A 55,471-nucleotide genomic window follows, 5' to 3' on the forward strand; every position below is an offset into this window, starting at 1 on the left:
GCCAATGGCGACCATCGCCAGAATATGGTCCGCGCCGGAAAGCGGGTGTTCCATACCGGCCAAAACAGTGCCTGCCTCATGGCCCGGATGCGCCATAGCAACGCTGGGCAGAAGGGCGGCTGCGGCGATGGTTTTCTTGAGATGTTTCATGGGATGTCCTTGGTATCAGCGAATGGGGTGGTGGACGGTCACGAGTTTCGTGCCATCGGGGAAAGTGGCCTCGACCTGAATGGAATGGATCATCTCGGGGATGCCCTCCATACATTGTTCGCGGGTGATCACCTCGGCGCCGGTCTCCATCAGCTCTGCCACCGACCGGCCCGCACGCGCGCCCTCGACCACGAAATCGGAGATGATCGCAATCGCCTCGGGGTGGTTGAGCTTCACACCGCGCTCCAGCCGCCCGCGCGCCACCATGGCGGCAAGGCTGACCATCAGCTTTTCCTTTTCCCTCGGGGTCAGGTTCATCTTATCCCTCTTCTTCAGATCTGCCAGACACGCGGCGCGGGCCTATTGCCCCGCAGGACCGCCATCGCCCGCAATAATTGTTTCCGCAGCGGCCAGCCGTCCTTGGCGATGCACCGCATAATCACCTTACCGTCAAAGCCCGAAGCTGCCGCCTCGACCCCCTCTTCGTCAAGCACATCGCGCAGGCGGCCAAGCGCGTCCTCCGCCCCCTGACAGCACATCACCACGGTGGCAAAGGCACGGGCATCGCCCAAGATCGCGCCCCTCTGCCCCAGTGCCGCCGAGCCCATGGCAAAGGGTTCGATCATCACGGGCCGCCCCGCGCGGCGGATCTCGCGGCGGTCGCGCAGCGCGAGCGTTTCCACCGTCTCACCCATCGCCTGCCGCCCCAGCACCACGGCCTCCAGCATCAGACAGCCCCCATCAGGGGCCAGATCGATCACCGTGTGACGGTCGATATTAGACCGATCAAACAGGATCGTCTCCTGCGGCAGCCAATCCAGCCAGCCGCCCGCGCCCACCTGATGGCTTACCCGCACAAGCGCTGCGCCCTGATCGGCGCGATAGGCGCGCTCGGCGGCCTGCGTGGTCGCCACGACCCGCCCGCCCTCGACCTCCAGCGCATAAGACAGCGTATCGCCCGAGGTCAGCCCGCCCGAGGTATTCAGAAACACCACCTCCGGCACATCACCCACCCGCGGCAGTTGCGCCTTGGCCGAGCCACGCTGACGCAACCCTTTCAGCCGCCCCGCATGAAAGCGCACGGCAGCCTCGCCATGACTGCGCTGCATCTGCGGCAGGCCCTTCTGGTCAAACATACGCTCTCCTCTTTCCGCATAGATCCCCGCAAATATCGCGAAGGTCCATGCTGCCCCGAAGCCAAGGGCCTGATTTCACCTAGCATTACCAAGGATAGCCCAAAAAGTAACCAAAAGGCGTATATTTGACCATCACCCAAGCGGCCCAAGCCGCCGCTCTTCCGACAGCATCACATTCGCCTCGACATGGCCCACAGCCGGAAGGGTCATGATCCGGCGACGCAGGACGCGCTCGAAATCGGGGATGTCACGGGCCGTCACCTGAAGGCGGTAGTCGAACTGCCCCAGAACGTGCTGGATCACCTGCACCTCGGGGATCGCCCCTGCCGCGCGCTCGAAATCCTCAAGGCTGACACGGCCACGGGTCGCCAGCTTGATCCCCAGAAAGACCGTCACCCCAAAGCCCACCGCCGCGCGGTCGATCACCACCCGCGTGCCCGCCAGCACGCCCGCCTCCTGCAACCGCTTCACTCGCCGCCACGCCGAGGGCTGCGACATCCCCAGCCGCCGCCCCAAAGCACCGGCATTCAGCGTGCCATCCTCGGCCAAGGCCCGCAGGATCTGGCGGTCCGTATCATCCAGCGCGATCATAGCGGCAGCTCCGTACTGTCCTTCACCTTGGAAATCAGCATCAGGGCGTCTGTCTCTTGGATATGCGGCAATGACAGGATCTGGCTGCGGTAGATCTGCTGGTAATGCGCCATATCGCGGGCAATCACATTCAACCGCACATCGGTCTGGCCCAGAAAAGTCTGGATCTCGATCACCTCGGGCACCTGCCGCGCCGCCTCCAGAAACTGGTCGAAGGACCGCGGGTTGGTCTTATCCAGCGTGAAGCGTAAAGACACCTCCACCTCCCAGCCCAAAGCGCGCCAGTTGATAATCGCCTGCCGCCCTTGCAACACCCCTTCGGCCTGCATCTTCTCGATCCGGCGCCAGCAGGTGGCCGTGGTCAGCCCCGCCCGCTCGGCCAGATCGGCATTGCTTTGCGAGGGATCGGCCATCAGATGGCGCAAAATCCTCCGGTCCACATCATCAATTTGCATGACCATTACACCATATGCATTATTTCCGAATTGGAATTTCATTATTATACATAATTCATGCAAAACGTCATGGGAATTCCGACCACAGCCTGTAAACTGCGCACCAAACGCAAGTGGAGGAAAGAACATGCGTGTATTCTATGATCGCGACTGCGATGTGAACCTGATCAAGGACCTCAAGGTTGCCATCCTCGGCTATGGCAGCCAAGGCCATGCCCACGCGCTGAACCTGCGCGATTCGGGCGCGAAAAACCTTGCCATCGCGCTGCGCGAAGGCTCGCCCTCGGCCAAGAAAGCCGAAGCCGAAGGCCTGAAAGTCATGGGCATCGCTGAAGCCGCCGCTTGGGCAGATGTCATCATGTTCGCCATGCCCGACGAGCTGCAGGCCGAAACCTACAAGAAATACGTCCATGACAACCTGCGCGAAGGTGCGGCAATCGCATTCGCACACGGCCTGAACGTGCATTTCGGCCTGATCGAGCCGAAAGCCGGCGTCGACGTCATCATGATGGCCCCCAAAGGCCCGGGCCACACCGTGCGTGGCGAATATGTCAAAGGCGGCGGCGTGCCCTGCCTCTTCGCCGTTGAAACCGACGCATCGGGCCGCGCGCAGGATATCGCGCTCTCTTATTGCTCGGCCATCGGTGGCGGCCGCTCGGGCATCATCGAGACCAACTTCCGTCAGGAATGCGAAACCGACCTCTTCGGCGAACAGGCCGTTCTGTGCGGTGGCGTGGTCGAACTGATCCGTTGCGGCTTCGAGACCCTCGTCGAAGCGGGCTACGAGCCGGAAATGGCCTATTTCGAGTGCCTGCACGAAATGAAACTGATCGTGGACCTGATCTATGAAGGCGGCATCGCCACCATGGATTACTCGATCTCGAACACCGCAGAATACGGCCAATACGTGTCCGGCCCGCGCGTTCTTCCCTACGAGGAAACCAAAGCCCGCATGAAAGCCGTCCTGTCGGACATCCAGACCGGCAAATTCGTCCGCGACTTCATGCTGGAAAACTCCGTCGGCCAACCGACGCTCAAAGCCTCGCGCCGTGCCAATGACGAGCACGAGATCGAGCGCGTCGGCGCGAAACTGCGCGAAATGATGCCCTGGATCGGCAAAGGCAAACTGGTCGACAAATCGCGCAACTAAGCGCCCGACCAGATCCAAGGAAAGGCACCCTTCGGGGTGCCTTTTTCATGACCGCCTCCAGCTGCCCCAAATATCCCGGGGTGAATTGGGGCAAAGCCCCAAGAGGGGCAGCGCCCCTGCCTGCCATCTCCTGCAAGCAAGCGCTTGCCCAGACCTGCCTCCCCGCCTATAAGGCCCTCATGACATTGCGTGACCACATCCTGCGAATTACCGGCCCGGCGCTCTGACGCGTCAGGGTAGCCGGGTGATGTGTACCGAATGACGGGCAGGCAAGCCGCCGCCCGACCGATCCCCTTCCAAGGATGTTCCCCCTATGTGTGCCGACACAACCGACAAATCCGTCGATTACCACGATACCGTATTCTTGCCCGAAACCGACTTTCCGATGCGCGCAGGGCTGCCCATGCGCGAGCCCGAATGGCTCGAGCGTTGGGCGAAAATCGGCATCTATGACCGCCTGCGCGACAAGGCCAAAGCGGGCCGCCGCACACCTTTCACGCTGCATGACGGCCCTCCCTATGCCAATGGCCACCTGCATATCGGTCACGCGCTGAACAAGGTCATCAAGGATATCATCACCCGTTCGCATCAGATGATGGGCCATGACGCCCGTTACGTGCCGGGCTGGGATTGCCACGGCCTGCCGATCGAATGGAAGATCGAGGAACAATACCGCAAGGCGGGCAAGGACAAGGACGAGGTGCCTGTCATCGACTTCCGTCAGGAATGCCGCAAGTTTGCCGAAGGCTGGGTGAATATCCAGCGCGAGGAATTCAAGCGCCTCGGCGTCTATGGCAACTGGGACGACCCCTACCTGACCATGAACTTCCACGCCGAGCGCGTCATTGCGGAAGAGTTCATGACATTCCTGATGAATGGCACGCTCTATCAGGGCTCGAAACCCGTGATGTGGTCGCCGGTTGAAAAAACCGCTCTGGCCGAGGCCGAGGTCGAATATCACGACCACACCAGCCATATGATCTGGGTCCGCTTCAAGCCCAAGGCCGATGTGCTGGAAGGGGCTTCGGTCGTAATCTGGACCACCACGCCCTGGACCATCCCGCAAAACCGCGCGGTGGCCTATGGTCCGTCGATGTCCTACGGGCTTTACCGCGTGGATATCCCCGCCGACAAATCGACCGCTGAGGCGGGCGAGTTGATCGTGCTGGCTGACAAGCTGGCCGATGACGTGATGAATTCCGCCAAGGTCGAGGGCTATTCGCGCATCCGCGATGTGGCGACGTCGGAATTTGAAGGCGTTGTTCTGAACCACCCCTATGCGGGTGTCGAAGGTGCCAATGGCGAATGGGATTACGATGTCCCCATGCTGCCGGGCGATCATGTGACCGATGATGCCGGCACGGGCTTTGTCCATACCGCGCCCTCGCACGGCGATGACGACTATCAGCTGGGCCTGAAATTCGGCCTCAAGATGACCTATAACATCGAGGCCGATGGGTCCTATCGCGCCGATCTGCCGATCTTTGCAGGCATGAAGATCGTGGCCGATGATGGCAAGGACGGCCCCGCCAATGTGGAAAACATCAAGCAACTGGCCTATGCCGGTGCGCTTCTGGCCAAAGGCAAACTGAAGCACAGCTATCCGCATAGCTGGCGTTCCAAAGCGCCGCTGATCTATCGCAATACGCCGCAATGGTTTGCCGCGATCGATGTGAAGATGGACGATGGCATGGGCACCTATGGTGACACCATCCGCGAGCGCGCGCTGAAATCCATCGAAGAGCTGGTGGCCTTCACCCCCGAGCGTGGCAAGAACCGCCTGCATTCGATGATCGAGAGCCGCCCCGACTGGGTTCTGTCGCGCCAGCGCGCATGGGGCGTGCCGCTGACCTGTTTCACCAAGCGCGGCGCCAAACCCGATGCCGAGGACTTCCTGCTGCGCAATGCGGAAGTCAACGCCCGCATCACCGCAGCCTTCGAGGAAAAAGGCGCGGATGTCTGGTATGAGGAGGGCTTCAAGGCCCGCGTTCTGGACGGCATCGTGAACCCCGACGACTATGATCAGGTCTTCGACGTGCTCGACGTGTGGTTCGATAGCGGGTCCACCCATGCTTTCGTGCTGCGCGACCGCGCGGACGGCACTAAGGATGGCATCGCGGATGTCTATCTGGAAGGCACCGACCAGCACCGCGGCTGGTTCCATTCCTCGCTCCTGCAGGCTTCGGCCACCAAGGGCCGTGCGCCTTACCGCAATGTGGTGACCCACGGCTTCACGCTGGATGAGAAGGGCATGAAAATGTCCAAATCCATCGGCAATACCGTGGCCCCGCAAGAGGTGATCTCGGAATATGGCGCGGACATTTTGCGTCTGTGGGTGGCGCAATCGGACTACACCGCAGACCAGCGGATCGGCCCGAAGATCCTGAAAGGCGTGGCCGATAGCTACCGCCGGTTGCGCAATACCCTGCGTTATATGCTGGGCGCGCTGAAGAATTTCGACGAGAGCGAGCGTCTGGATGTCGCGCAGATGCCCGAACTCGAGCGCTTCATCCTGCACCGTCTGGCGGAGCTGGACGCGGAAATCCAGGCCGATTACCGGGCCTTCAACTTCCAGTCCGTGTTCCAGAAGCTCTTCACCTTCTGCACGATCGAGCTCTCGGCCTTCCATTTCGACATCCGCAAGGATGCGCTTTACTGTGATCCGGCAGATAGCATCCGCCGCCGCGCCGCGCGTACGGTGATGGATATCCTGTTCCACCGCCTGACCACATGGCTGGCGCCGATCCTGCCCTTCACGATGGAAGACGTCTGGCTGTCGCGCTTTGATGGCGCCGAGGCCTCGGTCCACTTGGAGGACTTCCCCGAAACGCCCAATGCTTGGCGTGACGAGGCTCTGGCCAAGAAGTGGGAAGCGATCCGCCGTGCTCGCCGCGCGGTGACGGCGGCTCTGGAAGTGCAGCGCCGCGACAAGGTGATCGGCGCCTCGCTGGAAGCCGCACCGGTGGTTCATGTGGAAGATGCCGATCTGCTGGAGCTGCTGAAAACGGTGCCCTTCGAGGATCTCTGCATCACCTCCGCCCTGACGCTGACCGCCGATCCGGCCCCCGCCGAAGCCTTCCGCCTGCCCGATGTGACGGGCGTCGCTGTGGTCTTCGAGATGGCCGATGGCGAGAAATGCGAGCGCTGCTGGCGTATCCTGCCGGATGTCGGCACGCATAAGCACCCCCACACCTGCCAACGCTGCAACGATGCGCTTGGCTGACGACAAAGGGCGCCCTTCGGGGCGCCTTACTTTTTCAAGGATTTTCATGAGCTATTTGAAGAATGCAGGCGTCCGGCTGCTATGGGCAATCGGCAGCGTCATAATGTTTGTGTTCGGGGTGGGCATATTCTTCGCCGTCCTGCCAACTACAATCCACGATCATCACAGCTATGCAAAAACCGCCCGCGAGGCACTGTCGCGGCCAGAGCCACGCCTTGATAGCATCACGGCACAGCTTTCCGAAGACACCTCTATTTTTCACGAAATTAATGCCTTAGTCATCATGTCAAGCGCCGCCTACCGCGTTGAAGAACGCAGCAGCAGGGTGACACGCAAGCGCATCATCACACCTGTGTTCGGTACAATCGTCAACGCTGCAGACCGGCAGGTCGCTGCGATTATCGTCTTCAAGAACGAGCGGGAACTTGAGCGATGGAACAGCCTTCCCCACCCCCAACAGATGACCACCCTGCGCGCCTATTGGTCAGTCACGGTACAGGGCGTCCTGTCGCAGAGGCCCGTGGTCCCGAATGCCGCCAGAAGAATGCTCCTGCAACAGGGCTATAAAGTCGAAGGAACAATCCCCGAAATCCATCCCTTCCTGAACACGCGCGAGATCGCCTTAAAACGATATACGCGCCCACGCTACGAGGCAGACGCGTTTATGGCCCTGTTCGGTATCACCGCCCTGTTTGCCAGCTGGTGTATGATTAGACAGACGTTTGAAAAAATTCCGCCTTCACCCGCGCCAGAACCGCGGCAGAAACAGCACAAGCACCGAAAGTAGCTCGAGCCGCCCAAGGAACATCCCGAAGGACATCAGCCATTTCGCGGTTTCGGGGAAGTTGACGATCGACCCATTGGCCGAGACCTCCGGCCCCCAGCAGGGGCCGACATTGGCAATGGCAGTCCATGCCGCCGTGATCGCGGTGCGGGTTTCCAGCCCCGTCAGCGCCAAGGCCACGATCAGCAGGCCGAAGCTGAGAATGAAAAACGAGAAAAACGCCATGACCGAGTTCACCACATCTTCGGCCACCGGATGCCCGTCATAGCGGATCAGCGTCACGCGGTGCGGGCTGTAGAGGCGGCGGACCTGCGCCTTGATCGACTCGATCAGGATCAGGTAGCGGAACACCTTGACCGAACAGCCCGTCGAGGCCGTGCAGCCCCCGATCAGCCCCACCACGATCAGGATCACGAAGGCCATATGCCCCCAAGCCGTAACATCCACCGAGGAATATCCGGTGCCGGTAAAGGTGGAGACCACGTTGAAGATGGTCTCGCGCAGGGTCGGCCAGAACGGATCCTCGCTCCGCATCATGCGATAGAAGACGATGGCAACGATCGCATAAAGATGCCAGCGCAGGAAAGCGCGCACCTGCGGATCGCGCCAGAGCGGCAGGGCATCCCCCTGCACAAGCTGGACGAAGCGGATAAAGGGCATGGCCGCCAGCAGCATGAAGACCGAGGCCACATATTCCGGGGCCCCCAGATAGGCGCCGAAGCTTTTGTCCTCGCTGGAGAAACCGCCGGTGGAGATGGTGGTCAGCGCATGCAGGATCGCGTCATAGAGGTTCATCCCCGACATCATGAAAGCCGCACAGCACAGGATCGAAAGCCCGAGATAGATACGGATCAGGGCGCGCGAGATCTCGCGGGCACGGGGCAGCACCTTTCCAAGCGTATCGAACCCTTCGGACCGGAAAAACTGCATCCCGCCCACTTTCATCACCGGCAGGAAGATCATGGCAACGATGATGATCCCCAGCCCCCCCAGCCATTGCAGGATGGCCCGCCAGAGATTGGCCGAATGCGGCAAGGCATCAAGCTTGGGGATCACGGTGGTGCCGGTGGTTGTCATGCCCGACATCGCCTCGAAATAGGCATCGGTGAACGACAGATGCGGCGCCCCGATGATAAAGGGCAGCGCCCCCATCGCAGGCAGGGCCAGCCAGACGCCGCTGGTCAGCACGAAACTCTGGCGCAGGGTCAGCACCGCGCCCAGACTGTCATGCGCCGCCATTGCCAGAAGTCCGCCGCTTGCCACGCAGATAAACGCGCTTTCGGCAAAGGCATACCAGTTGGGGTCCCCGCGATACAGGTCCAGTGCCGCCGGAATCAGCATGAAAATGCCCAGCGCGGTTATCAGAAGACCAATGATATAGCCCACCGGGCGGAAATCCGTCATGGGCCCTGCTTTGCCCGAAGCGGGGCATCTGTCAATAGCCTGCCGGATCGGTGTGCCACGGCAGGTCGCGAACGCTGCAAAAATCGACGTCGCGGAGCCGTTCGGGCAAAATGCGAAGTTTTGGTAAAAAAAACTTTCCGGTTTTGCATATTTTCAAAGCATGAAGACTTGCGCTGCACTGCGGCATCGCTAGGCTTCGGCCTGGACGAGTAGGAGGAGAATGGCTCGATGTTCGAAAAGATCCTTGTTGCCAACCGAGGCGAGATTGCCATCCGCGTGATGCGCGCCGCCAATGAACTGGGTAAGAAGACCGTTGCGGTCTATGCCGAAGAAGACAAGCTGGGCCTGCACCGGTTCAAGGCCGACGAAGCCTATCAGATCGGCAAGGGGCTCAGCCCCGTCGGCGCCTATCTGGCGATTGACGAGATCATCCGCGTGGCCAAGCTCTCGGGTGCGGATGCGATCCATCCCGGTTACGGTCTGCTGTCGGAGAACCCCGATTTCGTGGAAGCCTGTGCCAAGAACGGCATCACCTTCATCGGCCCCAAGGCCGAAACGATGCGGGCTTTGGGCGACAAGGCCTCGGCGCGGCGTGTGGCGATCAAGGCCGATGTGCCGGTGATCCCCGCGACCGAAGTGCTGGGCGATGATTTCGACGCGATCAAGGCAGAGGCCGCCGAGATCGGCTATCCGCTGATGCTGAAGGCCTCTTGGGGTGGTGGCGGGCGCGGCATGCGTCCGATCAACGGCCCCGAGGAGCTGGTGGAGAAGGTCCGCGAAGGCCGCCGCGAGGCCGAGGCCGCCTTTGGCAATGGCGAGGGCTATCTGGAGAAGATGATCCTGCGTGCCCGCCACGTCGAGGTGCAGCTTCTGGGCGATACGCATGGCCATCTCTATCATCTTTACGAACGCGACTGCACCGTGCAGCGCCGCAACCAGAAGGTCGTCGAGCGCGCCCCTGCCCCCTATCTTTCGCCAGAGCAGCGCGAAGAGGTCTGTGCACTGGCGCTGAAAATCGGTCAGGCTGTGGGCTATCAGAACGCAGGCACCGTTGAATTCCTGATGGATATGGACACCGAGAAGTTCTACTTCATCGAGGTCAATCCGCGCGTGCAGGTGGAACATACCGTCACCGAAGAGGTGACCGGCATCGACATCGTGCAAAGCCAGATCCGCATCGCGGAAGGCGCCACTCTGGCCGAAGCGACCGGTGTCGCCAGTCAGGCGGATGTGCACCTTCTGGGCCATGCGATGCAATGCCGCGTGACCACCGAAGATCCGCAGAACAACTTCATCCCCGATTATGGCCGCATTCAGGCCTATCGCTCGGCCACCGGCAACGGCATCCGTCTGGATGGCGGCACCGCCTATGCTGGCGGCGTGATCACCCGCTATTATGACAGCCTTCTGGTCAAGGTCACCGCCCGTGCGCCGACACCGGAACAGGCGATCTCGCGCATGGATCGTGCGCTGCGCGAATTCCGCGTGCGCGGGGTGTCGACCAATATCGATTTCGTCATCAACCTGCTCAAGCATCCGACCTTCCTGGATATGAGCTATACGACGAAATTCATCGATACCACGCCGGATCTATTCGACTTCAAGACCCGCGCGGACCGCGGCACGAAGATCCTGAACTACATCGCCGATATCACCGTGAACGGGCATCCGGAAACGACAGGTCGTGCCAAGCCTGCGGCCGATGCCAAACCGCCTGTCCTGCCCGATCTCGGCGGCACGGTGAAACCCGGCACGCGCAACCTGCTGGAAGAAAAAGGCCCGCAGGCCGTAGCTGACTGGATGAAGGCGCAGACGAAGCTGCTGCTGACCGACACCACCATGCGCGACGGCCACCAGTCGCTGCTGGCGACGCGGATGCGGTCGATCGATATGATCAAGGCCGCACCGGTCTATGCGGCCAATCTGGGCGATCTCTTCTCGGTCGAGTGCTGGGGCGGTGCGACCTTCGATGTGGCTTACCGCTTCTTGCAGGAATGCCCGTGGCAGCGCTTGCGCGACATTCGCGCGGCGATGCCCAATGTGATGACGCAGATGCTGCTGCGCGCCTCGAATGGTGTGGGCTATACCAACTACCCCGATAATGTGGTGCAGTTCTTCGTGAAACAGGCCGCGACCTCGGGCGTGGATGTGTTCCGCGTCTTCGATAGCCTCAACTGGGTCGAGAATATGCGCGTCGCGATGGATGCGGTGATCGAGGCGAATAAGGTCTGCGAAGGCACGATCTGCTATACCGGCGATCTTCTGGATCCGGCGCGGTCAAAATACGACCTGAAATACTATGTCGGCATGGCGAAAGAGCTTGAGGCCGCAGGCGCCCATGTTCTGGGGCTGAAGGATATGGCGGGGCTTCTGAAACCCACGCAGGCCGGAATGCTGGTGCGCGCCTTGAAGGAAGAGGTCGGCCTGCCGATCCATTTCCACACGCATGACACCTCGGGCGTGGCGGGGGCGACCATTCTAGCAGCCGCCGAAGCCGGTGTGGATGCGGTCGATGCGGCGATGGATGCGTTTTCGGGCGGCACCTCGCAACCCTGCCTTGGCTCGATCGTCGAGGCTCTGCGCCATACCCCGCGCGACACGGGGCTGGATATCGGAACCATCCGCCGCATGTCGAACTATTGGGAAGCCGTGCGCGGCCAGTATGCGGCCTTTGAATCGGGCATGCAGGCCCCTGCATCGGAGGTCTATCTGCATGAGATGCCCGGCGGGCAGTTCACCAACCTCAAGGCTCAGGCCCGCTCGCTTGGGCTGGAAGAGCGTTGGCACGAGGTGGCGCAGGCCTATGCCGATGCCAACCAGATCTTCGGTGATATCGTCAAAGTGACCCCTTCATCCAAGGTTGTGGGCGATATGGCACTGATGATGGTGGCGCAGGGTCTGACCAAGACCGATGTGCTCGACCCCAAACGCGAAATGTCCTTCCCCGATTCGGTGGTGGATATGCTGCGCGGCAATCTGGGCCAACCGCCCGGAGGCTGGCCGGAAGCGATCTCGAAGAAGGTGCTGAAAGACGAGCGCCCCTCGACCGAACGTCCCGGCCTGCACCTGCCTGCCGTTGATCTGGAAGAGACCCGTGCGAAACTTTCGGCGGAACTGGACGGGGCCGAGATCGATAACGAGGATCTCGCCGCCTATCTCATGTATCCGAAGGTCTTCACCGATTATGCCCGCCGCCACGAGACCTATGGTCCGGTGCGTGCGCTGCCCACGCCGGTGTTTTTCTACGGGATGGAACCTGCCGACGAGATTGCGGTGGAAATCGACCCCGGCAAGACGATGGAAATCCGCTACCAGACGGCCAGCGAGACCGACGAGAAGGGCGATGTGAAGGTCTTCTTCGAACTCAACGGCCAGCCGCGCGCCGTGCGCGTGCCCAATCGCAGCGTCAAGGCCGCAACGAAAGCGGCCCCCAAAGCGGATGCGGGCAACCCCAACCATATCGGTGCGCCGATGCCCGGGGTCGTGGCCTCGATCGCGGTCTCCGTCGGACAGACGGTCAGCCAAGGCGACCTGCTTCTGACCATCGAAGCGATGAAAATGGAGACGGGCCTCTCGGCGGATCGCGACGCGGTGGTGAAGGCAATCCACGTCACCCCCGGCGCGCAGATCGATGCGAAAGATCTTCTGATCGAGCTGGAATAACAAAAAAGGCGCCCACCAGATCCGGTGGGCGCCTTTTTCAGAAGCGGAAGGCTCAGAGCTTATCGAAGAAGCGGTTGACCTCGTGCTTGGCCTCGTCTTTCGTCTTGCCATATTTCTGCTGGATCATGCCTTCCAGCTTTTCGCGATTGCCATTGGCTTCGGCGATTTCGTCATCGGTCAGTTTGCCCCATTGCGCCTTGACCGAGCCGGTGAGTTCTTTCCATTTGCCTTCGATCATATCGGTATTCATCGCATTTCCTCCATGCAAAGCGCGTCAAGCGCGGTTCATGGTGCTAACCCGCAAGTTGCGCTTGGGTTCCGTCGCCGGTTTCACACCGGCTTTCCCAGATCCACTATTTTCCGAAACTCATCGGCAGGAATGACTCTGACCGCCCGCTGAACGGCCCCGCCGGGAACCATGCTTCACTATCTCAACCTAAGCGCCTGTAATATAATGTATTATCCTCAATCCGATCATCATACACAGAATTCGGTTTATGCAACAAAATCAAATTGGCCATTATCGGCTGCTCCCTTTCTTCAGACATAAGGCGAAACCAGCCAACCAATCCTACGTGTCGTTTGCGTGCTCTGCGCAGCTTACAGTGCTCGGCTACGGAGTGAATGGGAAAGATTTTTTGCAATTCCGGATTTTTCCCCTTGCAGGTCCGCGCGCCATCCCTTAAATCGCCCCTCACCGAAACGGTGCGGGCGTAGCTCAGGGGTAGAGCATAACCTTGCCAAGGTTAGGGTCGGGCGTTCGAATCGCCTCGCCCGCTCCAATTCGGTAAAACCCAGCCTCGAAAGAGGTTTTGTCGTGAAGTGCGGGCGTAGCTCAGGGGTAGAGCATAACCTTGCCAAGGTTAGGGTCGGGCGTTCGAATCGCCTCGCCCGCTCCACGACAACACATAGCTCGGTGCGGGCGTAGCTCAGGGGTAGAGCATAACCTTGCCAAGGTTAGGGTCGGGCGTTCGAATCGCCTCGCCCGCTCCAATCAAAAGGCCTTCCTCGCGGGAGGCTTTTTGTTTTTCCCCATATCGCCATCTTCACCCCAGATCCGGAATTGCACTTTGACACTGCCGACACCGCGATGTAATGATCGTTTCACATAATGGAATGATCATTACAGGACACCCCATGCCCGTTTTTCACCGCTATCTGCCACAGCCCACATTCAAAGCCATAGCCCTCTCCGGCCTCGGCGGCTTTGCGGCCATTGCCGCACTGGCTCTGGGCAGCAATGAAACCAGCCTTTTGCTGCTGATGGCCCCGTTCGGGGCAAGCTGCGTGCTACTTTTCGCCGCGCCATCGGCCCCGCTCTCGCAGCCGATGAACGTGATCGGCGGCCATCTCGTCGCCAGCCTGACCGGCCTGTGCCTGCGGCTGGCGCTGCCCGAAAGCTGGTGGGCGCTGGCGCTGGCAGTCGGGCTGGCCATCGCGCTTATGGTCGCCTTGCGGGTCACCCACCCGCCAGCAGGGGCCGACCCGCTGATCGTCTTTGCCACCGATCCGGGCTTCATGTTCCTGCTCACGCCAGTGTTGCTGGGGGCGGTCAGCCTTGTGGGGATTGCGATCGTCTTCCACAAACTGCAGGGCGTCGCCTACCCCACCCCCCTCCCGCAACGGAAGAGCTGAGCGATGCCCGACAAGCCAGACCTCATCCGCCAGCTTGCCGAACTGTTCCGGACCTATGGCTACGAGGGGGCCAGCATCGGCATCATTGTAGACAAGACCGGCGCGGGGCGCAGCTCGCTGTACCATTTCTTCCCCGGCGGCAAAGCGGATATGGCCCGTGCGGTTCTGGCCGATATCGACCAGTGGTTCGAGGCACATATCTTCACCCCGCTGCGGCATGACCCGCCGGAGACTGCGATTGCGCATATGTTCCATGCGGTGACGCGCTATTTCCATGACGGCCAGAGGATCTGCCTTGTGGGGGCTTTCGCGCTGGACCAGACCCGCGACCAGTTCGCCGCCCAAGTGCGGGGCTATTTCCGCGACTGGCAGGCAGCCCTTGCGCAATGTCTGGAACGCGGCGGCCTCTCTCCCGAAACAGCGCAGGAGCGCGCCATACAGATGCTGGCGGCGATACAGGGCGGCATCGTTCTGGCCCGCGCCACGGACGACAATGCCGCATTTACCGCCGCAATCGCGCCTTTTACGCCGTGATCGGCGGCGCTCCCCTTGGCAAGGCCCGATCCCCCGCCCTATAAGGCCCTCAAGACAACAAGGGATAGGCCCATGCGCAAGGCGACCATCACCCGCAAGACCCATGAGACCGCGATCGAGGTCACCCTCGATCTGGACGGCACCGGTGTCTATGACAACCAGACCGGCGTTGGCTTCTTTGACCATATGCTGGACCAGCTCTCGCGGCACTCGCTGATCGATATGACGATCCGCGCAGAGGGCGATTACCATATCGACGATCACCACACGGTCGAGGATGTGGGCATTGCGCTGGGTCAGGCGCTGACACAGGCTTTGGGCAACAAGAAGGGCATCAACCGCTACGGCCATTTCGCGCTGGCGATGGATGATACGCAGGTGCGTGCGGCGCTGGATCTTTCGGCGCGGCCCTATCTGGTATGGAACCTGCCCTTCCCGACCGACAAGATCGGCATGTTCGACACCGAGCTGGTGCGCGAGTTCTTCCAAGGCTTCTCGACGCATGGCGGGATCACCCTGCATGTCGATCTGGTGCATGGGATCAACAGCCACCATATTGCCGAGGCCGCCTTCAAAGCGGTGGCCCGCGCCCTGCGTATGGCGGTCGAGACCGATCCGCGCATGGCGACATCGCTGCCCTCGACCAAAGGGGCGCTGTGATGACCTTGACAGCACTTGTCGATTACGACAGCGGCAACCTGCATTCGGCGCAGAAAGCCTTCGAGCGGATGGCCCGCGAGACCAATGCCGGCACGATCGTGGTGACCTCGGACCCTGATGTGGTGGCCAAGGCCGACCGTATCGTGCTGCCGGGCGATGGGGCGTTTCCGTCCTGCCGTGCGGCGCTGGAGAATTTTACCGGGCTATACGAGGCAATCTCTGAGGGGGTCAGCGCTGGCAAGCCCTTCATGGGGATCTGCATCGGCATGCAGATGCTGGCGACCCGCGGGCTGGAATTCACCGAGACCCAAGGCTTTGGCTGGATACCAGGTGAGGTGGTGAAGATCACCCCTGCGGATAGCAGCTTGAAGGTGCCGCATATGGGCTGGAACGATCTGGTGATCGACCATGCGCATCCGGTCTTCGAAGGCGTCAAGACGGGCGATCACGCCTATTTCGTCCATAGCTACCATTTCCGCGTGGCAGATCCCGCGCACCGGCTGGCCCATGTGGATTACGCAGGCGATGTGACCGCCATTGTGGGGCGCGACAATATCATCGGCACCCAGTTCCACCCCGAGAAATCTCAGGCCACTGGCCTGCGCATTATCGCCAATTTCCTCGGCTGGAAGCCGTAAGTACCGGAGACGATCATGATCCTTTATCCCGCCATCGACCTTAAAGACGGCCAATGCGTGCGCCTTCTGCATGGTGACATGGACAAGGCCACCGTCTTTGGTGATGACCCTGCCGCTCAGGCTGCGAAATTCGAGGCCGCTGGCTGCGAGTGGGTGCATCTGGTGGACCTCAACGGGGCCTTCGCGGGCGAGCCGGTGAATGCCGCCGCCGTCGAGGCGATTCTGGCGCGCATCAAGGTGCCTGCCCAGCTGGGCGGAGGTATCCGCGATATGGCCACGATCGAGCGCTGGCTGGATAAGGGGCTGAGCCGTGTGATCCTTGGCACTGTCGCAGTGGAAAACCCAGACCTCGTACGCGAGGCGGCGAAGGCGTTTCCGGGCAAGGTTGCCGTGGGGATTGATGCCCGCAATGGCCGCGTGGCGACCAAGGGCTGGGCGGAAGAGACCGATGTGATGGTCACCGATCTGGCAAAATCCTTCGAGGATGCCGGTGTGGCGGCAATCATCTACACCGATATCATGCGTGATGGTGCGATGGGCGGCCCGAATATCGAGGCGACCGAGGCTTTGGCGCGGGCGGTGTCGATTCCGGTGATTGCTTCGGGTGGAGTGTCGTCTTTGCCCGATCTGGTGGCGTTGCGCGATACCGGCGTGATTGCGGGGGCGATCTCGGGGCGGGCGATCTATGATGGTGCGCTGGATCTGGGCGCGGCGCTGACCGCGCTGAAGGGCTGAGGGGCTCTGCCCCCTCTTGGGCCTTTCGGCCCAATTCACCCCCGGGATATTTCAGGCAGCTGGAAACCCCGGGGAGCGCGAAAGGAGCGCGAGATATGCTGAAGACGCGGATTATTCCCTGTTTGGACGTGGCGGATGGCCGTGTCGTGAAGGGTGTCAATTTCGTCAATCTGGTGGATGCGGGCGACCCTGTGGAGGCGGCCAAGGCCTATGATGCGGCGGGCGCGGACGAGTTATGTTTTCTGGACATCCATGCGACCCATGAGAATCGTGGCACCATGTATGATCTGGTGCGCCGCACCGCCGAGCAGTGCTTTATGCCTTTGACCGTGGGGGGCGGTGTGCGCAGCCATGAGGATGTGCGCAAACTGCTTCTGGCGGGGGCGGATAAGGTGTCGTTCAATTCGGCGGCGGTGAATGACCCCGATGTGATTGCGGCCTCGGCTGATCGTTTCGGCAGCCAATGCATCGTTTGTGCGATTGATGCCAAAACCGTCGAGCCCGGGCGTTGGGAGATTTTCACTCATGGCGGGCGTAAATCGACCGGGATTGATGCGGTGGAATTTGCGCGCACTGTGGCGGCGAAGGGCGCGGGGGAGATTCTGCTGACCTCGATGGATCGCGACGGGACACGGGCCGGTTTCAACCTGCCCCTAACGAAGGCGATTTCCGATGCGGTGGATGTACCGGTGATTGCCTCGGGCGGTGTGGGGAACTTGGACCATCTGGTGGAAGGTGTGACCAAGGGGGGGGCGAGCGCGGTTCTGGCCGCGTCGATCTTCCATTTTGGCGATTATACGATTGGCGAGGCCAAAGAGCATATGGCGCGCGCCGGAATTCCGATGAGGCTGTCATGAATACACTAGAGAAACTTTACGAGACGGTTGCCTCGCGCAAAGGGGCGGACCCTGAAACGTCTTGGACGGCCAAGCTGTTTGCGAAAGGCCCCGAGAAATGCGCCGAGAAATTCGGTGAAGAGGCCGTTGAGGCGATCATCGAGGCGGTGAAAGGCGACCGCGAGCGTCTGACCTCGGAGGCGGCGGATGTGCTTTACCACCTGATGGTGATGCTGGCCGCACGGGATGTCACGCTTGATCAGGTGATGGCCGAGCTGGAACGCCGTGAGGGCATCTCGGGGATTGCCGAAAAAGCCGCACGCCCGAAGTAACACCCGCCAAACGGCGCTGTGATTTGCCCGCGTAGGGAACCGGATTAAGATTGTTACATGTTCAAATCGCTTCTTGCGGCCCTGTCCGCGCCTGACCCTGATCCGCTGAATACCGAAGATTGCGAGCTTGCTCTGGCCGCACTTCTGGTGCGTCTTGCGCGGGCCGATGAAACCTATAGCGAGGCCGAACGCGAGCGTATCCATCGCGTTCTGATCGGGCGCGGCCTTGATGCAAAGGCCGCCCTCGAATTGCGCCACGCGGCCGAAGACCTGGAAGCACAGGCCCCCGATACCGTGCGCTTTACCCGTGCCTTGAAAGACAAGGTGCCCTATGGCGACCGCTCGGCCATTCTGGAGGCATTGTGGGAAGTGGCGCTGGCCGATGGCGCGCGCGATGCCGATGAGGATGCACTGATCCGGCTGACCTCGAAGCTGCTGGGCATCACCGATGTGGATTCCGCCCTTGCCCGCCAGAGGGTCGAGAAACGCCATGACACCGGCTCTGCACCGCAGCGACCTATCGATTAAAAAATAGGCACGAAATCAACTTAGTCGTAAAATTCAACTAAATACCGTATCCGGGATTGCCTCTTATATGCTCTTTGCTGCAATTTGGTGCAAAGAAGCCGACTTAGAGAAGGTTCCCCGTGACAGTTGACCCCCGCTCAGCCCCGACGGATGCTGTTATTGAAATCCGTAATCTTTATAAGAGCTACGGGCAGCTTGAGGTGCTTCGCGGCGTTTCGATCGAGGCGAAGCGCGGTGAGGTCGTCTCGCTGATCGGCTCGTCCGGTTCCGGAAAATCCACCCTTTTACGCTGCTGCAACCTGCTGGAAGACAGTCAGGGCGGCGAGATCCTGTTCAAGGGCGAAAAGGTTCAGTGGCGCGGCGCGGGAATGAGCCGCCGTCCGGCAGATCGCAAGCAGGTCACGCGGCTGCGCACAAATCTGTCCATGGTGTTCCAGCAATTCAATCTATGGTCGCATATGACCATTCTGCAAAATGTCATGGAAGCGCCGGTGACCGTGCTGGGACGTGACCCGAAAGAGGTCGAGCCGCTGGCGCGCAACTATCTGGCGAAGGTGGGGATCGGGGACAAATGCGATGCATGGCCTGCCCAGCTTTCGGGAGGCCAGCAACAGCGGGCGGCCATCGCGCGGGCGCTGTGTATGCAGCCCGAAGCCCTGCTTCTGGACGAGCCGACCTCGGCGCTTGATCCCGAATTGCAGCAGGAGGTGGTCAAGGTCATCAAGGATCTTGCCAAAGAGCACCGCACGATGATCCTTGTGACCCATGACATGCGATTGGCGCGGGATGTCTCGGACCATGTCGTGTTTCTGCATCAGGGGAAACTTCTGGAAGAAGGTCCGCCCGAAGAGGTCTTCGGTGCGCCGAAATCCGAGCGCCTGCAGCAATTCCTGTCAGCCACCGCACCGGCCTGACACACCGTTCTTCATCCATAAAGACCACAAAAACCTACAGGGGAATCCGATGAAAAAACTTCTTTTGGCCGCGAGTGCCCTGACGCTTTGTGCCAGCGCGGCGCTGGCGCAGGATGTCGTGCGTATGGGGACCGAGGGCGCCTACCCTCCCTATAACTACATCGACGATAACGGTCAGGTCGCGGGCTTTGAACGCGAGCTGGGCGACGAGCTTTGCGCCCGTGCCGAACTGACCTGCGAATGGGTCACCAATGATTGGGATTCGATCATCCCGAACCTTCTGTCGGGCAATTACGACACGATCATGGCGGGTATGAATATCACCGAAGAACGTGCCAAGACGATCGACTTCACCGAAAACTACACCCCGCCTGCGGCCTCGAAATATCTGGCCCTTGACGAGACGACCGATCTGAAAGGTGCGATGGTGGCGGCACAGGTCAACACCTTGCAATCGGAATATGTGGCCTCGGCGGGCCAGACCCTGATGGAATTCGCCACGCTGGACGATTCGGTTGCGGCCGTGCGCAATGGCGAGGCAGATGCGGTCTTTGCCGATTATGACGCGCTGAAACCCTTCGCCGAGCAGGGCGATCTGCATTGGGTCGGCAAGGACGTGCAACTGGGCGATGGCGTCGGCATGGGCTTGCGCAAATCGGATACCGCGCTGAAAGCCAAATTCAATACCGCCATCGAGTCGATGAAGAAAGACGGCACCCTGAACGAACTCATCGTCAAGTATTTTGGCGACGACGCACAAACCTATTAAGGACAGGCGGGCGGGCTTGTCCCGCCCCTTATTCCCCAGATGTTCGAAAGCTGCACAGACCTTTCAGCCCTCTCCGGCCTCGGCTGGCTCTTATGCTATCTGACCACCGGCAAGCACCTGCTTTTCTATGCCTCCTTCGGCACGGTTCTGGCGCTTTTGGTGATCACTGCCCCTATCGCTCTGGCTTTCGGCTTCGGCGGGGCCTTGGCGGCGCGTTCGCGGCTGTGGCCCTTGCGGGTTTTCGGCAAAGCCTATACCGCGATGGTTCGCGGCATTCCCGACATCATCTTTTTCCTGTTCGTCCCGATCGCTTTGGATCAGGGGCTGGAATATCTGCGCCACATCACGCTCTGCCCCGATTGGACAGAGCCGGTGCGCCAGAACATGAACTTCCTCGTCTGCCCCGCTGCAAAACTTCCGCCCAATTCCGCCCCCCAGATCGTCCATGAAATCTACGGGTTCATTCTGGCAGTTGTGGCGTTTTCGGTGGTTTTCGGTGCTTTTGCGGCCAATGTGCTGTTCGGAGCGATGAATGCCGTGCCGCGCGCGCAGCTTGAAACCGCCGAAGCTTACGGGCTGACACAGCGCCAGATCACCCGACGCATCCTGATCCCGCAGATGTGGGTCTATGCCATGCCGGGGCTGTCGAATTTGTGGATGATCCTGATCAAGGCCACGCCGCTGCTGTTCCTGCTGGGCGTCGAGGATATCGTCTACTGGGCCCGCGAGCTGGGGGCCACCAAATCCGGCATCTATGATTTCCCGCATCCCGACTGGCGGATCTGGTACTTCCTTGCCCTGCTGGTGTTCTATCTGCTGATGACCAAAGTCTCGGAATGGGTCTTCGACCGGATCAATACGCGGCTCTCGCGCGGGCAGGCCACTCTGGCCGGAGAAAAGATGCGAAAGGCTTCGATATGAGCGATAGCTGCTTCCAGATCATCCATGATTACGGTCTGCGCTCGATCGGGCTTGGCGAAAGAATGCTGCCGCGCACCGATTTAACACTCTGCCACGAATTCACCCTGATCGGCTCGGGGATGCTGTGGAATATCTATTTTGGTGTGCTGGCTCTGGCTCTGGGCTTTCTGTTCGCCACCGCGCTGGCCGTTGGCAAGACCGCCGAACAGGCATGGATCCGCAAACCGGCAGACTGGTTTGTCTTCCTGTTCCGTGGTTCGCCGCTGTTCATCCAGTTCTTTCTGGCCTACGAACTGCTGACCTCGCTGCCCAAAAGCGGCATCGACGTGCTGGGGATCACCATCGAGACCTCGTGGATCACCCGTGCTTGGGCCGGAGCGACCTTGGTGCTGTTTCTCAACACTTCGGCCTATGCCGCCGAGATCTTCTATGGTGCGCTGCGCTCCATTCCCAAGGGAGATCTGGAAGCTGCGGATGCCTATGGGTTCTCGGGGTGGAAGAAATTCCGCAAGATCACATGGCCGACCATGCTGCGTCTGGCGTGGCCGTCCTATACGAACGAAGCGATCTTCCTGTTCCACTCGACGGCGCTGGTCTTCTTTTCCGGCTTCCCCGCCTTCCGGCAACAGGGCGATGCGCTTTATTATGCCAGCTATCTGGCCGACAAGACGTTCAACCCCTTTGTCGCCTACCCGATTGCCGCGTTCTATTTTATCTGCCTGACGCTGACCGTGATCACGATTTTCGGGCTCATCAATCGCCGCCTGAACCGCCATATGCCGGGCGCAGTCGCGAAATTGAAGATTCGGCCCATACTTTTGCGCTAAGGCTCGGAAAAAACCACAATATATAAAACACTGCCGAGCATTGCCCTTCGCGATGTTCGGCAGTTTGCAAAACAAGCCTGCTTAGGGAAAAAACTTAACCTATATTTGCTTAAATTCGCGCCAGTCACCGCCGCGTGATGATTAATATATATGCATCTTTGTAATAAAATTTGTGGCCTCGGCAGAAGTTTGCACGAATATTTCCCCGATACAGTAGATCGTTGTTTAATATATTTGTGTAACAAGGCCGTGCATGTTAGCCAAAACCGGTTATCGGTCCTTTGGACCTACAACAGGGGAAAAAATTAACATGTCGATCAAGACTCTTCTTCGCGCAACCAGCGCAGCCGCTTTCTGTGCGCTTGCCAGCTTCGCGCCCGCCCACGCAAAAGACACGTTCATTCTGGCGCATGCCATGAACACCGAACACGTGTTCCACTCGCTCTCCGAGGAATTCATTGCCGACTTGGGCGATGACATCAATGTCGACTATCATCCCGCCGGTGATCTGGGCGACTGGACCTCGCTGTTCGAGCAAACCATGCAAGGCGTCGTGCCGATGAGCCTGACCTGGGGCGCATCCGAGTTCGATCAGCGCCTCGATCTCAGCTGGCTCGGCTATGTTGTGGACAACTGGGACGACGCGAAGCGCGTCTATGGCCCCGGCTCGGATATGCTTTCGGTCTATAACGACATCCTGCACGATATGGGCCTGCATGCCATCGGCCTAATCCCGACCGATTTCGGGTCTGTGGTCATCCGTAAGGGCGTCAAGGCGCGTCCGGTCAACTTCCCTGCCGATGCGGCAGGCGTGAAGATCCGCGTCCCCGGTGTCGCAATCGCAGTGGACCGCTTCTCCAATCTCGGGTTCTCGGCCGTGCCTATCCCGCTGGCCGAAGTCTACACCGCATTGCAGCTGGGCACCGTTGATGCCCGCGCCTTCTCGACCGCTGTCGAGACCTACAACATGCGCGACGTTCTGGATGCCAACATCCTGACCAACGACTATTTCGAAACCGCCTTCTGGCTAGTGAACGAAGACTGGTGGGATGGCCTGCCCGAAGACGAGCGTAACGAAATTCAGGCGGCTGCCGATAAGGTCATCGACCATGCATGGGTCGAAGCCAAAGCGAAAAGCGACGAATATATCCAGAAATCGGCAGATGCCGGTGTCGAGATTGTTCACCTGAACGACGAACAGATGGCCGCTGCCAAGAAGATCGTTTACGATACCGAATGGCCGGAAATGGAAAAAGTGGTTGGCCCCGAGATCATGGGCAAACTGCGTAAAGCTGCGGGCATCGAGTAATCTCTGCCTGTGTCGTCCCGGCGTTGTCTGACAACGCCGGGTTTCTTTTTCCTGATCCTCCGAAGGCTTTCATGACCCGTTCATCCAAGCAGCATCCGCGCGAACCGGTCGGCGCGGATTCCTATATCTATGTCGCTGAAATCGACCCGACCGAGATCCCCGATCAACTGACAGCCATTCCCGAATGGCAGCCCACAGGCTTCTACAAAGCCGTCCTGTCGGCAGAGAAAGTTCTGGCGGGGATTATCTTTACCGCCTTATTCGTGTTCGGCCTCGCTCTGGCCGGGCTGATGTTCGCGCAGGTTCTTCTGCGCTATGTCTTCCATTCGCCCTTCGTTGGCATTGAAGAGATCGCCCTTCTTTTCGGGGTGTGGACCTATTTTCTGGGCATGGCCTATGTGACCCGCAACGGCGAGCATATCCACGGCGGCATCCTGACGCTGGTGGTCAAGAACCCGCGCGCCATCCAGCTTGTGCGCATCGTGATGACGGTGCTTTCGCTGATCGCTGCGGCGGTTTTCGCCTATTACGCCATCCGCTATGCCATGTTCGAAATCGACAAGAACCGCATGAGCTCCTACATGCGCTGGCCGCGCTGGCTGTGGTCGTCGTCACTGATTTTCGGTTTCGGCGGCATGGTTCTTTATCTGGCCCTGCAATTCGTTAACCAGATCTGCGTCTTCCGCAATCCTGTCCTGTTGGCGGCGAGCCAGTCGAAAGGGTCCGAGCAATGACCATCTTCTTCCTTTCTATGGCGCTTGTCGTCATCCTGCTGCTGGCGGAAATGCCGATTGCGCTGGCCTTCGGGACGGGCGCGCTGATCTTCGGGCTGGCAAGCGGCTCGGATGTGTCCTTCCTGCTGCCTTACGCCTATCAGACCACCTCCAGCTTCGCCCTTCTGGCGCTGCCGCTCTTTGTTCTGGCAGGGACGCTGATGGCCGAAGGCGGAATCTCCGAACGCCTTCTGAACTTCGTGAACTCGCTTGTCGGGCGCGTCAAAGGCGGCCTCGGGGCCGTGACCGTGATCACCTGCGCCTTGTTTGGCGCGATATCGGGGTCGTCTTCGGCAGCCATTGCCGCGATCGGCCAGATCATGATCCCGCGCATGGTGCGCGAAGGCTACCCCGCCGGACATGCGACAGCCCTTGTGGCATGTTCTTCGGTGCTGGCGCTGATGATCCCGCCCTCGATCCCGATGATCGTTTTCGCGATCACCGGCGGCCTGTCGGTCGGGGCAGCCTTCCTGTCGACCCTCGTGCCCGGCCTGCTTCTGGCACTGATCTATGTCATGCTGAACTTCGTCTTCTTGCGGAATGTCGACACGATCAAGGTCGAAGAAAAGCTCGACTTCCAGCAATCGGTGCAGAATATCGGCCGTTCGGGCCTCAAGGCGTTCTGGGCCTTGCTGATGCCGGTTCTGATCCTTGGCGTGATCTATTCGGGGATCGCCACGCCGACCGAAGCTGCCGCCATCACGCTGGTCTACGCCATTCCGGTGGGCTTCTTCATCTATAAGGGGCTGACGGTGCGTAGCTTCGCCACCTCCTTCGTGCGCTCGGCCATCACCACCGGATCCATCATCTCGGTGCTGTTCTTCCTGTTCATGATGAGCCGCGCGATGATCTTGCAGCAGATCCCGAAAGAAGTGGCCGAGGCCATGCTGTCGCTGTCGGACAACAAGATCGTCATCTTGCTGCTGATCAACGTCGTGCTGCTGTTCATCGGGATGATCGTGGATGACATCTCGGGCTCGGTTCTGGCCGCAATCATCTTCCTGCCGGTCATCAACCATCTGGGCGTGCACCCGATCCACTTTGCCGCCATCGTCGGCACCAATCTGGGTCTGGGCAACGTCTCGCCGCCCTGTGCGCCGATGCTCTATATGGCGGGGGGTGTCTCGAAACTGACGCTTGATAAATATATCAAACCGACGATGAAATTCCTGATCTTCGGGCACCTGCCGATGACCATGATCGTCACCTTCTGCCCCGATCTGTCGCTTTGGCTGCCGCGCCTGTTGATGGGCATCCAGTAAAACTGTCGCCGGATCCGACAAATGAAAACGCCCGAGGAATTCCTCGGGCGTTTTTTCATGCAGCAGACAGATCAGAAGGTTGGCGGCGTACAGGCGCTGATCACCACACAACGTTCCGAGCCGATATTGCGGAAACGATGCGGCTTGGTGCTGGCAAATTTATACCCGTCCCCGACCTGCAGCACCTCGACCTCGCCATCGACTTCCAAAAGCAGCTCTCCCTCGACCACGAACCCCGCTTCCTCGCCCTCATGCGTATAGGGCTCGCCCGTATCGGCGCCGGGCTCATAGGTCTCGTAAAGCATCAGCAGGGAGCTGCCCTGACTATAGCCCAATCGCCGCAGCGTGGCCGCACTGGACAGCGGGTTGATCCCCGCCCCGTCCACCTGCTCGGGGGTGATTTTTTCCAACTCGTTGTGGCGGAACACGAACTTGTCCACCACCGCCGCATCGCTCTCGAAGAATTCCGACAATGTCAGATCCAGCGCCTCAAGAATTTTCTTGAGGGACGAGATCGACGGACTGGTCTTATTGCCCTCGATCAACGAGATCATCCCATTGGTAATGCCCGACTTTGTCGCCATTTCCCGCTGTGACATCTTGCGCGCCTTACGAACCGCGCGCAATCTCGCACCCACATCAAATTCCATCGCCTGTCCCGTTTGTCTTTTCACTTCCGGCACATTTTCATAGCAGTGCTTTTGAATTTTGACGAGAAAATCGCGCAATTTCACGCATTTGCAGTGATTTTATTCGGTCAGTGCAAAAATATTAAGCAGCCACTGCAAGATCTATTGGTTTTTACAGGCCAAGTCGCGGCATTTCGATCTTCGGACAGCGATCAGCCACCACGGTTTTGCCCGCCTGTCGTGCCAGAGCTTCGGCCTCCTCGTTGCCGACACCGATCTGCATCCAGACCACCTGCAGATGCGGCAGATGGGCCAAGGCGTCGCGGGTGATGTCCGGCATGGCCTCCGACCGGCGGAAGATATCCACCATATCCACCTCGATCTCCGGCGGGATCGCGGCAAGATCGGCATATACGGTTTCGCCCAAGGCCGTCTGCCCCGCAAGGCCGGGATTGACGGGGATCACCCGATAGCCTTTGGCCTGTAGAAAACGGGCCACCATATGCGACGGCCTGTCGGGATGCGCGGAATAGCCGACCAGGGCGATGGTCTTGGTGGTTGCGAATATCTCGCGTAGCTTGGCATCAGAAACCATCATATCCTCCGGTAACGCCCTGCCCCAGAAAAAAGCGCCCAGACCATAAGGCCGGGCGCGAGTGCGGAACGAGGGACAGTGTTCGAAGCGCAGTGGTTCCGATACTGCGCCTCCTGTCATTCAAGTTAGAAAGCATCCGGGCAATTAAAAGGCCACAATCTTGAAATCGCGCGCATGTGAACGACGGAAGCGCATTTTTCCTCGAATGTGGCGCTTGGGTCACGCCTTGGTGGTGCCGCGATTCTGGGCCGCATAAAGCGCCACGGCGGCCGCGTTCGACACGTTGAGCGACCCGAAATCTGCAGCAAACGGGATTTTCACCAGATGATCGCACAGCTCGCGCGTGCGCTCGCGCAGCCCCGGCCCTTCGGCACCCATCACCAGAGCAATCGGCAGATGGGGCGATTTTGCCAGACCTTCGGCCAAGGTCATCTCGGCCTCGCCCGCCAGACCATAGACAACATAGCCGATCTTCTGCAGCTCTTCGATGGCATCGCCCAGATTCTTCACCCGCAGATAGGGCTGGCGCTCCAGCGCCCCCGAGGCGGTTTTCGCCAGAGCCCCTGTCTCGGGGGCCGAATGGCGATGCGGTGCCACCACGGCACGCGCCCCGAACACCTCGGCAGAGCGCAAGATCGCCCCCACATTATGCGGGTCGGTGACACGGTCCAGCAGGACCACCACCGGCGATGCCTGCCCCGGCTCGCACAAATCCGTCACCTTACCCCAATCAAGCGGCTTCACTTCCAAAGCCGCCCCCTGATGGACCGAATCCTCGGCAATCGGCACATCTTTCGCAAAGCGGCGCACATCGACGATTTCCGGCTCCATACCGGATTGCGCGATCGCCTCGGCCAGTTTGTCAGCCGCATTCTTCGACAGGACAAGGCGCAGACGGGTGCGATCAGGGTTTACAAGCGCATCCCGCACCGCATGCAGGCCGAACAACCAGACGGTTTCGGCTGCCGCTGCGCGTTTGGAGCGTTCTTTATCGATAACCCAAGCCGGCTTTTTCATCGGATTCCCCTTATATACTTGATCTTCTTCCTGCGCATTTGCGCGACGATTGGCAAGCCCGAGAAAGAGTTGCAAGAAAAATGAAAAAAGGCGCTTGACGCTCCCGATCACTGTCCGTAAAAGCCCCCTCACAGCGTCGGGTGACGTGCTGCAAGGTGCGGCAGCGGACTGTAACTCCGCCGGGGAGACCCATGCCTGGTTCGATTCCAGGGTCACCCACCACTACCCTCCAAGGGTTTGGTGAGACGCTGTAAGCTCCTGAAAATCCGCGAAATATTCGAAAGACATTCTGGCATTATCCGTGCTAGTCTGACTCGTATTATAAATATTCCATAATTCCGGAGCGCCTTTGCATGTCGATGCCAAAGACCCAGAAAGACTTCATCGTATTCTGCGTCGCGCAGCAGGGGCGGCTGGAACATGAGGCCGTGATCTTCGTGCGCTCGTTCCGGGCCTGCAATCCCGATTTCAAGGGGCGGCTCATCGTGGCCGAGCCGACAGGCGCGCGCTGGTCGCAGCCAACGGCCATCTCTGCCGAAACCCGCGCCCTGCTGGAGGCCGAAGGCGCCGAGATCATCAGCTTCGAGAACCGGCATTTCGGCGAGAGCTACCCCTATGGCAACAAGATCGAGGCCCTGCTGGCACTCCCCCCAGAGCCCTTTCTTTTTTTCGACACCGATACCGTCTTTACGGGGCCGCTCAGCGATCTGGCGATCGATTTCGACTATCCCACGGCCTCCATGCGCCGCGAAGGCACATGGCCCGAGCCTCCGCTTTACGGGCCGGGCTACCATGACATCTGGAAGTGCCTCTATGACCGCTTCGAGATCCCCTTCGAGCCGACACTCGACCTCGGCCAGCCGGAAGAATACTGGGAGCGGTTCCTCTATTTCAATGCTGGCTGGTTTCTGGGGGCGGATGCGCAGGAATTCGGCACGCGCTTTCTGCGCTATGCCCTGTCGATCCGCGACAATACCCCTGACGAACTGGCCTGCCAGTCGCTTGACCCGTGGCTGGACCAGATTGCGCTGCCGCTTGTGATCGCCTCCTTGGGAGGTGGCCGCCCCGGACCGGAACTGGCGGGCCTCGACAGCCTGACATCCTGCCATTACCGCACGCTGCCTCTGCTCTATGCCCGCGAAAGCGATGCCGCGATCGCGATGGTCGAAGAGGTCTGCACACCGAACAAGGTGAAAAAAATCCTGAAAGCCTATGAACCGATCAAGAAGCTCGTGCTGCAAGGCAAGGGCAAGAAGATCCGCGCGCTCTTCGACCAGAACGACCTGCCCCGCCGCGAAAAAGTGATCCGTAACGCGATCAAGCGCGAGGGCCTGTGGCTGCGCTGAATCCTAGCGGGAAAAGTGCCGCGCGCCCTGCCAGACTTGGCTGCTCCAACCGGCAGCGCCTCGCCGATATGGCGATCAATTTCTTCGTTGTCAGTGGTTCGCCGCTTTTCTTGAAGGCCGTTCTCGGCTACCAGTAACAAAACACCAAAACGGTGCTTACAGGCACCGATGAGACGCACCGAGCTAGACCATGAAACCTCAATTCGCCCTGAATTTCTCGGCAGAGAATGTCAGTCTCCTTGAACGCCATCAATATGGCTGGTCAGAGCATGGTCAGGTATCGATTGGTGACGCCGAAACGCTGGAAAGCGAGATGTCGAAGCTGCGCGCCAAAGCGGTCCAGCTGGGCGGCCAGGGCTTCACCACCAAGCTTGCGATTCCCGCGACGCAGATCCTCTATACGGCGGTGCATGCGCCCGGCCCCACCATTGCCGAGCGCCGCCGCCAGATCGAAGCCGCGCTTATCGACATGACGCCTTATCCGGTCAGCGATCTGGTATTTGACTGGTCCGGCCCCGGAAAGACCGTGCATGTGGCCGTGATCGCCCGCGACACGCTGCGCGAGGCGGAGGATTTTGCCGAAACCCACGGGATGCGCCCCGTGTCTTTCGTAGCGATCCCCAAGGGCGAGGAATTTGTTGGCGAGCCGTGGTTCGGCATAACAACATTCGCACCGGACTATCTGGCACAGGGCGAACATGTGCAGCCCGATACCGATGCGATGGTCATCTGCACCCCCGAAGACGGGGCGGCCGCCTTTGCCGCCGCAGCCGCGCGCGCGGCGCAGAATGACCAGCTTATGGCCGAACAGGCGGCCCGCGAAGCCGAAGAAGCAGCCTATACCCCTGCGGATATCCCCCCCGCACAAGACCCTGCGCCGCAACCGCCAGAGCCGGAACAGCCAGAGCCGGAGCTGCCCGCGCCAGATCTGCCAGAGCCGGACCTGCCCGCGCCCGAGCTTCCTCCGGCAGAGGACCTGCCCGCACCGGACTATCCGCCACAGGAGCTGCCACAGCCCGCGCCACCGGTTCCTCCAGCCGAACCGGAGAGCCCTGCCCCATCCGAATTCACCACGCCCGCCGCGCCGCAATGGCAAGACGCCCCCGAAGACAGCCCTCCTCCACCGTCGCTGGCAGAGGAGCTGGCCGAATATGGTCAGGAGCCGGTAGACGAGCCTTGGCAGGACCGTCAGTGGGACGATAGCGATTTCGGCACCGAACCCGGCCCCTATGCCGAGGACGAGGACGGTTTCGCGCCGACGCCCTCGATGTCCGCACCCGCCGCACCGCAAAACCAGTGGCATCATAACGGCTCGGACCGCATCTCGATTCCGGAAAGCGACCTTGACCGCCTGCGGGCGGAATTCGGTGTGGATCGTCCGGAAGAACTGCCGGGCAGCGAAGCCCCACTTTCCGCGCATATGTCCGAAGGCACGGCGGCAGGTGCATGCCCGACCCGCAAGCTCTCAGGGGCGCGCCGTGATATGCCGGTTTCGGGACAGGCCGCCGGACCCGCCCTTTATGCCGAACGCGAAACGGCAGAGCCCCGCCATAGTGCAGCCGATCTTGTGGCGCAGTCAGAGCATCGCGACAGCCGCGCCGCAGGGCGCAAGGACAAACCGGCCCGCAAAGAGGGCGCGCTGCGCAAGCCCGTGGCCGATCAGGCGTTCGACACGCCCGCAGTGTCGCGCCGACCTCTGGCCGAGGATTCCCCGCCCCTCTCGGGGGCACGCGACGGGCGCGACAGGATCTCGATCACCGCGCGTGTCGGCACCACGCCCCCCTCCGCCGAGGACGAAACCGACGCGCCGACGCGCGATCTGGGTGACACCATCGGCGGCAAGCCCCGCTATCTGGGCCTTATCCTGACGGGTGCGTTGATCCTTGTTCTGGCCATTATCGCCATGCTGATGGGCGGAGAAGACACGACCGACCCCGCGCAGACCGATGTCAGCGCCACCGAACAGCAGGCGCTATCACCGACGGCGCTTGCGCAAGCCGGCTCGGAACAAACCTCCACAGCCGAGAACACGCCCGCACAAGGCGTTCCGGCGGTACAGCCCCAAACGGCCCCGACCGGCACGGGGCAAGAGGCTGCCGCTCAGGCCTTGACGGGGCATGTCGACACGCTCAGCACGCCGCCCAAACGCGACCCCGAGCCAACAGCCCCCGCTGCGCCGCCGCCCTATAACCAGCTTGCCCGCGTGCAGGCAGATGGCACGGTCACGCCGACCCCCGAAGGGGTGCTGATGCCCGGAAAATTCATGCTGGTGGCAGGCAAGCCGGACCGCCTGCCGCGCGCCCGTCCGGAGGATGTCAAATTCGCCTATAGCGAGGCGACCGGCAAACCGATGCCCTATCAGGCACCGGCTCTCAAAGGCAAAACACCGAAAGCCCGTCCCGCTGCGGTCGAGAAAGCCGCGCAAGCGGCGCAGGACAAACCGGCTCCCGCTGCTGCGCCCGAAGCCACCGCGGCGCCGGTTGCGGACACCAAGACTGCCCCCCCGACCCCCACGACCCCCGATGCGAAACCGCTTGCCAAGCCCGAGCAGACAAAGGCCGAGGCATCGCAAGACGCCAAAGCTGCCGAAGAGGCCCCTGTCGAACAGGCGCGCGCAGTGGTCAATGATCCGCGCTTGTCCAGCGCCTCGCCGCTCAGGGCGCGCCCTGCGGCTGTGGCCGATGCCGCCAAGGCCGAGGCCGAGCGTCGCGCCGCCGAAGAAAAAGCCGCGCAGGACGCGCAAGCTGCGATGGCATCGGCCACCGATCAGGCGGTCACCGTCTCGCGCCGACCGATGGGACGCCCGCAGAATTTCTCGAGTGCGGTGCAATCCGCTTTGGCCGCCGCTATGGCCAACCGGCCTGCCGAAGCCGCCCCTGCCCCGAAAGCGCCCGCAGCCCCCAAGGCCGCCCCCAAACCCGCCCCCGTGCAGACCGCGCGCTCGGCCCCGACTGCGCCTGAAGCGGATGACGAGCCCGAGGCGAAAGCCGCGCCCAACATGCCCACGGCCGCCTCTGTCGCCAAAGCGGCAACGGATGATAATGCGATTCGTCTCAATCAGGTGAACCTGATCGGCGTCTATGGCAGCCAGAGCAACCGCCGTGCCCTGTTACGGATGCCCAACGGGCGGTTTGTGAAAGTGCAGATCGGGGATCGCTTCGATGGCGGTCAGGTCACAGCCATTAATGACAAGTCGCTGACCTACCAGAAAGGCTCGAAAGCGTACCGGATCAACCTGATCGACGGCTGATCCTTGCCCATCGCTTGGGCGTGAGCAGGTATTGCGACGCATTACACGGAAAATCCAGTTTTTCCGGACCGCTATCTAGACTAGCCTTGCAAAAACCCTGCGGGACTTGCGCGCCGCACGGTGACGGGCGGTGCGTGGCACCCTGAATTGAAAGACGTGATCGGACTATGGAAGCTTTTCTGCTTCAGGCAACGCTCTATTTGCTGGCAATGATCATCGCCGTGCCGCTGGCCACCCGTGCCAAGCTTGGATCGGTGCTTGGCTATCTGATCGCGGGGCTGATGATCGGCCCCGTTCTCGGGCTCACCGGCTCGGAAATGGATGACCTGCAGCACTTCGCCGAATTCGGTGTGGTGATGATGCTGTTCCTTATCGGACTGGAACTGGAACCGCGCGCTCTTTGGGCCATGCGGGACAAGCTGGTCGGCCTTGGCGGTTTGCAGGTGGTGATCACGCTTGTCGTGGTCACGCTGTTCGCGATGATCTTGGGACAGCCGCTCTCGATTGCGCTCGCGCTGGGGATGATTTTCTCGCTCAGTTCGACGGCGATCGTCTTGCAAACCCTGAACGAGCGCAAGCTGATGCAGACGCAGGGCGGACGATCGACATTTGCGGTGCTGTTGACGCAGGATATCGCGGTCATCCCGATGCTGGCCATCCTGCCCCTGCTGGCACAACCGGGTGCACGGGCGCTTGCCAAGGCCGAGGCGCAAGCCCATAACCCCGTCTCCACCTTCATCGCCACCCTGCCCGGCTGGGGTGTGACGCTGTTGACGCTGGCTGCCGTGGGTTTTGTCGTGCTGGCGGGGCATTATCTTGTCCGCCCGATTTTCCGCTTTGTGCAAAGCACCCGCCTGCCGGAAATGAACACGGCCACTGCGCTTCTGATCGTGGTCGGCATCGCGACGCTGATGAATATGGTGGGGCTTTCCCCCGCTTTGGGGACCTTCCTTGCGGGGGTGGTTCTGGCCGATAGCGAATTCCGCCACGAGCTGGAAGCCTCGATCGAGCCGTTCAAGGGCTTGCTGATGGGGCTGTTCTTCATCACCGTCGGGGCCGGAATCAACTTTGCCGTCTTCCTCAGCGCCCCGCTACAGATTACCGGCATGGTGGTCGGCATTGTCGCCATCAAGATCGCAGTGCTTTACGGGCTGGCCCACCTGTTCAAAATGCAGGGGCGCGACCACTCGCTTTTCACGCTGGGTCTGGCGCAAGCGGGGGAATTCGGCTTTGTGCTGGTGTCCTTCGCTGTCGGACAGCGGATTTTCCCCACGGCGCTGGCCGAAAAAGTGCTGCTGGTCATCGCGCTGTCGATGCTGATCACGCCGCTACTGTTCATCCTGCAGGGCGTCCTTGCCTCGCGCCAGCGCGAAGAGACCCCGAAGCCCGACGAGATCGACGAGCAGCAGCCCATCATCATTGCGGGGATCGGGCGGTTTGGTCAGGTGGTGAACCAGCTTGTCACCATGTCGGGCTTCCGGACCACCATGCTGGATAATGACCTGAAGATGATCCAGCTGATGCGTGCTTTCGGCTACAAAGGCTATTTCGGCGACCCGACCCGCCCCGAGCTTCTGGCCGCTGCAGGGATCATGAAAGCGCAGGTGCTGGTGGCCGCCCTTGATGACAAGGATGCCGTGACCCGTCTGGTGACCTATGCGCGCAAGCTGCGGCCAGATCTGCATATCGTCGCCCGTGCCCGCGACCGTGTCCATGTCTACGAACTTTACAAGGCCGGTGCCAATGACATCGTCCGCGAGATGTATGACAGCTCGCTGCGGGTGGGCCGCTACGTGCTGGAAAATGTGGGACTGTCCGAATATGAGGCGGCCGAGCTGGAACGGATCTTCTTCAAGATGGATCGCGCGATGGTCCGCGAGCTGGCCGAGGTCTGGAAACCCGGTGTGCCGATCGAACAGAACCTTGAATATATCGCGCGCACCAAAGAGCTGAATGCGGGTCTGCAGGCCGCGATCGCGCAGCGCTTTGCCATGCGGGGCGATACCGCCCCCCCGCCGCAGGTCGATACCGACCGTCCGGCAAGTGTCGGCGAACTGGATCAATCATAGCGCGGCCCGCATATCGGCTGGGCCTGTTCGCCGCGCCTCTTAGGCACGCGCCTTGCACAAAGCGGGAGACATGCGGCCATGAGGTTTTGCCCGAGGATGCGTCATCGCATGGGGCCGGCAAAACAGCCGGAGCCCGAAAACCGGCCTACCCAAAAATAAAAGCGGGCCCAAAAGCAAAAGCGGGCCCCGAAGGACCCGCCCTGTTCTCATGACTGGTCGCCCGATCATGCCGCAGCGCGGCTGTCGAGCACCTCGTCGACTTTCTTCGCGGCACCGGCCTCGTCGGTGCCCGAAACGGCTGCGATTTCGCGGGTCAGGCGCTCGAGAGCCGCTTCGTAAAGCTGACGCTCGGAATAGGATTGCTCGCGCTGGTCATCGGCACGGTGCAGGTCGCGCACGACTTCGGCGATGGACAGCAGATCACCCGAGTTGATCTTCTGTTCGTATTCCTGCGCCCGACGCGACCACATGGCACGTTTCACCTTGGCCTTGCCCTTGAGAGTATTGAGCGCACGCGCCACCTCATCTGCAGACGCCAGACCGCGCAGACCTGCTTCGGTCGCTTTTGCGGTGGGAACGCGAAGGGTCATCTTGTCTTTTTCGAAGGAGATGACAAAAAGTTCAAGCTTCAGGCCGGCAATCTCTTGTTCCTCAATCGACATGATCTTGCCGACACCATGAGCGGGATACACAACGTAATCGTCAGGGCGGAATTCCGATTTTTTGGTCTTGGTCATTCAGTCGCTTCCTTGCAGCCAATCCGTTTGGCCCTTACAAACAGAGCAAAAGACACCCTCGGCTGCCGAAGCGCCGTTGAGGTGCCGTAGGTCTGTGAGATCACTGATACGGTGAGCAGTCCGTAGCAGGTAGGTCCGGATCTATTGTGCCAAGACCATACCATAAAATTGGGCCTCAGGAAAGCACGGCGTCACAGCCGCACAGCTCAAGATTAATAAAACCTTTAGTTAACCGGCACTCTGCAACAGCCCCGCCAACAGAAAAATGCCAAAGACGCGACAAGGCATCTTTGGCATTTTCAGGAATTCCTGAACAACTCTAAAGAGTTATTGATCGCCCTCACCCGGCGCTTCGCTGAAATATTTCTCCAGCTTGCCGGTTTCACCGTCATATTTCTCGTGATCGGGCATCGGATCTTTTTTCTGCGTCAGAACCGGCCAGAGTTCCGAATACTTACGGTTCATCTCGACCCAGTCTTCCATCCCCGGTTCCGTATCGGGGCGAATCGCATCTGCGGGGCATTCAGGCTCGCAAACGCCGCAGTCGATGCATTCGTCGGGGTGGATCACCAGCGTGTTCTCGCCCTCGTAGAAACAATCCACCGGGCACACCTCGACGCAATCCGTGTATTTGCAGTTGATGCAGTTGTCGGTAACGACATAGGTCATGGCACGAATCCGGTCATAATTGGATGTTGAGGCTTCGTAGCCTCAAGACGCCCGTGATGCAAGACAGCCGCGCAGCATAAGACGGGCCTTGCGCAAAAGCGACACGGATCAGACGGGCTGTTCTACATCATCGGGGTCGGGCGAAACGCCTGTTTCGTCAAGGTCGCGATACAAAAGACGCGCCTCCGGTGCCGGTCCGCGCCGCTCGCCGCAGGCAAGCACTTCCAGCACCTTCACCCCGCCCTGCATGGAAAGGGTCAGAATATCGCCCGGGCCGATGGACCGCCCGGGCTTGGTGATTTTCTGGCCATTGATCCGCAGCTTTCCACCCGACACAAGACTGACGGCAAGCGTGCGGGTTTTTACAAACCGTGCCTGCCACAGCCATTTGTCGATGCGGATCTGCGGCCCCCCGGCCATCGGACCTATTTCTTGTCCTTGAGCTGGGCGAGGATCGCGAAGGGGCTATCGGGATCCATGGGCTTTTCTTTCTTCGGCGGACGCGCCTCGAATTTCTGGCCACCCTTGGGGCCGCCTTTGCCCTTATTGCCCGGCTTGCCACCGCGACGCTGTTCGCCCTCGTTGCGGCGATTGCCCTCGGGACGGCGCTTGCCACCCTGATTGCCACGGCCCTGACCTTCGCCCGCCTCGCGACGCGGACCACGGTTGCGCGCACGCGGCACCCATTTGAAGGTGTAGAAGACCTCCATCTCGGGGCCTTCGGCAGCGGCTGCCTCGGCCTCTTCGGCCACAACGCTCTGCTCTTCGGGGATCGGGTTCGAGGCTTCGCCTTCAGCCTTCGGCGCGGGGGCCGCGACAGGCTTGGCTTTCTCGCGCTCGCCCTTCTCGGCCTCATAGCCCAGACCCTGCATCAGATCGGCGAATTGCTCGAGCGTCATGCCGGTGATCGACAGCATATCGGGGTTGGCTTCAAAGCCCCCACGGCTGTCCTGGCTGCGCAGCAGATCGGCCAGACGTTCCAGCATGTCGATGCGGATTGCGCGGCTGCCTGCGGGGCGATAGCCCGCGCGGATATAGGCGGTACGGTCGACCGTTTCGACGTTCGGGATAGTCACCAGACCCGGAGGCGGGCTTTCGGGGAAATCATCGAGACCGTCGTAAAGCGAGGCCAGAACCAGACGCAGACGGGTCGGCGCGGGCTTCAGCAGTTGGGTCTGGAAGATGGTATATTGGCCGAAGCGCACACCATGCTTGCGCAGAAGGCCGCGCGATTCCTGATCCAGATCCTTGACCTCATTGGCCACATCCTCGCGCGGGACGATGCCCATGCCTTCCACCAGACGGAAGGCAAAACCGCGTGCCAGCCCCGTCACGCCCTCATCGCGCGACATCGCCAGAAGCGGCTCGAAGAGGGCTGCAACCTTGCGGTCGATGAAATGCTGCAAGCGGCGCGTGACCTTCTCGGCCACATCCGCGCCCGCCTCGTCATCGACGAAAGCCTGCACGGAGGGTTTGAGCGGATCATCGCCCTTCACCAGCTTGCCGACAGCCGTCGTGCCCCACATCAGACCACCCTGTTCGGTGAAATCCATCTCTGTGTCGGGAGCATTATAGAACCGATCCGCCCGCAGGCTGAATTCGGGCTTGAGCGCCTCATAGGCCGCACGGGCCAGCATTTTCGCCTCGTCGGGGCTGGACGTACCGTCCTGCTGGAAGCGGAATCCATCCAGACGGCCAGCGAATTCGCCTTCAACCGTCACTTCACCCTTGTCGTTCACCTCGGCCACGAGGGTCTCCTTCTGCTTGAGCCGCCGCAACAACACACTCGTGCGCCGGTCCACAAATCGTTGGGTCAGCGCGCTATGCAACGCATCTGACAATCTGTCTTCTACAGCGCGAGTCTCCTCACGCCAATGCATTTCGTCTTCTACCCAGCCTTTGCGCTGAGCGACATAGGTCCATGTGCGGATAAACGCCAATCGGCGCGAAATGGCATCAATATCGCCATGCACCCGATCAATCCTCTCGACCTGACGCGCCAGCCAATCGCCGGGCACACCTTTTCCGGTCTGCAAGAACTCGAAAATCCGCGCCAGCAGGGTCGCATGTTCCATTTCAGAAATCGAGCGGAAATCCGGAATGCGGCACACATCCCATAAAAGCCGCACATCTTTTGGGCTGGAGAGGCGGTCGATCACCTCGGGCATCGCGGTCAGCGCCTTCAGCGCACGCAGATCATCGGCCTCGCGCCCCCGCGTCAGACGTTCATGCTGAGGCTGCATCTCGAGCGAGGCGATCAGCCGCTCGGTCGTGCCGAACTCCAGCTTGGAGTTACGCCATTGCAAACGGTCCAGCGGCGCGAAACGGTGGTTTTCCACCGCCTCGACAACGCCCTCCTCGAAAGGCCGCGCCTCGCCGGTCACGCCAAAGGTGCCATCGGTCTTGTAGCGCCCTGCCCGCCCTGCGATCTGGCCGATCTCATAGGGAAACAGCGACCGCATCCGGCGGCCATCGAATTTCACGGTCGAGGAAAAGGCCACATGGTCGATATCAAGGTTCAACCCCATGCCGATCGCATCGGTGGCCACCAGATAATCCACATCGCCATTTTGATACATGGCAACCTGCGCGTTGCGGGTACGCGGGCTGAGCGCCCCCATCACCACAGCACAGCCCCCCTTCTGACGGCGCAGAAGCTCGGCAATGGCATAGACGTTATCCACCGAGAACCCGACGATGGCCGAGCGCGGCGGCATCCGCGAGGTCTTTTTTGAGCCCGAATAACTCAGGCTGGAAAACCTTTCGCGGCGGGTGAATTGCACCCGATCCACCAGCGCGGCAATGGCGCCCTTCATGGTCTCGGACCCCAGAAGCAGCGTCTCGTGCAGACCGCGCGCATTCAGCAGACGGTCGGTAAAGACATGGCCGCGCTCGGGGTCGCCACAAAGCTGGATCTCGTCCAGCGCCAGAAAATCCACGCCCATATTATCGGGCATCGCCTCGGTGGTGCAGACCCAATATTGCGTGCGCTCGGGGACGATACGTTCCTCCCCCGTCACCAAGGCCACCACGGAGGGCCCGCGCATCGCCACGATCCGGTCATAGACCTCGCGCGCCAGAAGACGCAGCGGCAGGCCGATCATGCCCGTCCGATGCCCCAGCATCCGTTCGATGGCGTAATGCGTTTTGCCGGTGTTGGTCGGCCCAAGGACCGCTGTCACTCGTCCAGACATGGTTCCTTTCGTGCCCGTGGCAGGCTAGAGCGCCTTGCCACCAAGCTCCTTTTCAAGCCGGTCAATCGCGTCTTTCACATCCTCCTGATGCGGATTCAAGCCGAAAGACGCCTGATAGGCTTTCAGCGCGCGCTTATTGTCTCCGGTTTCCTCGAGGATCGTTCCGATGCCTGCCAACGCCACCCAATGGCGCGGCTCCAGACGCAGGGTCTGCGCCAGATCCGCAATCGCGGGGCCATAAAACCCCGCCGAATAATAGGCCTGCGCCCGCGCATTCCACCCCGCCGCAAAGTCGGGATCATGATCGACAAGCGCCGTCAAATGCTCGATGGCGGCCTCGCTATCGCCTGCATCCAGCGCATCCTCCCCACGCTTGAGCAAAAGATCCATCGCTGCAGACCCCGAACGCGACCATGCCCTTTCGATATCCGATTGCGCCCGCGCCCATGCCGCATTGTCGGGATCGGCCAGCTCGCTGAAGGCACTATCCACCCCCGAATCGGCATGCGTGGCCGCAGACTCCGCCCATGCCTTTGCTAAACACAGGCTCATACACAGACAAACGGCACATAGCCGCCGAAAAGAAACGAAAAATTTGTCTGTCCATTGGATCGTGCTCATGGTGAAAGAGTACCTGAAACGAGTTCGAAATCGAGCCCCCTGATATCACTTTTCGGAGCACCCCATGAGCAAAGTTATCGCCGCCGCCGTCGAAGCCCTCGAAAAACGCCTGCCCGAAGGGTTTCCGCAGGTCGCGAAATTCGTGATCCATGACGAAGGCGCCATCATCGCGGACCCGCAAGGCGTGCGCGCAGGCGACGCCGAAACCCCCGCCGATGTCACGCTCAGTGCCTCGCGCGAGACCTTCGAGGGCATGCTGGGGGGCACCGTCAATCCGATGAGCGCCTATATGACCGGCAAGCTGAAACTGGACGGCCCGATGGGGCTGGCCATGCAGTTGGGGCAGGCGCTGGCCAAATGACCCCCGCCCCCTTTTATGCCGACATGGCGCGCGGACCCGATGGCGGTCAGGCGTTCTGGCTGCGCACGGCAGACGGGGTGCGCATCCGCATGGGTATCTGGCCCGCACCGCCCAGCGCCCGTGGCACCGTATTCCTTCTGCCGGGCCGCACCGAATATGTCGAGAAATACGGCCCTGCCGCCGCCGATTTCGCCGCCCGCGGCTTTGCCACGCTGGCAATAGACTGGCGTGGGCAGGGGCTGGCCGACCGTGCGTTGGAAGACCGGATGAAAGGGCATGTCAGCCATTTCGACGCCTTCCAGAGCGACCTTGACGAAGTGATCGAGAACGCAGCCCTGCTCGGCTTGCCGCGCCCCTGGTTTGTGGTCGGCCATTCGATGGGCGGTGCCATCGCGCTGCGCCGGATCATGGATGGCAGCCCTTTTGCGGCCTGTGCCTTTTCCGCCCCGATGTTCGGCCTCAAACTGCCCCCGCCCCTGCATCTGATCCGCAAACCGCTTGCCAAGCTGATCCGGCAGATGCGCCTTACCGGCCTTTTCCCGCCCGGCATGGGGCCGGAATGCTATGTGCTCAAGACCCGTTTCGAGGATAACCTGCTGACCAAAGACCGCGAGATGTGGGCGTTTCTTGTCGATCACGTCACCCGCGTGCCCAAGCTGGCTCTTGGCGGGCCGACATTGGGCTGGGCCGCCGAGAGCGTACTGGAATGCGACCGTCTGGCGATGCGCCCTGCCCCCGATATGCATTGCTACTGCTCGGTGGGCACCGACGAGCGCATCATCGATGTCGCGGCGGTCGATTACCGCATGCGCGGCTGGCGCCGCGGCGTTCTGGACTGGATCGACGGGGCAGAGCACGAGGTCATGATGGACAGCGCCGCACGACGCAAACAGTTTTTTGACGGGTGCGTCGCCGCTTTCGAAAAGGCGCTCTGACCCTCAGATCTGGATCTCGGAGAACCCGTCGCGCAGCACATCCGACCATGCCTGCGACATCGCCATGAATTGCGGGTCCTGCGCCTCGATCCGCGTGGTCTCGCCCAGACATAGCGCACCTTTGCGGATAACGGCCAGATCCAGCGGCATCCCCACAGACAGATTGGACCGCAGGGTGGAATCCATCGACAGCAGCACGGCCTTTTTGGCATCGTCAAGCGAGGTCGACATGCGCACGACGCGGTCAAGGATCGGCTTGCCATATTTATGCTCGCCGATCTGCAGGAAGGGCGTGTCTTCGGTGGCCTCGATGAAATTGCCCTCGGGATAGACAAGGAACATCCGCATCGCGCCATCCTGACGCTGCCCCGCCACAATCATCGAGGCCGAGGTCGAGACTTGCGACATCTCCATTTTGGCATTGATCGAACTGCGCACCCGCGCCAGCGTCGCACCGATGATCTCGGCCACTTTCAGCATCGTGGGAGCCAGCATGATCGACTGGTCCGCCGTCGCTTCGGGATCATCGATCGCCTCGCGCAACTGCGCGATGGTGGTCTGCGTGACCGACAGCGACCCCGCCGTCATCACAGTGATCACCCGCTCCCCCGGACGTTCGAAGGTGAACATCTTCTTGTAGGTCGAGATATTATCCAGTCCGGCATTGGTCCGCGTATCGGACAATAGCACCATTCCGGCATCCAGCAGCAGTCCGACACAATAGGTCATGATGATCCCCGGGCGATTCGTCAGCACTCATTACAGCGCCGATTTATTGCTGCACGCTTTCCAGAGCAACGGAAACATTCATGCGCTCTTCGCCAAGCCCCTGTGCAATGCCGCGAATGGGCGCGGCATCCTGCGCATCAAGGCCCGACCCGATACGGATATAGCGCGCATCGGGACAGCACCGGTTTGCCGGATCGAACCCGACCCAACCGTAATTGCGCACATGAAGCTCGGCCCAGGCGTGGCTGGCTTCCTCGCGCGCGGTGTCTCCCTCGCCAAAAAGATAGCCGGTGACATAGCGGGCGGGAATCCCCATCGAACGTGCCATAGTGATCAGCACATGGGCCTGATCCTGACAGACACCCTTCTTATGGGCCAGCGCCTCGGCTGCGGTGGTGCGGGTCTCGGTTGCTCCGGCCTGATATTCCACCTCCTCGGCGGTCAGTACACAGAGCCGATGCGCCTGCTCCAACGGATCTTCCTCCCCTTTCACACCGCGCAGGGCGAGGCTCGACAAGGTGCCATCATCATGGGTCAGCGTGGTCTCGCGCAGATAGGCCAGAGGGTTGATCGTTTCGCGATGGCCGCGCAGGATACCGGCGGTATCATTCGTTTCGACCCGCCCGCGCACCGAAATGCGCAGCTGTTCCATCGGCCCGCGCACCGACCAGCCCTCGATGCGGTCGCCCGCGCCGTCGCGGAACGCACCGCCCAATATGCCGCCCTGCACCGAGACATCCCAGTCAATCACCCGCTGCCCGTCATGGCGCGAGGCAAAAAGCCTGAGCGATTGCACCGAGCTGCGCATCGGCGCGTCATAGTCGTATACCGTCACATGTTCGACCGTCAGTATCATCGCGCCTCGCCCGAAAGATAGGTTTCGAACACGGTCGAGGTCAGGCCCGAGACCTCCCCGATGAACCGCGTCAGAAATTCATGCAGCCCCTCGTCGAACACCTCCTCGACGGTGGCCTTCTGCAACTCGCCCAGAAGCGCGCGCGCCCGCATCTGCGGCAGGCCGGATTTGCGGTAATCGCGGGCAAGGCATTCCAGATGATAGGTGACTTTCTCGGTCGCCGTGATCAGCGACCGCGGGCTTTGCGGATTGAGAATCAGGAAATGCGCGATTTTACGGGCCGAAAGCTCGCCCCCATAGGCAAAGTGGAAGGCCCGATGCGATTGCAGCGTGCGCAGCAGCGTATGCCACTGATAGCTGTCCAGCTCGGACCCCACGAAATCCAGCGAGGGCAGCAGCACATAATATTTCACATCCAGCAGCCGCGCCGTATTATCGGCCCGTTCCAGCGCGAAGCCGATATTGAGGAAATGATAGCCGTCATTATGCAAAAGCGTGGAATCGATGGCGCCACGCACCATCGTCGCCTGCCGCGAGACCCATTCGGTCAGATCGGTCAGCTCCAGTTCGGAACGCGGACGGCGTTCAAGCTGGCGCAGCTCCTGAAAGGCCATGTTCAGCACATCCCAGAGCTGGCCGGAGATCGCGGTTCTGACGATACGCGCGTTTTCCCGCGCCCGCTCGATGCAGGAAATCACCGAAGACGGGTTGTCGCGGTCGAAGAACAGATAGCTTTCGATATTGCGCTGCACAGGGTCGCCATATTTGGCATCGAAGCCCTTGGCCGTGCCCGACGCCTGCAACAGGCTCTCCCACTCGCTGCGATAGCCATCGCCATGCGCCTGCGGAATCATGGTGATGCGCGCGCCGACCTCAAGCAGCCGCGCCATAGTCTCGGCGCGTTCGATATAGCGCGCGATCCAGAACAGGTTTTCAGCGGTACGACTTAGCATGCCACCTCTCCTCTCGAAACGGGTGGCATTTCCAGTATAGCTGTCTCTCGGCATGGCCTTTCCCCCCTCATTCCGCCAGAACCCAAGTATCTTTAACGCCCCCGCCCTGCGAGGAATTCACCACCAGGGATCCTTCGGTCAACGCAACCCGCGTCAGACCGCCGGGCACAAGTTCGATTTTCTCGCCCACCAGACAATAGGGCCGCAGATCCACATGGCGCGGGGCCACCCCCTCGTTGACGAAGGTCGGCGTGGTCGACAGCGCCAGCGTCGGCTGGGCGATGTAATTATCGGGATCATCCTCGATCTTGCGGCGGAAGGCCTCGATCTGCTCTTTGGTCGATTTGGGGCCGACCAGCATGCCATAGCCCCCCGAGCCATGCACTTCCTTCACCACTAGCTCCGGCAGGTTCGCCAGCACATATTTCAGATCATCGGGCTTGGCGCATTGCCAAGTAGGCACGTTCTGCAAGATCGGCTCTTCGCCCAGATAGAAGCGGATCATCTCGGGGACAAAGGTATAGACGGCCTTGTCATCGGCCACACCCGCACCGGGCGCAGAACAGATACTGACCCCGCCCGAGCGGTAGCAATCCATCAGCCCCGGCACGCCCAGCATGGAATCGGGGCGGAAACACAGCGGGTCGAGGAAGGCGTCATCGATCCGGCGGTAGATCACATCGACCTTCTTCGGGCCTTCCGTCGTGCGCATCCAGACAAAACCGCCCTCGCAGAATAGATCCGGCCCTTCGACCAGTTCGACCCCCATCAGATCGGCGAGGAAGCTATGTTCATAATAGGCCGAGTTGAAATGGCCCGGCGTCAGGATCGCAATCGTCGGGTCCTTGTCGCATTTGGCAGGCGCGACCGAGGCCAGCGTCCGGCGTAGCGCCTCGGCATAGCCATCCACCGGCTCGATCCGGTTTTCATGGAACAGCTTGGGGAACATCCGCATCATGATCTCGCGGTTCTCCAGCATATAGCTGACACCCGAGGGCGTGCGGCAGTTATCCTCCAGCACGAAGAAATCCTCCGGCCCCGTGCGCACCAGATCGATGCCCACGATATGGCTGTAGATGCCCATCGCAGGCACAAACCCCATGACAGCCCGCTCGAACGCCTCGTTCTGGTAGACCAGCTTTGCAGGGATCTTGCCGGCCTGCACGATCTCCGCCTTGGTATAGACATCCTTGAGGAAAGCATTCAGCGCCCGCGCCCGCTGCTTGATCCCCGCTTCCAGCTTGCGCCATTCCTTCTGGGTGAACACGCGGGGGAACATGTCAAAGGGGATCAGCCTGTCAGGGTCACCCCCTTCGCCATAAACGGCAAATGTAATGCCGATACGACGGAACAGCTGCTCGGCCTCTGCCTGTTTCATCTGGCGCAATTCGGCGGGCATGGCATTGGTCCAGCCCTCCAGCCGCGCATAGGGCTCCCGCACCCGGCCACCATCATACATCTCGTTGAAATGCTGGGTCATTGTGCCTCGACTCCTTCGCCACTTAAGGAAAGCCTAGGCAAGGCATTTCGCGAACGGAAGCTGACCCGCGCCCTGCATGGTATCGAACCCGCAAAAAACGTATGAAATTTAGTCGCAGGATTATTTTTTAGGCAAACTATCCCTGCAAATGGGCGCATCCTTTGCTGAACCCGCATCTTCTTCTCCCCGAGCCCGCCCGATGACCGGACGCTTTTTTTGATCATTATGACGATAATAATTTGTCCGGTTTTGCCGAATGGCAAGAATTCCCTGACAAAAATCGCTCGGGCTTGGCAAATTGGTCAAACCCCGCAAAAAACCGGCAGGGCGCGGCCCTGCAAAACCGCAGCCCCCTTCCCCTCGCCCGCCATGCATCCTATCTCTTGGGAGATACGGCAAAGAGGATATGATGACGCTTCATCTCAAAACCCCCGTCATGGATGCAAACGCAACCGCAGGCACCGGCAAGTTCGGCGCCCTGCCCGAATGGGACCTGAGCGACCTCTATCCGGCGCCCGACAGCCCCGAATATGCCGCCGATATGGCCAAGGTCGAAAAGGATTGTGCAAGCTTTGCCGCCGATTACGAGGGCAAGTTGGCCTCGCTTACGGGCGCGGAAATGGCCGAATGCATCCGCCGCTACGAGGAAATCGAGACCACGGCGGGCCGCATCATGTCCTACGTCGGTCTGCGCTATTACCAGAACACCGTCGACCCCGAGCGCGCCAAGATGATGTCGGATGCGCAAGACAAGATCACCGCTTTCACGACGCCTCTGGTGTTCTTCAGCCTCGAGTTCAACCGCATCGAGGATGACACCTATAAGGCGCAATTCGCGGATGCGGCGGCTGCCCGTTACAAGCCGGTCTTTGACCGCATGCGCGCGATGAAGCCCTATCAGCTATCGGATGAGCTGGAAAAATTCCTGCACGACCAGTCGGTTGTGGGGTCTGCTGCCTGGAACCGCCTGTTTGACGAAACCACCGCCGCGCTGGAGTTCACCGTCAATGGCGAGGTGCTGAACCTCGAATCCACCACCACCCTTCTGGCCGATCACGACCGCGCCACCCGCGAGGCCGCCGCCCGCGAACTGGCCCGAGTCTTCGGGGCCAATATCAAGCTCTTTGCCCGCGTGCATAACACTTTGGCCAAAGAGAAAGAGATCGAGGATCGCTGGCGCAAGATGCCCTCGGCGCAGGCCGCGCGCCACCTGTCGAACCATGTCGAACCCGAGGTTGTCGAGGCGCTGCGCAATGCGGTTGTAGCGGCCTATCCGAAGCTCTCGCACCGCTATTACAAGCTGAAGGCCAAATGGATGGGCCTTGAAACGCTGCAGGTCTGGGACCGCAATGCGCCGCTGCCGATTGAAGCGCCGCGCGATGTGCAATGGTCCGAGGCGCGCGCGATTGTCGATGAGGCCTATGCCTCCTTCGATCCCCGCATGGCCGAGATCGCCAAGCCCTTCTTCGACCGCGGCTGGATCGATGCTGGCGTGAAACCGGGCAAGGCTCCGGGCGCCTTTGCGCATCCGACGGTGACCACTGTGCACCCTTATGTCATGCTGAATTACCTTGGCAAACCGCGTGATGTGATGACGCTGGCGCATGAGTTGGGCCACGGCGTGCACCAATGTCTGGCCGCAGGTCAGGGCGAGATGCTGGCCTCGACCCCGCTGACCTTGGCCGAAACGGCGTCGGTCTTCGGCGAGATGCTGACCTTCCGCAAGATGCTGGAAAAGGCCAAAACGCCTGCCGAGCGTAAGGTGCTTCTGGCGGGCAAGGTCGAGGATATGATCAATACGGTCGTGCGCCAGATCGCCTTCTATGACTTCGAGTGCAAGCTGCATGCCGCGCGGCGCGAGGGCGAACTAACGCCGGATCAGATCAACGCGCTGTGGATGTCGGTGCAGGGCGAATCCCTTGGTCCGGCGTTTGAATTCATGGACGGCTACGAGACCTTCTGGACCTATATCCCGCATTTCGTCCATTCGCCCTTCTACGTCTATGCCTATGCCTTCGGTGACGGGCTGGTGAATGCGCTTTACGCCACCTATGAGGGCGGGCTTGAGGGCTTCCAGGAGAAATATTTCGACATGCTCAAAGCGGGCGGATCGAAACACCACAAAGAGCTTCTGGCCCCCTTCGGCCTCGACGCCTCGGACCCCGCCTTCTGGGACAAGGGCCTGTCGATGATCGCGGGCTTCATCGACGAACTCGAAGCGATGGAAGACTGAGCCTGACACAAAAGCCGCCCTTCGGGGCGGCTTTATCACTTCCGAAGCAGCGAGCGGGCGTCTCACAACCGGATGGTTGAGATGAGCCGCCCGTAATCGGCCTCTTTGGCATGGGTGGTGCGGCGGTAGGAATAGAAGAATTCCGGCTCGGCATAGGTGCAGCGGCCAATCCATTCGGCCTGCCCCACCCCTGCCGCGCGCAAGCGGTGCAGCCCGAAAGACGGCAGATCGAACATCGGGCGGCCATTGGGGCCACCGGCAAAAAAACGGCTATAGGCAGGATCTTCCATCAGGAAGGTCTCCATGAAATCCTCGCCCACCTCATAGGCTGCCTGAGAGATGCACGGCCCGATCACCGCACGGATATTGGCCCGCGCCGCCCCCAGACCTTCCATCGCGTCCAAAGTGGCCTCCAGCACGCCGTTCAACGCGCCCTTCCAGCCTGCATGGGCCGCGCCGATCACCCCTGCCTCGGGGTCGGCAAACAGCACCGGCTGGCAATCCGCGGTCAGGACCGACAGCACCAAGCCGGGCGTTCTGGTCACAAGCGCATCGGCTTCGGGCGCAGGGGCCGCAGCGTCCTCGACCACCGCTGCCACCGCCGAATGGATCTGACGCATCCCCGCAAGACGGGCGGGGGTCGCCTCCATCGCCTCGGCCACGCGGGCACGGTTGACCTCGACCGCCGAGGACAGATCGCTCGACGCCCCGCCGCAGTTCAAGCCCTGAAAGATCCCCGAAGACGCGCCGCCCTTTCGCGTGAAGAAACCGTGCCGGATCGGGCGCAACATCGGGGAAGTCAGGAGTTCAAGCGTGGTGGCCATCGTATCTGTCATCTTCTTCAGCTTCTATTGGATCGGAAACCGGCCCATACTCGGCAGAGGGGCCAAAACGTAAAGAGCACAGGATCACCCCGACGGAGAAAGCCCCGGCGGCAATGGGGCGCCCTCGGGATAAAGCGCGAGGGCTTTGAATAGCTGACCCATTTCTTCGGGATGGGTCAAGCGGCGATGTGCGGCAATATGCGCCTCAAGCGCCGCGCCGCTCAACTTTTTGGCGAGCGCCTGCGCCCGCGCGGTGATGCCCAGCCGCTCCAGAAACAGCCCTTGCGGCGTCATCGCGCTCGCAGCCACGCCTGCGGCATGCGCAGCGCAGGCAAGCGCCTCGAAATCCACATGGGCCGTCAGATCCGCCTCGCCGGGCGTGGCAAAAGGATCAACAGGCACATGCGCGCGCAGCGCCTGAAATGTATCGCCAAGGCTGCGCCAGTCCCCGTAATCGACAAAGAGCGCCATCCCGCCCCGCACCAGACGCTGCGCGACCGCCTCGACGACCGTGGCCGCTTGCGGGCAGATCTCGACGACATCTCCGGGGGCGGTTGCGGCAAAGCGCGGCTCGAGCCTCGCAAGCCGCGTGGCCGGCGAACGCCCTGCCCTGAGCTGGCCACCCTCGGCCCCCACCTGCGTTTCCGCCCAGCCGGTCTCGGTACGGGTGAACTGCCGGATGGGCAGCGCATCGATAAATTCATTGGCCACAAAAAACAGCGGCCTGTCCTGTGGAAGGGCGTCCACAGCATCGGCCCATGTCACCTCGTAACCTGCAAGGGTTTCAGCCTGTATTCCGCGCAGCGTGGCCGAGGCCTCCACCAGATGGATCCGCGCGGCATCAGCCATGTTCGGCACACGGGCCACGACCCGCAGGATATCGGCCATTAAAGTGCCACGGCCCGGACCGGCTTCGGCAAGCAGGAAAGGTGCGGGGCAGCCCTGATCCATCCATGACTGGGCAAGACACAGCCCCACCATCTCGCCGAAAAGCTGGCTGATTTCGGGGGCGGTGATAAAATCTCCCGTCTGCCCGAACGGGTCGCGGGTGGCATAATATCCGGCCTCGGGGTCCAGCAGACAAAGCGCCATATAGCGGTCCAGCCGCATCGGGCCTTCGCTGCGGATTGCCGCAAGCAGACGGGAGGTCAGATCGCCGGTCACGCCGCCGCCCCGACCTTGGGCCGACGCAGGGCGCGCAGCACAAGCACGATACCGATGGCGATCATCGGCAGCGACAGAAGCTGGCCCATCGACAGGCCATATTGGCCGAATTGCACCACATAGCCCATCGGGTCGGTCGGCGTGACAAATTGCGGGTCGGCCTGACGGAAGAGTTCGACAAAGGCGCGCGAACAGCCATAGCCGATCAGGAAGATCCCGCATGCGCCCCCCGGACGGCGCAAAAGCCCGCGCGAGACAAGTATCCACAGCAGGATGCCCAGCACGATCCCTTCCAGCCCGCCCTCATAGAGTTGCGACGGATGACGGGCGCACATACCGTCCACCTGCCCCGCAAGACCGAGGCAGGTCTGCGCCGCCTCGCCCGGAAAGATCACGCCCCAAGGCATATCGGTCGGATGGCCCCAAAGCTCGGGCTTGATGAAATTGGCAATGCGCCCCAGCAACAGCCCGATCGGCGCCACAAGCGCTGCGGCATCCCCGATGGACCAGACCGCAAGCCCATGCCGGCGGCAATACAGCCAGACCGCCACCACGACCCCCAGAAAACCACCATGAAAGGCCATACCGCCCTTCCAGACCATGAAGATCTCGAGCGGATGCGCGAGATACCAGCCGAAGTCGTAAAACAGCACAAAGCCCAGCCGACCGCCCAGAATGACGCCGACAATCACCCATGTCAGCAGATCCTCGACCTGCTTGGCAGGCATGGGTGCCTGCCCGCCCCAAAGGCGCGGGGCTTTCATCAGCGCCACAATGATCTGCCAGCCCGCCAGAAGCCCTGCGATATAGGCCAAGGCATACCAGCGGATCGGCAGGTTCAGCCCCGGGATCACAAAGGCATTCGGATCGATTTGCGGAAAATCAATCGCCAGTGGCAGCATCGGCTGTCTCCTTCGAAGGGCCGTCTCTATCGGGCCGAAAAATCGTCTTTTATCGGGGCGGAGAAAGCCCGTCCGAAGGAAAGAAGTCAAGGCAGGAGACTGGTCCAAGCCGAGCGGACACGGGCTTGTCAGCACAGGGCACGCATCATCGGCTGTCGCTCGGGCCTTGTCAGCGCAGGGCGAAGGCCTCATATAGACGTTAACTGCAAGCCAAAGCCCGAGGATCGGAAGCCGCTATGACCGCGCCCAACAAACTCTTTGACGAAATGTCCAAGCTGATGACCAATGCGATGGGTGTGGCGCAAGGTGCCCGCACCGAAGCCGAGACGGCGATGAAATCGTGGATGGATCGCTGGCTGGCCGAGCGGGACTTTGTGACCCGCGAGGAGTTCGACGCCGTGAAAGCGATGGCCGCCAAAGCGCGCGAAGAGAACGAGGCACTGAAGGCGCGTCTGGAGGCGCTGGAAAGCAAGGCCTGAGCGGGCTTTCGTTTTTGCGTGTGTGAAAGGGGGCTGTCTGCCCCCTTCTTCCATTCGGGCAGGCCCGTATGGAATTCATCCCCCGAGGATATTTTGGGCAGCTGGAAAGCAGGCGCGGGCCTTGATCAGCAGGTCTTTGACGCCCGCGCTCATGGGAAGGCGGCCCGCTTCGATGTCCTCAAAGGGGATCATGCGCGCGTCAGACGCGTCATCTGCGGCCTGTGGTTGCGGGGCATCGGCATGGCAGGCAATGGCCACGAGGTAGTAATGCCAGAGCGTCCCGCCCGCCGCATCCCTGGTCAGGAAGTCGCCAGAGTCGATGGTTGCGCCTGCGGTGGCCCGAACGCCGGTTTCCTCGGCCAGTTCGCGCAGGGCGGCTTGGGCCACGGTCTCGCCCCATTCGACCTTGCCGCCCGGAAAGCCCCAAAGCCCCGCATCCGGCGGATTCTTGCGTTTGACGAGAAGCGCATGGGTGTCGCTCAGGCAGACGGCCAGCACGCCGAGACGGGGCTGCGTCATGGCGCAAGCTTCGTGCGGGCGGTCAGGCGGCCATCGGGCGAAAACAGCAGCACCTGGTTGTCGGTGGTGACGATGATAATCCGGTCGGCTTGTTGGGTGAGCGACAGTGCCTGTAGCCCATCGGGCAGGGAAATCGCCTCTGGCAGGGTCAGCTTATTGCCGCTTGGCTGATTGAAGCGGATGACAAGCAGTGTCACGATGGTTAGAAGGCCCGCAATCATGGTGACGGCCAGAGCGGTCACCAGCCATTTGAGAAAGCGCAGCTCTGGCACGGGCGCGTCGGGATCGGAGATCGGATCGGACATGGAACAGCGTATCCTTCGCATCGAAATCGGGGAAGAGCCCCCTGCCGACCGCCTTGATAAGGCCTTGAGCGCACTTGTGCCAGACGAAGAAAACCTGTCGCGGTCGCGGCTGGCGAAGCTGATTGCCGATGGGGCGGTCAGCCGCGAGGGCGTGGCCGTGACCGAGCAGAAGACCAAGGTGGCGGCGGGCGAGGTCTATGAAATCCTCGTGGAAGCCTCGCGCGAGGTGGAGACGGTGGCGCAGCAGATCGCGCTAGACATCCTGTGGGAAGATGACGACCTGATCGTGATCAACAAGCCTGCGGGTATGGTGGTGCACCCCGCCCCCGGCACACCCGACGGGACTTTGGTCAATGCGCTGCTGCATCACTTCGGCGGCAATCTGTCGGGCATCGGCGGCGAGAAGCGCCCGGGCATCGTGCACCGGATCGACAAGGAGACCTCGGGGCTGCTGGTCGTGGCGAAATCGGATGCGGCACATCACGGGCTGGCCAAGCAGTTCGAGAAACACACGGTACATCGTCACTATATGGCGGTGTGTCATGGGGTGCCTTCGGCGGCCGATCCGCGTCTGCGCGGCACCAAGGGGGTGAATTTCGAACAAGGCGGCGTGCTGAAGATCACCTCGCAGCTGGCGCGCCATAAGACCGACCGCCAGAAACAGGCGGTGTGCTTTGACGGCGGGCGTCATGCGGTGACGCGGGCGCGCACCGTGGAAGACCTGCAAGGAGTGGCGGCGCTGATCGACTGCTGGCTGGAAACGGGACGCACCCATCAGATCCGCGTGCATATGGCCCATGCCGGTCACGGGCTGATCGGCGATCCGGTCTATGGCGGGCGGCGCAAGCTGCCGAAATCGCTGGGCGAGGCGGCCATCGAGGCAGCGGCGCATTTCCCCCGTCAGGCGCTTCATGCGGCGACTTTGGGCTTTGTGCATCCGGTGACGGGCGAAGAACTGGAATTTTCCTCGCCCCTGCCTGCGGATATGGAAGAGCTGCTGGCGGCCTTGCGCGGAAATGTTTCAATCTGAACTGATTGGTTCACTTAACTGTCAACCGATGCGTCTTTTGCTTGCAAGCAGGAGACGCATGCTCTTTTCTGTGTCCAAGCCAAAGGGTCAATCTCGGACCTCTCGCCGCCCTTATGCGTTAAGGGGTTTGAAACGACATCTTGTAATGAAAGGCCCGTCTTCCCATATCGGGCCGCCACACACCAAAAGAAAGGGGTTCACATGTCGAGTTACACCAACCTTCCAGCCCCAAGTCCCGAACAGGGGCTGAACCGCTATCTTCAGGAAATCCGCAAGTTCCCGCTGCTGGAGCCGGAAGAGGAATATATGCTGGCCAAACGCTGGGTGGACCATCAGGACGCGAAATCCGCGCATAAGATGGTGACATCGCACCTGCGTCTGGCCGCCAAGATCGCCATGGGCTATCGCGGCTATGGTCTGCCGCAGGCCGAGGTGATCTCCGAGGCCAATGTCGGTCTGATGCAGGCCGTGAAACGCTTTGATCCCGAGAAAGGCTTCCGCCTTGCGACCTATGCGATGTGGTGGATCCGTGCGGCCATTCAGGAATATATCCTGCGGTCATGGTCGCTGGTGAAGCTGGGCACGACCTCGGCGCAGAAGAAGTTGTTCTTCAATCTGCGCAAGGCGAAATCGCGGATTGGTGCCTATGAGGATGGCGATATGCGGCCCGAGAATGTGGCCCAGATCGCGCATGACCTGAATGTGACCGAGGATGAGGTCATCTCGATGAACCGGCGTCTGTCGGGGTCGGATGCGTCCCTGAATGCGCAGGTGGGCGCGTCCGAGGACGGGGCCGCGCAATGGCAGGACTGGCTGGAAGACGAGGATGCCGATCAGGCCGAGGCCTATGCGGAATCCGACGAGCTGAATATGCGCCGCGAGATGCTGCTGGCCGCGATGGACACGCTCAATGATCGCGAGAAAGACATTCTGATGGAGCGCCGCCTGCGCGATGACCCCGTCACGCTTGAGGATCTTTCGTCGAAATATGACGTCTCGCGCGAACGTATCCGCCAGATCGAGGTGCGCGCTTTCGAGAAGCTGCAAAAGCGCATGCGCGAATTGGCGGCCGAAAAAGGGATAGAGGTGCCGGCCTGATCCGGCCCCACCCGTCAAAAACCGCGGCAGGGGAAACCCGCCGCGGTTTTTTGTTGCGCCTTTTTAAAGGGTCAGAGGTTTCAGCACCTCCGGCTCGATCACATCCACACCCGGCAGGCCTTTGACCATCTCTTCCGCCGATTGCTCCAGCAGCGGGAAGGTCTTGTAGTGGCAGGGGATCACCGTCTTGAAGTCGAAATACTTCTTGGCCGCCCAAGTGGCCGCTTTCATATCCATCGTGAAATGGCCACCGGCACAGAGAATGCCGATATCGGGGGCGTGATATTCGCCCATCCACGCCATATCGGCCATAATATCGGTATCGCCCGAGAAATAGATGCAATGGCCTTCGCCCTTGATCATATAGCCCGATTCGGTGCCGGTATAGACAGGGCCATTCGGGCCATCATAGCTTGAGGAATGGGTGGCATTGACCATCGTCACCTTGGCACCCGCCAGATCGACCGTGCCGCCCTTGTTGAAGCCCAGCGTCTCGATCCCCTCGGCCTCGGCCCAGAAGCCTGCGATATCGGCGATGCAGACCACCGGAATACCCAGCTCGCGCGCGATCGCCACCGTATCGGCGGAATGATCGCCATGACCGTGGCTGAGAAGGATATGCGTCGCCCCCGAGATCGCCTCGGCACGGTGGCCCTCGGGGAAGACCGGATTGCCCGACAGCCACGGGTCGATCAGCAGCACCGCGTCTTCGATTTCAAGCCGGAAACCGGAATGGCCAAGCCAGGTGAGTTTCATGAATAACGCTCCCGTCATTTTATAAAATCCGAAATTCCCTCCTGACTGTAGGTGTCTTGCCCGAAAAGGGAAGTCCCATGCCCGCTTCACCTTGAAAGCACGGGGGCTTGCGGCTAAACCCGAACCCAAATCCAGCGGAGAAACATATGTCCATCGACATCGACACCGCCCGCAAGGTGGCGCATCTGGCCCGCATCAAAGTGGCCGAAGACAATCTGCCCGAGCTGGCCTCGGATCTTTCCAATATGCTCAACCTCATGGAGCAGCTGACCGAAGTTGACGTCGAGGGCGTAGAGCCCATGACCTCGGTCAGCCCGCAGCGCCTCAAGCGCCGCGTCGACGAGGTGACCGATGGCAATTATCAGGACAAGATCCTCAAGAACGCCCCCGATGCCCGCGAGGGCTTCTTTGCCGTGCCGAAGGTGGTGGAATGACCCTAAATACGCTGAAAATCTCCGAAGCCCGTGACGCGCTGCGCAAGGGCGAGACGACGTCGGTCGAGCTGACCGAAAGCTGCCTGAAGGCGATTGAGGGCGCGGATGCGCTCAACGCATGGTGCGCCAAGACCCCCGAGATGGCGCTGGACATGGCGAAAGCGGCGGATGCCCGTATCAAGGCAGGCGATGCGCCCGCCATGTGCGGCATCCCGCTGGGGATCAAAGACCTCTTCGCCGTGAAGGGCGTGCCCACGCAGGCAGGGTCGAACATCCTCAAGGGCTTCAAACCCGAATATGAATCCACCGTCACCCAGAACCTCTGGGATGCGGGCGCGGTCATGCTGGGCAAGCTCTCGATGGATGAATTCGCGATGGGTTCGTCGAATGAAACCGCCTGCTACGGCCCCGCGATCAACCCGTGGAAAGTCGATGACAAAGCCCGTACGCCGGGCGGGTCTTCGGGCGGTTCGGCGGCGGCTGTTGCAGCCGACCTCTGTCTGGCGGCGACCGGCACCGATACCGGCGGCTCGATCCGTCAGCCCGCGGCCTTCACCGGCATCACCGGCATCAAGCCGACCTATGGTCGCTGCTCGCGCTGGGGTGTGGTGGCCTATGCCTCCTCGCTCGATCAGGCCGGCCCGATGACCAAGGACGTGCGCGATGCGGCAATCATGCTGCAGGCGATGTGCTCGCATGACCCGAAGGATTCGACCTCGACCGAGATCGCGGTTCCGGATTTCGAAGCGGCGCTGACCGGCGACATCCGTGGCAAGAAAATCGGCATCCCGAAGGAATACCGCCTCGACGGCATGCCCGAAGAGATCGCGGCCCTTTGGGACAACGGCATGGCGATGATGCGCGATGCAGGCGCCGAGATCGTGGATATCTCGCTGCCCCATACCAAATACGCCCTGCCCGCCTATTACGTGATCGCGCCTGCCGAGGCGTCGTCCAACCTCGCCCGCTATGACGGGGTGCGCTACGGCCACCGCGCGACTTTGGGTAAGGGCGATGGCATCGACGACATGTATGCGAAAACCCGCGCCGAGGGCTT

Annotated in this window: 55 protein-coding genes and 4 tRNA genes (2 of these 59 only partly in view); 34 read left to right on the forward strand and 25 right to left on the reverse strand. The window is 60.9% G+C overall.

What is annotated here, in order from left to right; genetic code table 11:
• The 5 genes from WDB86_RS05790 to WDB86_RS05810 all read right to left on the reverse strand — a co-directional run.
• On the reverse strand, positions 1-150 hold the start of the coding sequence (locus tag WDB86_RS05790; protein WP_406736872.1) for a HupE/UreJ family protein. Its footprint begins 411 nt before the window's first position; 150 of the gene's 561 nt are visible here — the first part of the coding sequence; its start codon is at positions 148-150; its stop codon lies off the left edge, out of view.
• Positions 151-165: 15 nt separating this feature from the next.
• Positions 166-468, reverse strand: a complete 303-nt coding sequence (locus WDB86_RS05795) for an urease subunit gamma (RefSeq protein ID WP_339109394.1) — start codon at positions 466-468, stop codon at positions 166-168.
• Between the two features lie 14 nt (positions 469-482).
• Positions 483-1,286 (reverse strand): urease accessory protein UreD, encoded by an 804-nt coding sequence (locus WDB86_RS05800; RefSeq protein ID WP_406736873.1) that lies wholly within the window; start codon positions 1,284-1,286, stop codon positions 483-485.
• A 132-nt stretch (positions 1,287-1,418) separates the two neighbouring features.
• Positions 1,419-1,877 (reverse strand): Lrp/AsnC family transcriptional regulator, encoded by a 459-nt coding sequence (locus WDB86_RS05805; RefSeq protein ID WP_339109393.1) that lies wholly within the window; start codon positions 1,875-1,877, stop codon positions 1,419-1,421.
• Positions 1,874-2,332, reverse strand: a complete 459-nt coding sequence (locus WDB86_RS05810) for an Lrp/AsnC family transcriptional regulator (RefSeq protein ID WP_339109392.1) — start codon at positions 2,330-2,332, stop codon at positions 1,874-1,876. Before WDB86_RS05810 ends, WDB86_RS05805 begins: the two co-directional genes overlap by 4 nt.
• A 127-nt stretch (positions 2,333-2,459) precedes the next feature.
• On the opposite strand from WDB86_RS05810, the gene ilvC reads away from it, so the two are divergent.
• The 3 genes from ilvC (at position 2,460) to WDB86_RS05825 (ending at position 7,492) form a co-directional block, all read left to right on the forward strand.
• On the forward strand, positions 2,460-3,482 hold the full coding sequence (gene ilvC, locus WDB86_RS05815; RefSeq protein WP_339109391.1) for a ketol-acid reductoisomerase: 1,023 nt from the start codon (positions 2,460-2,462) through the stop codon (positions 3,480-3,482).
• 313 nt (positions 3,483-3,795) lie between these two features.
• A complete protein-coding gene (gene ileS, locus WDB86_RS05820) occupies positions 3,796-6,705 on the forward strand; it encodes an isoleucine--tRNA ligase (protein WP_406736874.1) in 2,910 nt (969 codons plus the stop codon).
• A 46-nt stretch (positions 6,706-6,751) separates the two neighbouring features.
• Entirely contained in the window at positions 6,752-7,492 is a 741-nt protein-coding gene (locus tag WDB86_RS05825; protein WP_339109389.1) for a hypothetical protein, read from the forward strand.
• On the opposite strand, the gene WDB86_RS05830 is transcribed toward WDB86_RS05825, so the two are convergent.
• Positions 7,445-8,893 carry a TrkH family potassium uptake protein gene (locus tag WDB86_RS05830; RefSeq protein WP_339109388.1) on the reverse strand — a complete coding sequence of 483 codons (1,449 nt, stop codon included), beginning with the start codon at positions 8,891-8,893 and terminating at the stop codon, positions 7,445-7,447. The two genes, WDB86_RS05825 and WDB86_RS05830, sit on opposite strands and share 48 nt — an antisense overlap.
• A gap of 228 nt (positions 8,894-9,121) precedes the next feature.
• Here WDB86_RS05830 and WDB86_RS05835 point away from each other — a divergent pair, with 228 nt between their 5' ends.
• Positions 9,122-12,556: a pyruvate carboxylase gene (locus WDB86_RS05835; RefSeq protein WP_406736875.1), complete on the forward strand. Its 3,435-nt coding sequence runs from the start codon at positions 9,122-9,124 to the stop codon at positions 12,554-12,556.
• Between the two features lie 52 nt (positions 12,557-12,608).
• On the opposite strand, the gene WDB86_RS05840 is transcribed toward WDB86_RS05835, so the two are convergent.
• Positions 12,609-12,806 carry a CsbD family protein gene (locus tag WDB86_RS05840; RefSeq protein ID WP_406736876.1) on the reverse strand — a complete coding sequence of 66 codons (198 nt, stop codon included), beginning with the start codon at positions 12,804-12,806 and terminating at the stop codon, positions 12,609-12,611.
• Positions 12,807-13,263: 457 nt separating this feature from the next.
• On the opposite strand from WDB86_RS05840, the gene WDB86_RS05845 reads away from it, so the two are divergent.
• The 18 genes from WDB86_RS05845 to WDB86_RS05930 all read left to right on the forward strand — a co-directional run bounded on the left by WDB86_RS05845 (position 13,264) and on the right by WDB86_RS05930 (position 25,229).
• Positions 13,264-13,338 (forward strand) — tRNA-Gly (locus tag WDB86_RS05845).
• A gap of 42 nt (positions 13,339-13,380) precedes the next feature.
• A tRNA-Gly gene (locus WDB86_RS05850) sits at positions 13,381-13,455 on the forward strand.
• Positions 13,456-13,474: 19 nt separating this feature from the next.
• Positions 13,475-13,549 (forward strand) — tRNA-Gly (locus tag WDB86_RS05855).
• Between the two features lie 144 nt (positions 13,550-13,693).
• Complete coding sequence (locus tag WDB86_RS05860; protein WP_339109384.1) at positions 13,694-14,191, forward strand: HPP family protein; 498 nt, start codon at positions 13,694-13,696, stop codon at positions 14,189-14,191.
• Between the two features lie 3 nt (positions 14,192-14,194).
• Entirely contained in the window at positions 14,195-14,725 is a 531-nt protein-coding gene (locus WDB86_RS05865; RefSeq protein ID WP_406736877.1) for a TetR/AcrR family transcriptional regulator, read from the forward strand.
• Between the two features lie 72 nt (positions 14,726-14,797).
• Positions 14,798-15,385, forward strand: a complete 588-nt coding sequence (hisB, locus tag WDB86_RS05870; protein ID WP_339109382.1) for an imidazoleglycerol-phosphate dehydratase HisB — start codon at positions 14,798-14,800, stop codon at positions 15,383-15,385.
• On the forward strand, positions 15,385-16,023 hold the full coding sequence (gene hisH / locus WDB86_RS05875; protein WP_406736878.1) for an imidazole glycerol phosphate synthase subunit HisH: 639 nt from the start codon (positions 15,385-15,387) through the stop codon (positions 16,021-16,023). Before hisB ends, hisH begins: the two co-directional genes overlap by 1 nt.
• Before the next feature lie 15 nt (positions 16,024-16,038).
• On the forward strand, positions 16,039-16,758 hold the full coding sequence (gene hisA, locus WDB86_RS05880; protein ID WP_339109380.1) for a 1-(5-phosphoribosyl)-5-[(5-phosphoribosylamino)methylideneamino]imidazole-4-carboxamide isomerase: 720 nt from the start codon (positions 16,039-16,041) through the stop codon (positions 16,756-16,758).
• A gap of 95 nt (positions 16,759-16,853) precedes the next feature.
• A complete protein-coding gene (hisF, locus tag WDB86_RS05885) occupies positions 16,854-17,615 on the forward strand; it encodes an imidazole glycerol phosphate synthase subunit HisF (protein ID WP_339109379.1) in 762 nt (253 codons plus the stop codon).
• Positions 17,612-17,926, forward strand: a complete 315-nt coding sequence (locus tag WDB86_RS05890; protein ID WP_406720487.1) for a phosphoribosyl-ATP diphosphatase — start codon at positions 17,612-17,614, stop codon at positions 17,924-17,926. Before hisF ends, WDB86_RS05890 begins: the two co-directional genes overlap by 4 nt.
• 57 nt (positions 17,927-17,983) lie before the next feature.
• The gene (locus tag WDB86_RS05895) at positions 17,984-18,454 is read left to right on the forward strand and encodes a TerB family tellurite resistance protein (protein WP_339109377.1); all 471 of its coding nucleotides are present in this window, start codon (positions 17,984-17,986) and stop codon (positions 18,452-18,454) included.
• 119 nt (positions 18,455-18,573) lie between these two features.
• Positions 18,574-19,368, forward strand: a complete 795-nt coding sequence (locus tag WDB86_RS05900; RefSeq protein WP_339109376.1) for an amino acid ABC transporter ATP-binding protein — start codon at positions 18,574-18,576, stop codon at positions 19,366-19,368.
• 49 nt (positions 19,369-19,417) lie between these two features.
• Positions 19,418-20,137, forward strand: a complete 720-nt coding sequence (locus tag WDB86_RS05905; RefSeq protein ID WP_339109375.1) for a transporter substrate-binding domain-containing protein — start codon at positions 19,418-19,420, stop codon at positions 20,135-20,137.
• Positions 20,138-20,176: 39 nt separating this feature from the next.
• Positions 20,177-21,058 (forward strand): ABC transporter permease, encoded by an 882-nt coding sequence (locus tag WDB86_RS05910; RefSeq protein WP_406736879.1) that lies wholly within the window; start codon positions 20,177-20,179, stop codon positions 21,056-21,058.
• On the forward strand, positions 21,055-21,885 hold the full coding sequence (locus WDB86_RS05915; RefSeq protein WP_339109373.1) for an ABC transporter permease subunit: 831 nt from the start codon (positions 21,055-21,057) through the stop codon (positions 21,883-21,885). Before WDB86_RS05910 ends, WDB86_RS05915 begins: the two co-directional genes overlap by 4 nt.
• Positions 21,886-22,195: 310 nt before the next feature.
• The gene (gene dctP / locus WDB86_RS05920) at positions 22,196-23,194 is read left to right on the forward strand and encodes a TRAP transporter substrate-binding protein DctP (RefSeq protein WP_339109372.1); all 999 of its coding nucleotides are present in this window, start codon (positions 22,196-22,198) and stop codon (positions 23,192-23,194) included.
• Between the two features lie 71 nt (positions 23,195-23,265).
• Positions 23,266-23,928 carry a TRAP transporter small permease gene (locus WDB86_RS05925; protein ID WP_339109371.1) on the forward strand — a complete coding sequence of 221 codons (663 nt, stop codon included), beginning with the start codon at positions 23,266-23,268 and terminating at the stop codon, positions 23,926-23,928.
• The gene (locus WDB86_RS05930; protein WP_406736880.1) at positions 23,925-25,229 is read left to right on the forward strand and encodes a TRAP transporter large permease; all 1,305 of its coding nucleotides are present in this window, start codon (positions 23,925-23,927) and stop codon (positions 25,227-25,229) included. Before WDB86_RS05925 ends, WDB86_RS05930 begins: the two co-directional genes overlap by 4 nt.
• Before the next feature lie 71 nt (positions 25,230-25,300).
• Here the strand turns inward: WDB86_RS05930 and WDB86_RS05935 are convergent, their stop codons facing one another.
• The 3 genes from WDB86_RS05935 to rlmB form a co-directional block, all read right to left on the reverse strand.
• Positions 25,301-25,879: a cupin domain-containing protein gene (locus tag WDB86_RS05935; RefSeq protein WP_339109369.1), complete on the reverse strand. Its 579-nt coding sequence runs from the start codon at positions 25,877-25,879 to the stop codon at positions 25,301-25,303.
• Positions 25,880-26,030: 151 nt separating this feature from the next.
• Positions 26,031-26,456, reverse strand: coding sequence for a CoA-binding protein (locus WDB86_RS05940; RefSeq protein ID WP_339109368.1), 426 nt, complete (start codon positions 26,454-26,456; stop codon positions 26,031-26,033).
• A gap of 216 nt (positions 26,457-26,672) precedes the next feature.
• On the reverse strand, positions 26,673-27,470 hold the full coding sequence (gene rlmB, locus WDB86_RS05945) for a 23S rRNA (guanosine(2251)-2'-O)-methyltransferase RlmB (protein WP_406736881.1): 798 nt from the start codon (positions 27,468-27,470) through the stop codon (positions 26,673-26,675).
• A gap of 138 nt (positions 27,471-27,608) precedes the next feature.
• Here rlmB and WDB86_RS05950 point away from each other — a divergent pair.
• From WDB86_RS05950 to WDB86_RS05965, 4 genes are all read left to right on the forward strand, one after another.
• A tRNA-Tyr gene (locus WDB86_RS05950) sits at positions 27,609-27,692 on the forward strand.
• A gap of 131 nt (positions 27,693-27,823) precedes the next feature.
• Entirely contained in the window at positions 27,824-28,816 is a 993-nt protein-coding gene (locus tag WDB86_RS05955) for a hypothetical protein (protein WP_339109366.1), read from the forward strand.
• A gap of 190 nt (positions 28,817-29,006) precedes the next feature.
• Entirely contained in the window at positions 29,007-32,066 is a 3,060-nt protein-coding gene (locus tag WDB86_RS05960) for a hypothetical protein (RefSeq protein ID WP_406736882.1), read from the forward strand.
• Positions 32,067-32,233: 167 nt separating this feature from the next.
• A complete protein-coding gene (locus WDB86_RS05965) occupies positions 32,234-34,135 on the forward strand; it encodes a cation:proton antiporter (protein WP_339109364.1) in 1,902 nt (633 codons plus the stop codon).
• A gap of 224 nt (positions 34,136-34,359) precedes the next feature.
• Here the strand turns inward: WDB86_RS05965 and WDB86_RS05970 are convergent, their stop codons facing one another.
• From WDB86_RS05970 to WDB86_RS05990, 5 genes are all read right to left on the reverse strand, one after another.
• Complete coding sequence (locus WDB86_RS05970; protein ID WP_339109363.1) at positions 34,360-34,872, reverse strand: CarD family transcriptional regulator; 513 nt, start codon at positions 34,870-34,872, stop codon at positions 34,360-34,362.
• A gap of 327 nt (positions 34,873-35,199) precedes the next feature.
• On the reverse strand, positions 35,200-35,541 hold the full coding sequence (fdxA, locus tag WDB86_RS05975; RefSeq protein ID WP_339109362.1) for a ferredoxin FdxA: 342 nt from the start codon (positions 35,539-35,541) through the stop codon (positions 35,200-35,202).
• 108 nt (positions 35,542-35,649) lie between these two features.
• Positions 35,650-35,961 carry an RNA-binding S4 domain-containing protein gene (locus WDB86_RS05980; protein WP_339109361.1) on the reverse strand — a complete coding sequence of 104 codons (312 nt, stop codon included), beginning with the start codon at positions 35,959-35,961 and terminating at the stop codon, positions 35,650-35,652.
• A 5-nt stretch (positions 35,962-35,966) separates the two neighbouring features.
• Positions 35,967-38,735 carry a helicase-related protein gene (locus tag WDB86_RS05985; protein ID WP_406736883.1) on the reverse strand — a complete coding sequence of 923 codons (2,769 nt, stop codon included), beginning with the start codon at positions 38,733-38,735 and terminating at the stop codon, positions 35,967-35,969.
• A gap of 24 nt (positions 38,736-38,759) precedes the next feature.
• The gene (locus WDB86_RS05990) at positions 38,760-39,287 is read right to left on the reverse strand and encodes a tetratricopeptide repeat protein (RefSeq protein WP_406736884.1); all 528 of its coding nucleotides are present in this window, start codon (positions 39,285-39,287) and stop codon (positions 38,760-38,762) included.
• 133 nt (positions 39,288-39,420) lie between these two features.
• Between WDB86_RS05990 and WDB86_RS05995 the strand changes: the two genes are divergently transcribed.
• Entirely contained in the window at positions 39,421-39,717 is a 297-nt protein-coding gene (locus WDB86_RS05995; protein WP_339109358.1) for an SCP2 sterol-binding domain-containing protein, read from the forward strand.
• Positions 39,714-40,652, forward strand: coding sequence for an alpha/beta hydrolase (locus WDB86_RS06000; RefSeq protein ID WP_339109357.1), 939 nt, complete (start codon positions 39,714-39,716; stop codon positions 40,650-40,652). Before WDB86_RS05995 ends, WDB86_RS06000 begins: the two co-directional genes overlap by 4 nt.
• A 3-nt stretch (positions 40,653-40,655) precedes the next feature.
• Here the strand turns inward: WDB86_RS06000 and WDB86_RS06005 are convergent, their stop codons facing one another.
• From WDB86_RS06005 to WDB86_RS06020, 4 genes are all read right to left on the reverse strand, one after another.
• A complete protein-coding gene (locus WDB86_RS06005) occupies positions 40,656-41,381 on the reverse strand; it encodes a proteasome-type protease (protein WP_339109356.1) in 726 nt (241 codons plus the stop codon).
• 43 nt (positions 41,382-41,424) lie between these two features.
• A complete protein-coding gene (locus WDB86_RS06010; RefSeq protein WP_406720480.1) occupies positions 41,425-42,237 on the reverse strand; it encodes a transglutaminase domain-containing protein in 813 nt (270 codons plus the stop codon).
• Entirely contained in the window at positions 42,234-43,190 is a 957-nt protein-coding gene (locus tag WDB86_RS06015; protein ID WP_339109354.1) for an alpha-E domain-containing protein, read from the reverse strand. Before WDB86_RS06015 ends, WDB86_RS06010 begins: the two co-directional genes overlap by 4 nt.
• Before the next feature lie 67 nt (positions 43,191-43,257).
• Positions 43,258-44,670 carry a circularly permuted type 2 ATP-grasp protein gene (locus tag WDB86_RS06020; protein ID WP_339109353.1) on the reverse strand — a complete coding sequence of 471 codons (1,413 nt, stop codon included), beginning with the start codon at positions 44,668-44,670 and terminating at the stop codon, positions 43,258-43,260.
• A gap of 409 nt (positions 44,671-45,079) precedes the next feature.
• Between WDB86_RS06020 and WDB86_RS06025 the strand changes: the two genes are divergently transcribed.
• Positions 45,080-46,903 (forward strand): M3 family oligoendopeptidase, encoded by a 1,824-nt coding sequence (locus tag WDB86_RS06025; RefSeq protein ID WP_406736885.1) that lies wholly within the window; start codon positions 45,080-45,082, stop codon positions 46,901-46,903.
• 62 nt (positions 46,904-46,965) lie between these two features.
• Here the strand turns inward: WDB86_RS06025 and pgeF are convergent, their stop codons facing one another.
• The 3 genes from pgeF to lgt form a co-directional block, all read right to left on the reverse strand.
• The gene (pgeF, locus tag WDB86_RS06030) at positions 46,966-47,739 is read right to left on the reverse strand and encodes a peptidoglycan editing factor PgeF (protein ID WP_406736886.1); all 774 of its coding nucleotides are present in this window, start codon (positions 47,737-47,739) and stop codon (positions 46,966-46,968) included.
• A 72-nt stretch (positions 47,740-47,811) separates the two neighbouring features.
• The gene (locus WDB86_RS06035) at positions 47,812-48,837 is read right to left on the reverse strand and encodes a class I SAM-dependent methyltransferase (RefSeq protein ID WP_406737024.1); all 1,026 of its coding nucleotides are present in this window, start codon (positions 48,835-48,837) and stop codon (positions 47,812-47,814) included.
• A gap of 50 nt (positions 48,838-48,887) precedes the next feature.
• Complete coding sequence (gene lgt, locus WDB86_RS06040) at positions 48,888-49,793, reverse strand: prolipoprotein diacylglyceryl transferase (RefSeq protein WP_339109351.1); 906 nt, start codon at positions 49,791-49,793, stop codon at positions 48,888-48,890.
• A gap of 236 nt (positions 49,794-50,029) precedes the next feature.
• Here lgt and WDB86_RS06045 point away from each other — a divergent pair, with 236 nt between their 5' ends.
• Positions 50,030-50,272, forward strand: a complete 243-nt coding sequence (locus WDB86_RS06045) for an accessory factor UbiK family protein (RefSeq protein ID WP_339109350.1) — start codon at positions 50,030-50,032, stop codon at positions 50,270-50,272.
• A 75-nt stretch (positions 50,273-50,347) separates the two neighbouring features.
• Here the strand turns inward: WDB86_RS06045 and WDB86_RS06050 are convergent, their stop codons facing one another.
• Positions 50,348-50,791 carry an NUDIX hydrolase gene (locus tag WDB86_RS06050; protein ID WP_406736887.1) on the reverse strand — a complete coding sequence of 148 codons (444 nt, stop codon included), beginning with the start codon at positions 50,789-50,791 and terminating at the stop codon, positions 50,348-50,350.
• Complete coding sequence (locus WDB86_RS06055) at positions 50,788-51,096, reverse strand: DUF6476 family protein (RefSeq protein ID WP_339109348.1); 309 nt, start codon at positions 51,094-51,096, stop codon at positions 50,788-50,790. Before WDB86_RS06055 ends, WDB86_RS06050 begins: the two co-directional genes overlap by 4 nt.
• Here WDB86_RS06055 and WDB86_RS06060 point away from each other — a divergent pair.
• Both WDB86_RS06060 and rpoH read left to right on the forward strand, forming a co-directional pair.
• Positions 51,095-52,126, forward strand: a complete 1,032-nt coding sequence (locus WDB86_RS06060) for an RluA family pseudouridine synthase (protein WP_406720476.1) — start codon at positions 51,095-51,097, stop codon at positions 52,124-52,126. The genes WDB86_RS06055 and WDB86_RS06060 overlap by 2 nt on opposite strands.
• A 201-nt stretch (positions 52,127-52,327) precedes the next feature.
• Entirely contained in the window at positions 52,328-53,224 is an 897-nt protein-coding gene (gene rpoH, locus WDB86_RS06065) for an RNA polymerase sigma factor RpoH (protein ID WP_339109346.1), read from the forward strand.
• A 63-nt stretch (positions 53,225-53,287) separates the two neighbouring features.
• Here rpoH and WDB86_RS06070 read toward each other — a convergent pair whose 3' ends face one another.
• Positions 53,288-53,980, reverse strand: coding sequence for a metal-dependent hydrolase (locus tag WDB86_RS06070; RefSeq protein WP_339109345.1), 693 nt, complete (start codon positions 53,978-53,980; stop codon positions 53,288-53,290).
• Between the two features lie 146 nt (positions 53,981-54,126).
• On the opposite strand from WDB86_RS06070, the gene gatC reads away from it, so the two are divergent.
• Entirely contained in the window at positions 54,127-54,414 is a 288-nt protein-coding gene (gatC, locus tag WDB86_RS06075; protein ID WP_339113188.1) for an Asp-tRNA(Asn)/Glu-tRNA(Gln) amidotransferase subunit GatC, read from the forward strand.
• Positions 54,411-55,471 carry the 5' portion of an Asp-tRNA(Asn)/Glu-tRNA(Gln) amidotransferase subunit GatA gene (gene gatA, locus WDB86_RS06080; protein WP_406736888.1) on the forward strand. Its footprint extends 418 nt past the window's final position, so 1,061 of the gene's 1,479 nt are visible here — the first part of the coding sequence; it begins with the start codon at positions 54,411-54,413; its stop codon lies beyond the right edge, outside the window. Before gatC ends, gatA begins: the two co-directional genes overlap by 4 nt.

The sequence above is a fragment of the Thioclava sp. GXIMD4215 genome (assembly GCF_045291555.1).
Taxonomy (GTDB): Bacteria; Pseudomonadota; Alphaproteobacteria; order Rhodobacterales; family Rhodobacteraceae; genus Thioclava; species Thioclava litoralis.

Excerpts from the sequence above, each read along its gene's own strand:
- WDB86_RS05955 (WP_339109366.1), top strand. The coding sequence starts at position 27,824 with ATGTCGATGCCAAAGACCCAGAAAGACTTCATCGTATTCTGCGTCGCG.
- WDB86_RS05905 (WP_339109375.1), top strand. The coding sequence starts at position 19,418 with ATGAAAAAACTTCTTTTGGCCGCGAGTGCCCTGACGCTTTGTGCCAGC.
- WDB86_RS06015 (WP_339109354.1), bottom strand. The coding sequence starts at position 43,190 with ATGCTAAGTCGTACCGCTGAAAACCTGTTCTGGATCGCGCGCTATATC.
- WDB86_RS05960 (WP_406736882.1), top strand. The coding sequence starts at position 29,007 with ATGAAACCTCAATTCGCCCTGAATTTCTCGGCAGAGAATGTCAGTCTC.
- WDB86_RS05810 (WP_339109392.1), bottom strand. The coding sequence starts at position 2,332 with ATGCAAATTGATGATGTGGACCGGAGGATTTTGCGCCATCTGATGGCC.
- ilvC (WP_339109391.1), top strand. The coding sequence starts at position 2,460 with ATGCGTGTATTCTATGATCGCGACTGCGATGTGAACCTGATCAAGGAC.
- WDB86_RS06025 (WP_406736885.1), top strand. The coding sequence starts at position 45,080 with ATGACGCTTCATCTCAAAACCCCCGTCATGGATGCAAACGCAACCGCA.
- WDB86_RS06070 (WP_339109345.1), bottom strand. The coding sequence starts at position 53,980 with ATGAAACTCACCTGGCTTGGCCATTCCGGTTTCCGGCTTGAAATCGAA.
- hisF (WP_339109379.1), top strand. The coding sequence starts at position 16,854 with ATGCTGAAGACGCGGATTATTCCCTGTTTGGACGTGGCGGATGGCCGT.
- WDB86_RS05835 (WP_406736875.1), top strand. The coding sequence starts at position 9,122 with ATGTTCGAAAAGATCCTTGTTGCCAACCGAGGCGAGATTGCCATCCGC.
- hisA (WP_339109380.1), top strand. The coding sequence starts at position 16,039 with ATGATCCTTTATCCCGCCATCGACCTTAAAGACGGCCAATGCGTGCGC.
- WDB86_RS05965 (WP_339109364.1), top strand. The coding sequence starts at position 32,234 with ATGGAAGCTTTTCTGCTTCAGGCAACGCTCTATTTGCTGGCAATGATC.
- WDB86_RS05910 (WP_406736879.1), top strand. The coding sequence starts at position 20,177 with ATGTTCGAAAGCTGCACAGACCTTTCAGCCCTCTCCGGCCTCGGCTGG.
- rlmB (WP_406736881.1), bottom strand. The coding sequence starts at position 27,470 with ATGAAAAAGCCGGCTTGGGTTATCGATAAAGAACGCTCCAAACGCGCA.
- WDB86_RS05795 (WP_339109394.1), bottom strand. The coding sequence starts at position 468 with ATGAACCTGACCCCGAGGGAAAAGGAAAAGCTGATGGTCAGCCTTGCC.
- WDB86_RS05805 (WP_339109393.1), bottom strand. The coding sequence starts at position 1,877 with ATGATCGCGCTGGATGATACGGACCGCCAGATCCTGCGGGCCTTGGCC.
- WDB86_RS05915 (WP_339109373.1), top strand. The coding sequence starts at position 21,055 with ATGAGCGATAGCTGCTTCCAGATCATCCATGATTACGGTCTGCGCTCG.
- WDB86_RS05925 (WP_339109371.1), top strand. The coding sequence starts at position 23,266 with ATGACCCGTTCATCCAAGCAGCATCCGCGCGAACCGGTCGGCGCGGAT.
- lgt (WP_339109351.1), bottom strand. The coding sequence starts at position 49,793 with ATGCTGCCACTGGCGATTGATTTTCCGCAAATCGATCCGAATGCCTTT.
- pgeF (WP_406736886.1), bottom strand. The coding sequence starts at position 47,739 with ATGACAGATACGATGGCCACCACGCTTGAACTCCTGACTTCCCCGATG.
- WDB86_RS05860 (WP_339109384.1), top strand. The coding sequence starts at position 13,694 with ATGCCCGTTTTTCACCGCTATCTGCCACAGCCCACATTCAAAGCCATA.
- WDB86_RS05935 (WP_339109369.1), bottom strand. The coding sequence starts at position 25,879 with ATGGAATTTGATGTGGGTGCGAGATTGCGCGCGGTTCGTAAGGCGCGC.
- WDB86_RS06055 (WP_339109348.1), bottom strand. The coding sequence starts at position 51,096 with ATGTCCGATCCGATCTCCGATCCCGACGCGCCCGTGCCAGAGCTGCGC.
- WDB86_RS06005 (WP_339109356.1), bottom strand. The coding sequence starts at position 41,381 with ATGACCTATTGTGTCGGACTGCTGCTGGATGCCGGAATGGTGCTATTG.
- WDB86_RS05995 (WP_339109358.1), top strand. The coding sequence starts at position 39,421 with ATGAGCAAAGTTATCGCCGCCGCCGTCGAAGCCCTCGAAAAACGCCTG.
- WDB86_RS05825 (WP_339109389.1), top strand. The coding sequence starts at position 6,752 with ATGAGCTATTTGAAGAATGCAGGCGTCCGGCTGCTATGGGCAATCGGC.
- WDB86_RS05890 (WP_406720487.1), top strand. The coding sequence starts at position 17,612 with ATGAATACACTAGAGAAACTTTACGAGACGGTTGCCTCGCGCAAAGGG.
- rpoH (WP_339109346.1), top strand. The coding sequence starts at position 52,328 with ATGTCGAGTTACACCAACCTTCCAGCCCCAAGTCCCGAACAGGGGCTG.
- WDB86_RS05970 (WP_339109363.1), bottom strand. The coding sequence starts at position 34,872 with ATGACCAAGACCAAAAAATCGGAATTCCGCCCTGACGATTACGTTGTG.
- WDB86_RS05930 (WP_406736880.1), top strand. The coding sequence starts at position 23,925 with ATGACCATCTTCTTCCTTTCTATGGCGCTTGTCGTCATCCTGCTGCTG.
- WDB86_RS06050 (WP_406736887.1), bottom strand. The coding sequence starts at position 50,791 with ATGACGCAGCCCCGTCTCGGCGTGCTGGCCGTCTGCCTGAGCGACACC.
- WDB86_RS05940 (WP_339109368.1), bottom strand. The coding sequence starts at position 26,456 with ATGATGGTTTCTGATGCCAAGCTACGCGAGATATTCGCAACCACCAAG.
- hisH (WP_406736878.1), top strand. The coding sequence starts at position 15,385 with ATGACCTTGACAGCACTTGTCGATTACGACAGCGGCAACCTGCATTCG.
- hisB (WP_339109382.1), top strand. The coding sequence starts at position 14,798 with ATGCGCAAGGCGACCATCACCCGCAAGACCCATGAGACCGCGATCGAG.
- gatC (WP_339113188.1), top strand. The coding sequence starts at position 54,127 with ATGTCCATCGACATCGACACCGCCCGCAAGGTGGCGCATCTGGCCCGC.
- WDB86_RS06020 (WP_339109353.1), bottom strand. The coding sequence starts at position 44,670 with ATGACCCAGCATTTCAACGAGATGTATGATGGTGGCCGGGTGCGGGAG.
- ileS (WP_406736874.1), top strand. The coding sequence starts at position 3,796 with ATGTGTGCCGACACAACCGACAAATCCGTCGATTACCACGATACCGTA.
- WDB86_RS05865 (WP_406736877.1), top strand. The coding sequence starts at position 14,195 with ATGCCCGACAAGCCAGACCTCATCCGCCAGCTTGCCGAACTGTTCCGG.
- WDB86_RS05840 (WP_406736876.1), bottom strand. The coding sequence starts at position 12,806 with ATGAATACCGATATGATCGAAGGCAAATGGAAAGAACTCACCGGCTCG.
- dctP (WP_339109372.1), top strand. The coding sequence starts at position 22,196 with ATGTCGATCAAGACTCTTCTTCGCGCAACCAGCGCAGCCGCTTTCTGT.
- WDB86_RS05800 (WP_406736873.1), bottom strand. The coding sequence starts at position 1,286 with ATGTTTGACCAGAAGGGCCTGCCGCAGATGCAGCGCAGTCATGGCGAG.
- WDB86_RS05990 (WP_406736884.1), bottom strand. The coding sequence starts at position 39,287 with ATGAGCCTGTGTTTAGCAAAGGCATGGGCGGAGTCTGCGGCCACGCAT.
- WDB86_RS06010 (WP_406720480.1), bottom strand. The coding sequence starts at position 42,237 with ATGATACTGACGGTCGAACATGTGACGGTATACGACTATGACGCGCCG.
- fdxA (WP_339109362.1), bottom strand. The coding sequence starts at position 35,541 with ATGACCTATGTCGTTACCGACAACTGCATCAACTGCAAATACACGGAT.
- WDB86_RS06045 (WP_339109350.1), top strand. The coding sequence starts at position 50,030 with ATGACCGCGCCCAACAAACTCTTTGACGAAATGTCCAAGCTGATGACC.
- WDB86_RS05985 (WP_406736883.1), bottom strand. The coding sequence starts at position 38,735 with ATGTCTGGACGAGTGACAGCGGTCCTTGGGCCGACCAACACCGGCAAA.
- WDB86_RS05895 (WP_339109377.1), top strand. The coding sequence starts at position 17,984 with ATGTTCAAATCGCTTCTTGCGGCCCTGTCCGCGCCTGACCCTGATCCG.
- WDB86_RS06060 (WP_406720476.1), top strand. The coding sequence starts at position 51,095 with ATGGAACAGCGTATCCTTCGCATCGAAATCGGGGAAGAGCCCCCTGCC.
- WDB86_RS06000 (WP_339109357.1), top strand. The coding sequence starts at position 39,714 with ATGACCCCCGCCCCCTTTTATGCCGACATGGCGCGCGGACCCGATGGC.
- WDB86_RS06035 (WP_406737024.1), bottom strand. The coding sequence starts at position 48,837 with ATGCGGCTGGACCGCTATATGGCGCTTTGTCTGCTGGACCCCGAGGCC.
- WDB86_RS05830 (WP_339109388.1), bottom strand. The coding sequence starts at position 8,893 with ATGACGGATTTCCGCCCGGTGGGCTATATCATTGGTCTTCTGATAACC.
- WDB86_RS05980 (WP_339109361.1), bottom strand. The coding sequence starts at position 35,961 with ATGGCCGGGGGGCCGCAGATCCGCATCGACAAATGGCTGTGGCAGGCA.